The organism is Marinactinospora endophytica (assembly GCF_054780875.1).
Window position 1 is genome coordinate 113,533 of sequence record NZ_BAAGVM010000001.1, and the last position, 57,671, is coordinate 171,203.

Below are 57,671 nucleotides of genomic sequence, written 5' to 3' on the forward strand. Positions count from 1 at the left end.
GCCATCTCCTGGGAGGAGAACCGCCGACTCGTGGGACGCGACGTCGAGGTGCTCGTGGCGGAGGGAGAGGGCCGCAAGGACGGCGAGCGGCGTCGCCTCTCCGGCCGCGCCCCCGACAACCGGCTCGTCCACTTCGCGGTGGACGGGGAGGCCGTCCCGCGCCCCGGCGACCTGGTGACGGTCGGCGTCACCTACGCCGCCCCCCACCACCTCGTCGCCGACGCCGGGGTGCGCGCGGTGCGCCGTACCCGCGCGGGCGACGCCTGGGAGGCCCGCAACGCCGCTCCGCAGTCCGGCTCGGGGGTTCTGCTGGGCATGCCCAAGGTGGGCGTCCCCGACCCGCTCCCCGCGGCCACCGGGGGCTGTAGCGCGCTGTAGACCCGTCGCCGTGGCCCCGGGACCGACTCGGTCCCGGGGCCACGGCGTCTCGCGTTCACCAGCGCACGGGCAGCCGTGCCAGGCGCCGGTTGGCCGGCAGCGGGATCCACTCCAGCTGCTCCGGCGCGATCGCGAGCGCGAGCCCTGGGAAGCGCCCCAGCAGGGCGCGCAGCGCCACGTCGGCCTCCTGGCGGGCCAGCGCGGCCCCCAGGCAGTAGTGGGCGCCGTGCCCGAAGCCGATGTGGCTCTCGCCGGGGCCTCCCGGATCGCGGGTGATGTCCAGCCGGTCGGGGTCGGGGAAGCGGCGGGGATCGCGGTTGGCCGAGACCAGGACGACCTGGACCGCATCGCCGGCCCGGATCGCCGTCCCGGCCAGTTCGAGGTCCTCGGCCGCGTAGCGCAGCCGGGTCGCCTGCACCGGCCCGCACCAGCGCATCAGCTCGTTGACCGCGCGTGGCGTCAGATCGGGATCCGCGCGCAGGAGCGCGAGCTGGTCGGGATGGGTGAGCAGCGCCGCGACCCCGTTGCCGATGAGATGGGCGGTCGTCTCGTGGCCGGCGAAGACCAGGGTGAGCACCAATGAGACCATCTCGTGGTCGGTGAGGCGGTCGCCGTCCTCGTCGTGGGTGCGGATGAGCCCGCTGAGCAGATCGTCGGAGGGGGCGGCGCGCCGCGCGGCGATCAGGCCGTGGATGTAGTCGGCGACGGCCCGGACGGTCGCGGGGAAGGTCGCGGGATCCACCGACAGCAGGGATCGTCCCCAGTCGCGCCACAGGGGTCGGTCGGGTTCGGGGATGCCGACCAGTTCGCAGATGACGGTGATCGGCAGCGGATAGGCCAGGTGCTCGATCAGGTCGACGACGCCGTTGTCCGCGGTGTCGGGCAGCCGGTCCAACAGCTCCTCGGTGATCGCCTCCACCCGGGGGCGCAGCTCGCCCACCCGGCGCACGGTGAAGGTCCGGGAGACGAGTTTGCGCAGCCGGGTGTGGTCGGGGGGATCGGTCTCCAGGATCGACCCGAGCAGGAGCGAGCTGAGCTCCCCGTCGAGCCCCATCATCCTCATCACCCCCGCGCGACCGCCCTTCGCCGCGTCTCCGGGAGCCGCATCGGCGTTGTTGAGGAAGCGGGGGTCGCTCAGGACGGCGCGGACGTCGTCGAAGCGCGTGACGAACCAGATCGGGGAGCCGTCCAGGTAGCGGCCGCGTATCACCGGGGCCTGCTCGCGCAGCCGGGCGTAGCCCCCGTAGGGGTCGGAGATCAGTTCGGGCGAGGCCAGGTGGGGTTCACCGGGGTGCTCGTCGACGGTCGCGGCGAAGGGGTTGGAGGTCGTCATTGTGAGAACTCCTCACGTATGTGTCATTCCCTGAGCTGGCGCCGGATCTCCTCACGGCACAGCCTGTCCAGCCGCGCGTACAGCGCGGCGATCGGCGGTGCCGCGGCGGCGAGCGCCGCGGGATCGCCGGGTCGTTCGAGGGCGGCCCGGACCGTCGCCTCCAGCCCGTCGGCGCGTTCCTCGATCCCCATGGAGGCCTGGTCGGGAAGGAACGGGTCGAGCATGAGGAAACCGAGCGTGGTCGCCTTCAGGGCGTACTCCTGGTGCCGGACGTCGGAATCGACGCGGACCAGGCCGTGCTCGCGCAGTATCCCCAGATGGCGGTCGAGCGTGATCACGCCCTCGTCGGTCAGTCCGCGGAGCCGTTCGTTGGAGATACGGGACAATTGGCCCAGCAGCCGGGAGTCGCCGGTGTACAACGCCCGGGCGACCGGGTCCGCGTGCAGGTCCACATACATCGCCCGGACCATGCGGCTGGGCAGGGCCTCGCCGGGGTCGTGGCGCATGGCGTCCGCCCGCGCCCCCACGATCCGCCTCTTCGCGCGCAGCAGGACGGCGAGGAAGAGCGCCTCCTTGGTCCTCCAGTGCAGGTAGACGGTTCCCTTGCCGACGTCGGCGTGCCGGGCGACCTCGTCGATGGTGACGCGCCGGTAGCCCCAGGCGACCAGCAGCTCGCTGGCGGAGTCCAGGATGCGCGCGGCCCTGCCGGCGCGCTCGGCCCCCTCGTGGACGTCCATGGCCGTCGGGCCGGTGGTCCCCACGTGCCCCACCCCCTCTGCCGTGTCCGGTGCTGACCCGATGACCAGACGCCGAAAACGGTCACACAGTCGACGCTAGGCCGGACGGCGGCACCGGACAACGCCCCCGCGGGTAAGGAAGCCGTCAAGTCCCGATAGGCCGCCCCGTCCCGTCCGCCACCCGTCACCAGGGCCGCGGACGGGCGATAACCTCGCCCTGTGCTGATCGCCGCCGCCGTGTGCCCCCACCCGCCCCTGCTCGTCCCCGAGGTCGCCCAGGGCGCCGCCGGCGAACTCGACACGGTGCGCGCCGCCTGCGACCGTGCGGTCGCGGGGCTGCTGGAGGCGGGCGCCGACCGGATCGTGGTGGTCGGCGCGGGGACGGCGACCGGATGGCACGGGCCCGAGGCCGGCGGCGACCTCACGGCCTACGGGGTGGGGGTGCGGACGGGGGGCGTCCCGGCGGTGCTACCGCTGTCATTGACCCTGGGACGCTGGCTCGCCGAGCGCGCGGGCGCCACCCCCGACGCCTACGCCGAGATCGCGGGGGACGCCGGCCCACAGGAGTGCCGGGAGATGGGAAGGCGGCTGGCCGCCCAGGCCCCGCGGGTGGCCGCGCTGGTCATGGGGGACGGCAGCGCCCGGCGCGACACGACCTCCCCCGGCTACCTCGACGAACGGGCGAGGCGGTACGACACCGAGGTGGCCGACGCGCTCGCACGCGCCGACACCCGCGCGCTGGCCGGGCTGGACCCGGAGCCGGCGCGCGAGCTGCTCGTCGCCGGCCGGCCGGCCTGGCAGGTGCTCGCGGAGGCGGCGCGCGGAACCGGACTCGTGGGCGAACTCCTCGCCCACGAGGCTCCCTACGGCGTCGGCTACTTCGTCGCCTCGTGGAGTCGGTGAGGGAACCGTTCAGTGGGGTGTGGCGCCGGTGGCGTCCAGCACGGCCGCCAACGCCTGCTCGGTGAGGTCGGGCGCGTCGTGGGGAAGCCACACGACACGCGGATCGCGACGGAACCATGACTCCTGGCGGCGGGCGAAGCGCCGGGTGGCACGCACCGTCTCGTCCTTGGCCTCCTGCTCGCCGCACTCCCCGGACAGAAACCGCAGGATCTGGGCGTAGCCGAGGGCACGCGAGGCGGTGAACCCCTCACGCAGTCCGTGGGACTCCAACCCGCGAACCTCCTCGACCAGTCCCGCCGCCCACATGCGCTCCACGCGCAGCGCGATGCGCTCGTCGAGTTCGGGGCGGGGGACCTCCAGTCCGATCTGCACGCACGGGTAGCGCGAGACGTGCTCGGGCATCGTCGCGGTGAAGGGCCGGCCGGTCAGTTCGATGACCTCCAGCGCGCGGACCAGCCGGCGGCCGTTGCTCGGCAGGATCGCCGCCGCGGCGGCGGGGTCGAGCTCGCCGAGCCGGGCGTGCAGCGCGGCCGGCCCGACCTCGGCGAGCTCGGCCTCCAGACGGGCGCGGACGGCCGGATCGGTGCCGGGGAAGTCCAGCTCGTCCAGTGCGCCGCGCACGTACAGTCCCGAACCCCCGACCAGGATCGGCGTCCGTCCCGCTGCGCGCAGGTCGTCGATCGTCGTGCGGGCCATGCGCTGGTAGGAGGCCACGTTGGCGGTCTCGGTCACCTCCCACACGTCGAGCAGGTGGTGGGGGACGCCACGTCGTTCGGCCGGGGGCAGCTTCGCGGTGCCGATGTCCATGCCCCGGTACAGCTGCATGGAGTCGGCGTTGACGACCACGCCGGGGGCACCGGTCGCGCCGAGCCGCAACGCCAGCTCGACGCCGAGGTCGGATTTGCCCGCTGCGGTCGGCCCGACGACCGCGATCACCATCTTCACCTCTCCAGTGTGGCAGCGCGGACAGAGTGACCCGGTTCACCGAACATGTCGTCACATGGGCGGAGGGGCGGCCGGGACCACCGGCTCCTCCTAGGATGAGAGGCATGCGATTCGCCAAGGGCCATGGCACCGAGAACGACTTCGTGATCCTTCCGGATCCCGACGGGACGCTGGAACTGACCCCCGAACGGGTCGCCGCGCTGTGCGACCGCCGGGCCGGCATCGGCGCGGACGGCGTGCTGCGGGTCGTACGCACCAAGGCGCTCGGCGAGCCCCTGGCCGAGGAGGCCCGCTCGGCCGAGAACTGCGAGTGGTTCATGGACTACCGCAACGCCGACGGCAGCGTCGCCGAGATGTGCGGCAACGGGGTGCGGGTCTTCGCCCGCTACCTGCTCTCCTCGGGACTGGTCGCCGCCGGCTCCTTCGGGGTGGGCACCCGCTCCGGCGCGCGTCACGTCAGGATCGAGCCCAACGGCGACGTCACGGTCGACATGGGGAACGTGACCGTGTTCGGTGAGGGGACGGCGCGTCTGGCCGACGGCCCGGTCCAGGGGCTGCGGATCTCCGTGGGCAACCCCCACCTGGCCTGCCGGGTCGACCGTCCGCTCGCCGGCATCGACCTCACCACGCAGCCGTCCCTGGACGCGGGGGAGTTCCCCCAGGGCGCCAACGTCGAGGTGTTCCGCGAGTCCGGGCCGGGCGCGCTGGAGATGCGGGTCTATGAGCGCGGGGCGGGCGAGACCCGCTCGTGCGGGACCGGGATCGTCGCCGCGGCCGCCGCCGCGACGCCCGAGGGGCAGAGCGCCACGTGGCGGGTGCGGGTCCCCGGCGGCGAGTGCACCGTGGTGCTGGAGTCCGGCCGGGCCTGGTTGAGCGGTCCCGCCGTCATCGTCGCCGAAGGCGACGTCCACCTGTCGTCCTGATCCGAACGAGGAGGGGCGTGGCCGGATTCCTGCTGCGCCGGCTGGGCGGCGGTCTGCTGCTCGTGGTGGTCGTGAGCAGTTGCGCCTACCTGCTCGCGGCCTCCGCGCTGGACCCCCGCGGTAACTACGAGGGGCGTCAGCCCCCGCTTCCCGAACACGTCGTCGACACGCTCCTGGAGCGCTACAACCTCAGCGACCGTGTTCCGCTGGCCGAGCGTTACGTGACGTGGGCCGGGAACGTGCTGACCGGGGACCTCGGCCGGACCTGGGACGGCCGGCCGATCGGCGAGGAGGTGGAGCGGCGCGCGGGCGTGACCCTGCGGCTGGTCGTTCCGGGCGTGCTCATCGGCGGCGTCACCGGGGTGCTGTTGGGGGCCTGGGCGGGGGCACGGCGCTACGGCGCGGTTGACCGGCTGTCCACGGTCGGCGCGTTCCTGGTCATCTCCACACCGGCGATCGTCATCGCGGTCTGTCTGCAGAACACGGCGCTGTGGGTGAACGACGTCGCGGGCACCGACCTGTTACGGGCGACGGGCGAGTACACCCACGCCCTGCCCGGTGACGCCTGGGACGCGGCGGTCGACCGCGCCCGCCACCTGGTGCTGCCGACCCTCACCATCGCCCTGCCGCTGGCCGCCGTCTACAGCCGTTACCAGCGGGCGTTGATGGCCGACCAGGTGGGGGCCGACCACGTCCGGACCGCGCGGGCCAAGGGGCTCACCCGCCGTTCGGCGTTGCTGCGGCACGGGCTCCGTCCGACGCTGGGATCGGCGTTCGCCTACTTCGGCTACTCCTCGGCGGCGTTGTTCACCGGGGCGGTGTTCACCGAGAAGGTGTTCGGCTGGCACGGCCTGGGCGAGTTCCTCCTCGACTCGGTCGCCAAGGGGGACGTCAACGCGGTCGCGGCGGTGTGCGCGCTCGCGGCGGCGACGCTGGTGGCCGTGGGAATTCTCGCCGACGTGGCCCGTTTCCTACTCGACCCGAGGGCCAGGGAGGTGTGAGGATCCCTGGGGGGAGGCTGGGGGATCAGCGAAGACCCCTTGACGGAGTAACATTTCCGAATTGTTCTATTAGTTACTTTAGGCCGTTCGGGTGCGGCGCGTTACCCTCGTGACGCCGGCGGCGCGACAGCGTTGGGGGACGGGTGCGAGCGGTGACGGTGCGCGGAGGCGCGGCGCTGGCGTCGGTTGTGACGCTGTTGGCGAGCCTCGTGGCCTGCGGGAACCGGCCCCAGGAACCGGAGATGGACCTCGACTCCCTCCCGGCCTCCGCGATCAACCCCCTACCGCGTGAAGAGCTCGCCGAAGGCGGAACGCTGCGCTGGGGGGTCAACGACTTCCCCGCCCAGTGGAACCCCCACCACGCCAACGGCAACCTCTCCACGGTGGCCACCGTCATGGACGGGCTGCTGCCCACCCCCTTCCGCACCGACGACAAGGGACGCGCCCATCCCGACCCCGACTACGTCGAGGAGGTCACCGTCACGACCGAACCCCGCCAGGTCGTGACGCTGAAGCTCAACCCGGAGGCCCGTTGGTCCACGGGCGATCCCATCACCTGGCGCGACTACGCGGCCATGGCCACGGCGCTGTCCGGCCGCGGCGAGGGGTACGAGATCCTGGGCGAGGCCGGATACGACCGGATCTCCGAGGTCCGCCGCGGCGCGGACGAGTTCGAGGTCGTCGTCGAGTTCGCCCGGCCGTTCGCCGAGTACGAGGCCCTCTTCTCCCACCTGCTGCCGCACGAGTACACCTCATCCCCGGCGAAGTTCAACGAGGGCTACCGCGAGACCATCCCGGTCACCGCGGGACCGTTCGAGTTCGAGGAGATCGATCCCACCGGCCAGACGATCACGGTCGTCCGCGACACGGACTGGTGGGGGGAGCCGGCCCTGCTCGACCGCATCGTCTACCGGGCCATGGCCCCCGACGCGCTCGACGCGGCCTTCCTCGACGGCGGGATCGACGCCTACGCGCCGGCCCCCGAGTCCGGCAGCTACGCCCGGGTCAGGGACGCGCGGGACAGCGAGGTCCGGGCCGCGCTCGCCCCCGACTACCGCCACATCACCCTCAACGGCCAAAGCCCGATCCTCGCCGACGTCGACGTCCGCCACGCGCTCTTCCTGGCCATCGACCGGACCGCGCTCGCCGCCGCGGCGTTCAGCTCGATCGGCTGGGAGCCGGAACCGCTCGGCAACCACTTCCTCATGCCCACCCAGGACGGCTACGTCGACAACAGCGGAGAGTGGGCCGGCCCCGACCCGCAACGCGCCGCCGAACTCCTCGAACGGGCCGGCTGGACCCTGGGCAAGGACGGCGGACAGGTCCGCGTCAAGGACGGCCGAGAGCTACGGCTCACCTTCGTGGTGCCCCAGGGGTATGCGACGGCCCAGAGCGAGGCCGAGCTCGTCCAGGCGATGCTCGGCGAGGTCGGCATCGCCGTGGACATCGAGGCGGTCCCCGGCGACAGCCTGTTCTCCGAACACGTCCTTCCCGGCGACTACGACCTCGTCGCCTTCGTCAACTACGGCACCGGATTCCCGGTCTCCCCGTCCATGGCGCAGTGGAGCGACGCGGTCACCGACGACTCCGGATCACCGCTGTGGCGCTCCAACGTCGGACGGATCGGCTCGCCCGAGATCGACGCCGCCATGAACGCGGCGCTCGCGGAGTTCTCCCCCGAGGCGGCCCGGGAACGGATCAACGAGGCCGACCGGCTGTTGTGGGAGGCCGGCCACACCCTCCCGCTCTACCAGCGTCCCGAATTGGTGGCCGTCCGCGAGGACATCGCCAACCTCGGCGCGGCCGGGTTCGCCGCACTCGACCAGGCCGATATCGGCTTCGTCAAGAACGGCTGAGCCTCACCCCGCGGCCCGGCCGACCAGCGCCGCGCGGCCCAGGCCGCGCAGCGAGGCGTCCAGCACCTGGACGGTGTGGGCCACCGAGATCGTCGCGCCGTCGCGCCGCACCGCCGAGGCGATCTGGAGCGAGCAGCCGGGGTTGCCCGCCACCAGCAGCTCGGCCCCGGTGGAGCGCACGTCCTCGCTCTTACGCCGGCCCAGGTCATCGGCTGCCTGCGGGCGCAGCAGGTTGTAGACGCCGGCCGACCCGCAGCAGACGTCGGCGTTGGGCAGGTCGGCGACCTCCAGCTCGGGGATCGCGCGCAGCAGCCGGCGCGGCTGGTCGCGCACCCCCTGGCCGTGTGCCAGGTGGCAGGCGTCGTGATAGGCGGCGCGGACGGGCAACGGGTGGCGTTCGGCCACCGGTCCCAGATCCACCAGGAACTCCGCCAGGTCCACCACCCGCCGCCCCAGCGCCTCGGCCCGCCCCACCCACTCCTGCGTGGCCCCGGCGGTCCGCAGCACATCGGCGTAGTACTTCATCGTGCTGCCACAGCCGGCGGAGTTGACGACGATCGCCTCGACGCCGCTCCGCTCGAACACGCGGATCACCTCGCGGGCGAACCGCGCGGCCTCGGCGGCGCGCCCCGAGTGCGCCGACAGCGCGCCACAGCACCCCTGACGGCGCGGGATCACCACGTCGCACCCCTCGGTGGCCAGGACACGCGCCGTCGCCGTGTTGACCTGGGGGAACAACGCGCCCTGAACGCACCCGGTGAGCATCCCGACCACGGCGCGGCGACGCCCCCGGGCCGGGACCAGCTCGGGCAGCCGGGGAGCGGGCCGCACGGGCGGGGCGATCCGCTCCATCGCGGCCAGCGAGGGGGAGAGCCGCTCCAGCAACCCGCTGCGCCGTAGCGGCGCCGACAGGCCGCTGGCCTGGTAGGCGCGGAGCGGGCCGCGCAGCAGTTCCAGCCGGGAACGGTGCGGGAACAGGGCGAAGATCGCCGCGCGCAGCAGCCGCTCGCCGGGTCCACGCCGGTGTTCCTGTTCCACCCGGGCGCGCGTGGTCTCGATGAGGGAGTCGTAGCGTACCCCCGAGGGACAGGCGCTCACACACGCCAGGCAGCCCAGGCAACGGTCGAAGTGCTCGACGGCGGCCTGGGAGAGGACGTCCTCCTCACGCATCTGCTCCATGAGGTGGATGCGCCCGCGCGGGGAGTCCATCTCCTCGCCCCACAGCACATAGGTCGGGCAGGTCGGCAGGCAGAAGCCGCAGTGAACGCAGTCGCCCAGCAGGTCCTCGAAGGAACGCGAGGAATCGGTGTCGGTCATGATCTCAGATCCCATCGACGAAGCGGCCGGGTGACAGGAGGTTGCGGGGATCGAAGCGGTCCTTGACCGCGCGCATCAGAGGCAGTCCGGGAACCTCGCCCCACGGATCCAGGCCCGCGGCGAGCAGGTCCGCCCCCGCCCGCGGCACGGTCAGCCACCCCCGTGGAAGCGCCGCGCGCGCAGCGGAGACGGCCCCGTGGACGGCGACGGGATCGGCGTCCGCCGGAACCGCGGCGTGCACCACGCCGGCGCCGGCGGAACCCCGCACCGCGACCGGGACGCCGGCCCGTTCGGTGGCCGTCCGCAGCGTCTGTACCGCGGCGACCAGATCAGGGGGCGCGCAGGTGAGCTTCAGCAACGTGTCGCCGGCCCGGCCCGGCAGGACGCCCCAGCCCGGTGGCGCCTCCTCCGCGGCCTCGGCACCCTCCAGCAGGTCCGCGACGTCCCGCGCCCGGGCGGCGATGCCGTCTTCGGCGCCTTCCAGCAGCACCTGCACCCAGATCGGTCCCTCGACGGGCCAGTCGACCTCGACGGCGGAGGGGACGGTCTGGGAGTCCAGCAGGGCCAGGATCCAGCCCCGTGCCGTGGCGGGGTCGGTGGTGCGCGCCCACACATGGCGGGCCGCGGAGGGGACGGGGTGCAGCCGCAGCGTCACCGATGTGATCAGGCCGAGCGTGCCGAACGCTCCGGTGTGCAGCTTTCCCAGGTCATAGCCTGCGACGTTCTTCACCACGGCCCCACCGGACCTCACGGTCACCCCGTCGGCGCGCACCACCGTCATCCCGATGATCAGGTCGCGCAGCGGCCCGTACAGCGCGCGCCGGGGCCCCGACAGGCCCGTCGCCACCACGCCGCCCAGGGACGACCCCGGCACGACCGGATCCACCACCAGACGCTGCCCGGCGCGCGCCAGGACCGCGTCGAGCTCGGCCAGGCCGGCTCCCGCCTCGGCGCGCACCACCAGGTCGCCGGAGGCGTGCTCGATCCGGTTCAGGGCACCGGTGTCGACCAGCAGGTCGCACCGTCGGGGTGGACGGCCCCAATCGAGCTTGGTGCCGTTGCCGCGCGCCACCACCGTCAGCCCGTGCCGCGCCGACACGGCCAGCAGCTTGGCGACCGCCGCCGCGTCGGGCGGGGCCGCCACCAGGGCGGGGACGACCCCTCCCACGGCGTCGTCCCCGGCACCGCTGCGCAGGGGGATGGCGTCGCGCACCTCCTCGAGAACGGCCCGCGGGTCGCCTCCCCGCCGGGAGGCCGACGCGCCGGGACCGGCCATGGCTCCTTGTTCGCCGCTCACGTCCCTCCTCGGGGTCAGAACAGTTCGGCCTTACCGGAGGCCACCAGCGGGTGGACTCCGGTGCGCACTCCGGGCCGCTCCCCGCACAGCCGAGGAGTGGGCAACAGCTTCTCCGGGTTGGCGATGCCGTCGGGGTCGAAGGCGGCGCGCAACCAGGCCATCGTCTCCAGGTCCTCGGGGGTGAACATCTCCGGCATGTGGCACGCCTTGTCCACGCCGACGCCATGCTCGCCGGTGATGGAACCACCGTGCTCGATGCACAGGTCCAGGATCGCTCCGGACACCTCCGCGGCGCGCTCCGCCGCGCCCGGAAGGGAATCGTCGAACAGCACGAGCGGGTGCAGGTTGCCGTCCCCGGCGTGGAAGACGTTGGCCACCCGGATGCCCGAACGCGCCGAGAGTTCGGCGATGCGCGCCAGCACCTCGGGCAGCGCGGTGCGCGGGACGACCCCGTCCTGGACGATGTAGGCCGGACTGATGCGGCCGACCGCGGCGAACGCCGACTTGCGCCCCTTCCAGATGCGGGCGCGCTCATCGGGATCACTCGCCGAACGCAGCTCGAACGCGCCCGCCGCCCGGCACAGCGCGGCGACCTCCTCGAACTGGGCGTCGACGTCGGCGGCCGGACCGTCCAGCTCGACGATGAGCACGGCCCCCGCCCCGGAGGGGTAGCCACAGCGCACGGCGGCCTCGGCGGCCTCGATGGCCAGCGCGTCCATCATCTCGATCGCGGAGGGCAGCACGCCGGCGGCGATGATGGCGGAGACCGCGCGGCCGCCGTCGTCCATGCCGGGGAACGCCGCGAGGAGGGTGCGGACCTTCTCGGGCGCCCGCAGCAGCCGCACGGTGATCTTCGTGGCGATGCCCAGGGTCCCCTCCGAGCCGATGAACGCGCCGATCAGGTCATATCCCGGGGCCTCGGAGGCTTTGCCGCCCAGCTCCACGATCTCGCCGCGCGGGGTCACGATCTCCAGGCCGAGCACGTGGTTGACGGTGAAACCGTGCTTGAGACAGTGCGCGCCCCCGGAGTTCTCCGCGACGTTGCCCCCCACCGAGCAGACCTGCTGGCTGGAGGGGTCGGGGGCGTAGTAGTAGCCGTGCGGGGCGGCGGCCCGGGTGACGTCGAGGTTGATCACGCCGGGTTCCACCACGGCGCAGCGGGCGGCGATGTCGACCTCCAGGATCCGGCGCATCCGCGACGTCACGATGAGGACGCCGTCGGGACGCGGCAGCGCGCCCCCGGACAGGCCGGTCCCCGAACCGCGCGGCACGAAGGGGACCCCGTGGGCGGCGCACAGCCGCACGACCTCGGCCACCTGGGCCGTGGTCGTGGGCAGGACCACGACACCGGGGACGGCCGCGTGGTAGGTCAGACCGTCGCTCTCGTAGGTGCGGCGTTGGGCGATGTCGGTGATGACGCCGTCGTCGCCGCAGATGGCGCGTAACTGCGGGACGAGGGTGCCGGGATCGACTGGTGCTGACATGGGTCCGCCTTCTCGTCGAGGTGCCGCGTGGCGACGGGCGGTGGCCGGCGGCAGGACGGTCCTTCCCGCCCGAGGGGCGGCGCTAACGGTCCCGCCGCCGGCCGGTCGGTCAGGGCATCTGCTCGTAGGCGGGCAGCGTCAGGAAGTCGGCGTAGTCCTCGGCCAGCGCGACCGTCGTGAACAGCTCCCTGGCCCGCTCGTAGAGGCCGGAGTCGAACGCCGCGCCGCTCGCCTCGCGGATCGCGGCCAGCTCCTCATCGATGACCCGCTCGACCAGCTCCGGCGTGACCTTCGGGCCGTCGTCGAGGGTGACGTCGTTGTGCAGCCACTGCCAGATCTGGGAACGCGAGATCTCCGCGGTGGCGGCGTCCTCCATCAGATTGTGGATGGCCACCGCGCCGTTGCCGCCGATCCAGGCCGCGAGGTACTGCAGCGCGACGTTGACGTTCCCGCGCAGCCCGGCCTCGGTGATGCCGCCCTCGGCGCTGTCGACGGCGAGCAGGTCGCCGGCCTTCACCGTGACGTCCTCGCGGAGACGGTCGATCTGGTTGGGTCGTTCCCCCAGGACGCCGTCGAACACCTCGCGGGCGACGGGGACCAGGTCGGGGTGGGCGACCCAGGAGCCGTCGAAGCCGTCACCGGACTCGCGGGACTTGTCCTCGCGGACCTTCGCCAGCGCGCGCTCGTTGACCTCGGGGTCGCGGCGGCTGGGGATGAACGCCGCCATCCCGCCGATCGCGTGCGCGCCGCGCCGATGGCAGGTGCTCACCAGCAGCTCGGTGTAGGCGCGCATGAACGGCGCGGTCATGGTGACCGCGTTGCGCTCGGGCAGCAGGAAGCGGCGGCCACGGGTGCGGTGGGTCTTGATGATGCTGAAGAGGTAGTCCCAGCGTCCGGCGTTGAGGCCGGCGGAGTGCTCGCGCAGTTCGTAGAGGATCTCCTCCATCTCGAACGCGGCGGGGATGGTCTCGATGAGGACCGTCGCGCGGATCGTGCCACGGGGGATGCCGAGGGCCTCCTGGGCGTGGACGAAGATGTCGTTCCACAGCCGGGCCTCAAGGTGGCTCTCCATCTTGGGCAGGTAGAAATAGGGTCCCTTGCCCTTGGCGAGCTGGCGGCGCGCGCAGTGGAAGAAGTACAGCGCGAAGTCGACGATGCCGCCGGAGGCGCGCTGGCCGTCGATGAGGATGTGCTTCTCGTCGAGGTGCCAGCCGCGTGGGCGCACGACGATCGTGGCGAGCTCGGAGTCGTCCTTCAGCGTGTAGCTCTTGCCCTGGGGCGTGGTGAAGTCGATGGCGCGGTCCAGCGCGTCCTTGAGGTTGAGCTGGCCGCCGATCATGTTCTCCCACAGCGGGGTGTTGGCGTCCTCGAAGTCGGCCAGCCAGACCTTGGCGCCGGAGTTGAGCGCGTTGATCGTCATCTTGCGGTCGGTGGGGCCGGTGATCTCCACCCGGCGGTCCACGATGCCGGGGGCCGGCGGGGCGACCTTCCAGGTGGGGTCCTCGCGGATGCCCCGGGTCTCGGGCAGAAAGTCGAGGTCGGCTCCCGCGGCGATCTCCGCTTGGCGGCGCTTGCGCGCGGCGAGGAGCTCCTGGCGACGGCCCTCGAAGCGGCGGTGTAGGTCGGCGATGAGCGCGAGGGCGTCATCGGTGAGGATCTCGTCGTATCGCTCGTGCCGCGGGCCGGTGACCTCGACCCCGTTGGTGGCGCCCATGACAGTCCATACCTTCCACATAGCGAAATTTGCTTCTGTTATGTGGAATATGACGCTACTCTGCTCTTCGGGGGTGGTCAATGTTGTGACGGTGGTGGAGTGGCACCGAATTTCTTTTCAGGCGAAAGAAGATCGTTCTTTCCGCGAGAGCGGGCCGGGATATCCGTACTTCTCGCGATCCGCACAAGAGACTCGCGCCGGCGAGGGGGCTCGACCCCAGATGGAAAACCCGATGCTCGGGATTGGGTTGGCATGGGACCATCTCAGGGAAGAACTCGCGGTGGACCCGCGTTGACTCTGGATGGATATGACTACTGCTTTCAACGAACACGATCCCTTCGACGGCGCTCGGACCTACGACCCGGCCGACTCCGTCGCTGACACGGAAGTCGACGCGACACTCGCCTCCCCGTCCCACCACGTCGACGGCATCCCCGAACAGGGGCAGCTCGAACTCGAGGAGCGCTACGCGCTACGCCGCGTGGCCGGGCTCTCCACCGAGCTCGAGGACATCACCGAGGTCGAGTACCGGTCCCTGCGGCTGGAACGCGTCGTGCTCATCGGCGTATGGAGCAGCGGCACCCAACTCGACGCCGACAATTCCCTCATCGAACTCAAACAGCTCGCCGAGACCGCCGGCGCGCTGGTCCTCGACGGACTCACCCAGCGCCGCTCCAAGCCCGACCCCGCCACCTACGTCGGCAGCGGCAAGGCGGCCGAACTGCGCGACATCGTCGAGAGCAGCGGCGCCGACACCGTCATCTGCGACGGCGAGCTGACCCCCGGACAGCTCCGGCAGCTCGAAGAGGTCGTCAAGGTCAAGGTCATCGACCGCACCGCGCTGATCCTCGACATCTTCGCCCAGCACGCCCGCAGCCGCGAGGGCAAGGCGCAGGTCGAGCTCGCCCAGCTCACCTACCTCCTGCCGCGGCTGCGCGGTTGGGGTGAATCCCTGTCCCGGCAGGCCGGTGGCCGCGCCGGTGGCGGCAACGGCGGTGTGGGTCTGCGCGGCCCCGGTGAGACCAAGATCGAGACCGACCGCCGGCGCATCAACAGCAAGATGGCCAAACTGCGCCGGCAACTCGCCCAGATGGCGACCTCCCGCGAGGTCAAACGCGACCAGCGCCGCACCCGCCAGGTGCCGGCCGTGGCGATCGCCGGCTACACCAACGCGGGCAAGTCGAGCCTGCTCAACCGGCTGACCGGCGCCGGCGTGCTCGTCGAGAACGCGCTGTTCGCGACGTTGGACCCGACCGTGCGGCAGGCCCGCACCCCCGATGGCCGGGCCTTCACGCTCAGCGACACCGTCGGGTTCGTCCGCCACCTGCCCCACCAGCTGGTCGAGGCGTTCCGCTCCACCCTGGAGGAGGTCGCCGACGCCGACCTCATCCTGCACGTGGTCGACGGTTCCCACCCCGACCCCGAGCAGCAGCTGGCCGCGGTGCGCACGGTCTTCGCCGAGATCGGGGCGCAGGACGTTCCCGAGCTCATCGTCATCAACAAGACCGACGCCGCCGATCCCATCGTCCTCAAGCAGCTGCGCACCCGGGTGCCCGGCGCGGTCGAGGTGTCGGCGCGCACCGGCGCGGGGGTCGGCGAGCTCGTCCGGGCCATCTCCGAGGCGCTTCCGACCTTGGAACGCGAGGTCCGTGTCCTCGTCCCCTACGACCGTGGCGACCTGGTGTCGCGGGTCTATGAGGAGGGGCGCATCCTCCACGAGGAGTACACCGGCGAGGGGACCGCGCTGCACGCGATGGTGCCCGACGTGCTCGCCAACCTGCTGGAGGGCTTCGCCACCGCCGAGACCCGCTGAAATCCCCGGAGAACGGCGGAACACCACAGGGTGTTCCGCCGTTCACTGTTTGGGACCAGAGCTATACATCCCCTTCGTCGATGAACTACGGTGTGCTTCACCGACGCGGGGGCCGTGCGCCGTGGGCCCCGGGCGTGGCGGGCACCCCCTCCGCCCGACCATCCAACGACGAGGTCATTGATGACTGTCCACGTGTTCCGGTGCGCCGGCCTGTCTGCGGCGCTCCGGCCGTAGCGGCGCGGGCGGGCGAGCGGTGAGACGATGACGGTACAACTGCTGACGAACATCGGGCGGCTGTGGACAGGCATGGAGCTCCTCAGCAACGCCGCGGTGATTCTCCAGCACGACCGGGTCGCGTGGGTCGGCCCGGCCGCTGAGCTTCCCCAGAGCCTGCCCGGGGTCATCAACGACATCGTCGACGTCGACGAGGTCGAGAACCTCGGCGGCGGACTGGTCACCCCCGGATTCATCGACGCCCACAGCCATCCGGTCTACGCCGGCAACCGCTACGCCGAGATCGCCATGCGCGCCAGCGGCGCCTCCATGTCCGAGATCACCTCCGCGGGCGGAGGCGTCGCCTCCACCGTCACCGTCACCCGCGGGACCGACCCCTGGACCCTGTGCAACGGCGTGCGCGAACGCCTGCGGCACTGGTTGCTGAGCGGCACCACCACGGTCGAGGCCAAGACCGGCTACCACCTCACCCGTGACGGAGAGCTCGCCGACGTCCGGCTGCTGCGCTCGCTGGAGGAGGAGCCGGGCATGCCCCGCCTGCACGTCACCTTCTTCGCCGCGCACGCCGTACCTCCCGAGTACTTCGGCCGGCCCCGCGACTACGTCGACGCCGTGGCCTCCTGGCTGGGTGACGCGGCTCAGGCCGGAGCCGACGGGGTGGACGTCTTCTGCGACAGCCAGCAGTTCACCCCCGAGGACGCGCGTTGGCTGCTGTCCATCGGCCGCTCGGTCGGACTCCAGACCCGCATGCACGCCTGCTCCCGGCCCCGACACGGGGCCGTTCGCATGGCGGCCGACCTTCAGTGCTCATCGGTGGATCTGCTGCACGAGACCGACGAGGACGACGTCTTGGCGCTCGCCAAGACCGGCACCCCCGTGGTCATCTGTCCCACCACGTCACTGCACGAACGGCGCACGCCGCCCGTGCGCGCCCTGCTGGACCACGGCGTCCCGGTGGCCCTCGGCACCGATCACAATCCGGCCCAGTCCGGGTCCACCTCGCTGCCGCTCGCGGTGTGCATGGCCATCGCCATGTTCGACATGAGCGTTCTGGAGGCGCTGCGGGCGGCGACCGTCGGCGGCGCCATCGCGTTGGGGGCCGCGGACCGAGGGGTGCTCGCTCCCGGTCGCTACGCCGACATGGTCCAGTGGGACGCCGACCACGAGGGCGCCTTCGCGTGGGCCTACGGACTCAAGGCGCTGCGCGTGTGGCGCGGCGGCGAGTCCATCAGATAGCCTCCCGTCCGCCTGACGCGGTGCCGCCCCTCCGGGGGCGGGGACACGGGCAGGCCCGGCGCGCTCGCCACGAGGACCACCGCCTGTCCGGACCGGCCTGTGGCCCGGCCTTGCTCAGACCGCTTCTGCCGCGCCCCGGGAGCGCGCTGGACGCGCCGTGCGACGGCGTCTCTCCCCGTGGCTCCCGGCACGGTCCGGATTCCGCCGGTGGTCGGGGACAACCCGGCGCAACGTGGCCCGCTTCTCCAACTCGCCGTCGGGGACGGCGACGGAAGCCGACCACAACCGGTGGATCGGTCCGGGACAGTCGGGGGCTCATACACCACAGGACAGGTTCGGCCGTGCCGCGTCACAGCCGCAGACCGCCGAGGCCATGGGGCGCCGCGGCGGAGGAGACCGGGGAGTCACCACGGCGTGGAGCGTCGGCCGCTCGCGGCGGGACCGTCACGACTTCGACCGCGGGCGAGGAAAACCGACGGGGCCCGCCGCCCGGTCAGCGCGTGGACCGGGCGGAGCGGATCGACGTCCTCGCCGATCCTCCCGCGCCCTCCGTCACCCGCCCGGTCCCAGCAGACTCCCAACGGCGCGACGCCCCCTTGTGGAAGGCGTGGTCGCCCCGTCCAGGGGGAGGCAGAGGGGGCGTGTGAGGACGGTGCGCCCGGGGCCGTCCGGCCTCAGGGACCTGGCGGGACGAGCGCGCGAAGAGGCCCCCTCGCCGGTCCTCGGACACGGGAGGGCCGGCGAACGGTAGCGGTACGCGGCGAAACCGGCTCAGCGCTGTGCCCGGGCCGTGGCGATCCCGATCACGGCGCGCTCCAGCGCATAGGCGGGGTCGCGGCCGGCGCCCTTGATCAGCGCGTCGGTCTCGGCGACCACCTCAAGCGCGCGTGCCACCCCCTGGGGGGTCCAGCCCCGTGCCTGCTGGCGCAGTGTCTTCAACTTCCACGGCGGCACCTTGGCGCGCTTGGCCAGTTCGGCGTCGTTCACGCCGCGCGGTGGCTGCGCCACGACGGCCAGCCCGCGCACGGCGCCGGCCAGCGCGCTGTTGATCAGCACGGGCGCGGTTCCGACCGACAAGGACCAGCGCAACTGCTCCAGGGCGTCGGAGAGGCGGCCCTCGACGGCCCGGTCGGCGACGGTGAAGCCCGAGGCCTCGGCCCGGCCGGTGTGGTAGCGGGCGACCGCCTTGACATCCACCCGGCCCTCGGTGTCGGCGACGAGCTGGGTGCAGGCCGCCGCGAGTTCACGCAGGTCGTTGCCGACCGCGTCGAGGAGGGCCTGCGCGGCGTCGGCGGTGATCTGACGTCCGGCCCGCGAGAACTCCCCCTTGACGAACTGGAGCCGTTCGGTGGCCTTGGTCGGTTTGGCGCAGGTGACGCGGGCCGCGCCGGCCTTGACCGCGGCCTCCAGCAGCGCCTTCCCCTTCGCGCCGCCCGCGTGCACCAGCACGAGGACGACGTCGTCGGCGGGGTCCTTCAGATAACCGGTGACCTCGCCGGCGAGGTCCTTGGTGAGGTCGTGGACCGAGCGGAGGATCACCACACGGCGCTCCCCGAACAGGGAGGGGGAGGTCACCTCGGCCAGTTTGCCCGGACCGACCTGGGAGGGCAGGAGGTCGTGGACAACCACCTCAGGGTCCTCGGCGCGGGCCATCGCCACGATCTCGGCGACGGCCCGGTCCACAAGAAGCTCCTCGTCGCCCACGACGACGGTCAGCGGGGAAACGGCGGCGGAGGTCATACAAGCAGCATGCCATGTCCGGCGACGGTCCGGGCGGAGAGGCGGCGGATGCCGCGGGGGACGCGCGCGACGTTGCGCGGAGGAGGTGCGGTGGGCCACGGCGGGGCCGGGCAGGACCGCGATGTCACCGTGCAGGTCGGTGCGGTAGGACGCGGGCGTCAGCGAGGTCAGCAGTCGCCAGGTCGCGGGATCGGGATGGCCATAGGGGTTGCCGGCCCCCACCGAGGTGAGGGTCAGCCGGGGAGCGGCAGCGGTCAGGAAGGCGGGTTCCTGAGTGCGCGCGCCGTGGTGCGGGGTCTTCAGCACGTCCACGCCACGGATCGCCGGATCGCCGAGCAGGGCGCGCTGGGCGGACTCCTCGATGTCGCCGGTGAGCAGCGCGCGCAGGGGAGTCCCGCTCCGACCGGGTGGGGACAGACGCGCCAGGAGCACCACACTCGCGTCGTTGGAGCCGACGGAACCGGCGTTCCCCCCGTCCCGCGAACGGGGCCACAGGACCTCCAGCGTCCAGCCGGCCTCGGTGAAGCGCCGGCCCGAGGTGACGGTGGTCAACGGGATGGAGGCCGCGGCGAGTGCGTCCGACGCGGCGTCGTTGTCGAAGCCCGGGGGGACGAGGGCCGTACCCACCCGGCGTCCGTCCAGCACGCCGTCGAGCCCTCCGACGTGATCGGTGTCGCCGTGGGTGAGCACGAGCAGGGGGACTTCGCGTACGCGCAGGTCGCGAAGGCAGCGGTCGACCGCCGCGGGGTCGGCCCCGGCGTCGACGACGATGCCCCGTCCCGTTCCGACGGACAGCACCAGGGCGTCCCCCTGCCCGACGTCGCAGGCGACCAGGGCCCAGCCCGCCGGCGGCCAGGCCGGGGCCAGGCACTGGAGCGGCAGCACGGTGACGGCCACCGTCGCCGCGGCGGCGGAGAGCAACCGGCGCGTCCGGCCCCGCGTCGACAGCAGCACCACGGTGACGCCGGCCAGCGCCAACGCGCCGTACAGGTCGTCGCGCCACGGCAGCGCACCGCCCGGGACGCGGGCGGCGGCGGTGGCGACCGCGTTGATCCAGGCCACGGCCATCCCCGGGAGCCACACCGCGACCGCGGCCAGGGGAGGGGCCGCCAACGCCAACGCGGCCACCAGGAAACCGCCGACGGTGGCGACCGCCACCAGTGGCCCCACGGCCAGATTCGCCGGGACCGCGATCCAGCTCACCTCGGCGGACACCACGGCGAGCAGGGGGAGACAGGCCACGTGCGCGGCGAGGGTCACCGCCAGCGCGTCGGCCGACCACGCGGGCAACCGGTCCGACCAGCGTTCCCGCCACCGTGGCGCGAGCACCACGATGCCGCCCGTCGCCAGCACCGACAACGCGAATCCGGGGGAGCGCGCCAACGCCGGATCGAACAGGACGAGGCCGATCACCGCGGCCGCCAGCGCGCGGGCCCCGTCGCGCTCGCGCTCCAACGCCAGGGCCACCAGGGCGATCGCCCCCATGAACGCGGCGCGAAGGACGCTGGGTTCGGGCCGGGCCACCAGGACGAACACGGCGATCATGAGGGCGGAGGCGCCCACCGTGCACCAACGGGGCAGCCGCAGCGTCCGGGAGAGGGCCAGCGCGGCGCCGGTCAGCACCGCCAGGTTCGCGCCGGACACGGTGAGCAGGTGGGTCATCCCGGCGGCCTCGAAGTGCGCCCTGGTGGTGGGCGGCACCTGGGAGACGTCACCGACGACGAGAGCGGGCAGCAGCCCGCGCTCGGGCTCGGGCAGGACCGACGCCGCCGCGCGGAGCCGGGCGCGGGCGGAGGCCGCGACCTCCTGCGCGGAGGAGGGAGGAGCGACCTGACGGGGCGGGCCGTGCACCGCCATCAGGGCGGCGACCAGCTCGCCGCGGTCGGCCGGCAGGAAACGCGCCTGCGCCCGGACCCGCTGGCTCGGCACCAGACGGGCCCAACGCGGCCCCGAGACCAACAGGACGACCGGTACGCGGCTGGACACCCGCCGGCCCGCCACGCTCACCCAGGTGGTCCGGGCCTCGACGACGTAGGACCCTCCCCGGACGGGGGGACCGCCGGTCCGGGGACGGGGATCGAGGGTGACCACGGCCTCGAACTCGGCCCTGCCCTCGCGGGCCGCCAGGGCCGTCACCGGACTGCCGCCGACCGCGCTGAGACGTCCGGCCACGGCGAGCGCCCCACCGGCCGAGCACAGCAGCGTGACGGCGACGAGGGCCGCGGGGGCCTCCACCGCCGGCCGGCGCAACGCGGGGACGCACGAGCCCACCGCCGCGATGAGGAGAAGACCGACGGACGCGGCCACGCCGGGGGAACAACCCGACAGAAGCAGGGTGACCAGCCAGACCGCCGCGGCGGGGACGCACAGGCGCAGATCGGAGGGACCGGAGCGGTCGGGGGCGTCGGTACCGAGCGGGATCACGGTGGGCCGTCCACCCGCACGAGCGGACCGAGCTCGTCGAAGCGGCGCTCGCCGATGCCGGTGACCTCGCGTAGCTGTTCGACCGAGGTGAAGCCGCCGTTGGCGGCCCGGTACTCGGCGATGCGCCCGGCCAGGACGGGCCCCACGCCGGGGAGCGCGTCCAGTTGCTCGACGGTGGCGGTGTTCAGGTCGATGGGGGCGTCGGCGGGAGAGCCCGGGACCCCGGACACGGCGCCCACCCCGGAGGGGAGCGCGCCCGGGGAGGGGGTGACGCCGACCAGGACCTGTTCGCCGTCGGTGAGCGGCCGGGCGAGGTTCAGCAGTCCGGTGTCGGTGCCGGGCAGGGGGCCGCCCGCGGCCTCGATGGCGTCGGTGACCCGGGCACCGGAGGGCAGGGAGACGACCCCCGGCTCGTTGACCTCGCCACCGACGTGGACGGTGACCCGGCCGGAGGGGTGAAGCGGGCCGGGGGAGTCGAGCCGGTCCCGGGTCGGGGAGGGGGCCGCGGGCTCGATCGAGGCCGCCGCGGGGACCGGATGGGGGTCGGCCCGCGCCTGGAGCATGAACCACCCGGTGACCAGCGCGGCGAGCACGCAGACCGCGGACACGGCCCAGACCCCGGGGCGGCCGAAGCGGGGTCCCTCGGTCGCCAAGGGGGAGAGGAGCCGGGCGAGCCGGTGGAAGACTCCGGTGAGTGAGGCGGGGGGAGGGGCCTCGGTGTAACCGGGAGGCGGATGCCCGAAGGGACGCCGCCACGACGGCAGGGTGTAGGGCGGGGCGGGGAGGAGGGGGACGGGCGGGGAGACGTCGGTGTCGCTCTCGCCGCCCTCGGCCGGGGCCCTCGTGCGTGGTGGGGGCGTGACGCCGGGGGAGCCGGGGACGGTCGGCGAGGCCGACGGAGCCTGGTGCGGGGAGGGGAGGGAGCCCGGCCCCCGCGAGTCGGGCGACCCGGTGAGGGCGCGCAACCGCTGTTCGGCGGTACCCGAGGTGTCGTGCCCCGAGGAGGAACGGAAGAACAGTGCCATGCCGATCACGCTAAGTGAGCGGCCGGCCCCCCGTCAGGCGGCGATATCCCCCTGTGGACAGAAGCCGTCCCGGAGACGACGGAAGGCCGCCCCGAAGGGGACGGCCTTCCGTGGGATGACGCTGGGTCAGCCGGCCTGCACCTTGTTCAGGCGCGCGGCGATCGCGCTCTTGCGGTTCGCGGCCTGGTTCTTGTGGATGACGCCCTTGCTGACGGCCTTGTCGAGCTGGCGGGCGGCGGCCCGCTGGAGGACGACGGCCTCGTCGACGTTCCCGGCCTCGGCGGCTTCGCGGAACTTGCGGATGGCCGTCTTCAGGGACGACTTCACCGCCTTGTTGCGCAGACGGGCCTTCTCGTTCTGCCGGTTGCGCTTCTTCTGCGACTTGATGTTCGCCATGCGAAAACGTGCTCCAGTTACTTAAGATCATGCGCCGATCACGAGAGAGCGCGGACGCGTGGGCAGCCGTTCCACGGCCGGCTCAGCAACGCATCGACGTAGGTGTGTGAGTCCTAAGGGCTCATAACCGAACGTGGAACGTCCGAGACACGGACTTCCATTATGCCCGTCCGGCGGGACCACTCCGTACCGGCCCACCGCGACACCGACATGGGGTACCCGCCCGCGCGCCCTGCGCCTCACCGACGTCACGGGGCGGCGGGCGTGAACCAGCCGTCACGGTAGGCGTCCCACTGCCGGTCGGTGGCCTCGAAGTCCACGTAGATGGCCACGCCGGCGCCCTCGCGCGGCTCCGTGAGGCGTTCGGACATCCCCAGGCGCACGGCGCGCGTCGCGGTCTCCATGGTCTCGGCCTCGGGGTCGCGCATGACGTGCTCGTCGTCGTAGGCCGGCACCCCCATGAGCAGCCCGACGTCCTCGGGAACGGCGTCCAGGGCCATCCGCGTCTGGTGGACGACGTAACCACCGTAGAGCCGTTCCATCGGCATGCCGGTGTCGTAGGTCATGATCGCGACCTGGTCCACCAACTCGGCGACACGGGTCAGGTAGCCGGTGGACCAGTACTTGTCCCGGCCCACGACCGCCTTGGCGAGCAGCCGGAAGCCGGGAATGGGCTCGATCTGGGCGACCGCGCTGGACAGCCAGGCCTCCTCGCCGATCGCGGCCCGGGTCTCCTCCAGCAGGCTCAGGAAGTTCCAGTCGCCGCTCGACAGGGGCTCGAAGTTGTAGTGGACGCCGTCGAAGCCGATCTCCATCACGGTGCGGGCCGCGGCGACGACGTTGGCCCGGGTCTCCTCCTCGGCGAGTTCCAGCCGCCCCTCGCGGGCGCTGCGCTCCGGGACGAGCTGGCCCAGCCAGGCCGAGACCCGGACCTCGGGCAGCTCCTCGTGCACCCGGTCCACGAAGTCGGCCGCGGTCGGGTGGAGCTCCGGATCGAGGGTGCCGTCCTCGGCCAGGGGGCCGGTGTGCACGTAGAGATCCCTGATGCCGCTGTTGGAGACCCGTTCGGCGAGCGCCCGGAACTCCGCCTCGCCGTTGCGGCCGTCGACCCAGGCGTGGCCCAGCCAGATCGCGTCGTCGCCGCCCGAGCGCGCCCACTCGGCGGGCTCGCCCTGGTACTGCATCCCCAGCAGGGCTCCCGCCCCCACCGCGACCACCACCAGCGTGGCCAGCGCGGCCAGGACTCGTTGCAGGAACCATTTCACCGGGGGCCTCCCGAAGTGACATAGGCTGACGAGGGTCTCCACCATGGCACATCCGCGTGATCACCGGGGAAGTCCCCGGCGGCCCGCGCGCTGCCGCATGAGACCATGGAGAGACGACGCCCCCGTCCGCGCCGACGGCGCGCCGCCAGCCCTGACCACCTCGAGAACGTGAACGGACCACGGTGCCACAGCCAACCCGGACCGATCCCGCGCTGATCCGAAACTTCTGCATCATCGCGCACATCGACCATGGCAAGTCGACACTGGCCGACCGGATGCTGCAGTTGACCGGGGTCGTCGAGGATCGCCAGATGCGCGCGCAATACCTCGACCGCATGGACATCGAGCGCGAGCGCGGTATCACGATCAAGTCGCAGGCGGTACGGCTTCCCTTCACCGCCCTCGACGACGTGACCTACGTGCTCAACCTGATCGACACCCCCGGCCACGTCGACTTCAGCTACGAGGTCTCCCGTTCCCTCGCCGCCTGCGAGGGCGCCATCCTGCTGGTCGACGCCGCCCAGGGCATCGAGGCCCAGACGCTGGCCAACCTCTACCTGGCGCTGGAGAACGATCTCGCGATCATCCCGGTGCTCAACAAGATCGACCTTCCCGCGGCCCAGCCCGAGAAGTACGCCGCCGAGCTGGCCAACATCATCGGCTGCGACCCCTCCGAGGTCCTCAAGGTCAGCGCCAAGACCGGAGAGGGCGTCGAGGAGCTGCTCAACGAGATCGTCCGGCGCATCCCGCCGCCGGTCGGCGACCCCGACGCCCCGGCGCGCGCGCTCATCTTCGACTCGGTCTACGACACCTACCGGGGCGTCGTCACCTACGTGCGCGTCGTCGACGGCCGGCTCGACACCCGCGAGCGCATCGCGATGATGTCCACGCGCGCCACCCACGAGACGCTGGAGGTCGGCGTCATCTCCCCCGAGCCCACCAAGGTCGAGGGCCTGGGGGTGGGCGAGGTCGGTTACCTCATCACCGGGGTCAAGGACGTCCGCCAGTCGCGTGTCGGTGACACCGTCACCTCGGCGAGCAACGGGGCCGAGGAGATGCTGTCGGGTTACCGCGACCCCAAACCCATGGTGTTCTCCGGCCTGTACCCGATCGAGGGCACCGATTACCCCGTGCTGCGCGACGCCCTGGAGAAGCTCCAGCTCAACGACGCCGCGCTGGTGTTCGAGCCCGAGACGTCGGCGGCCCTGGGGTTCGGGTTCCGCTGTGGTTTCCTGGGGCTGCTGCACCTGGAGATCACCCGCGACCGGTTGGAGCGGGAGTTCAACCTCGACCTCATCTCCACCGCGCCCAACGTGGTCTACCAGGTGGTCATGGAGGACCGCACCGAGCACACGGTCACCAACCCCAGCGAGTTCCCCGAGGGCAAGATCGCCGAGGTCCGCGAACCGGTGGTCAAGGCGACCCTGCTGACCCCCTCCGACTACGTCGGTCAGATCATGGAGCTGTGCCAGGGCCGCCGCGGCGTCCTCCAGGGGATGGACTACCTGTCCGAGGACCGCGTGGAGATGCGCTACACGCTGCCGCTCGCGGAGATCGTGTTCGACTTCTTCGACCAGCTCAAGTCGCGTACCAAGGGATATGCGTCGCTGGACTACGAGCCCTCCGGCGAGCAGGCGGCCGACCTCGTCAAGGTCGACATCCTGCTCCAGGGCGAGACCGTGGACGCCTTCTCCGCCATCGTGCACAAGGACAAGGCCTACGCCTACGGCGTCGAGATGACCAAGAAGCTGCGCGAGCTCATCCCGCGGCAGCAGTTCGAGGTCCCGGTGCAGGCCGCGATCGGGTCGCGGGTCATCGCCCGCGAGAACATCCGCGCCATCCGCAAGGACGTGCTCTCCAAGTGCTACGGCGGTGACATCAGCCGTAAGCGCAAGCTGCTGGAGAAGCAGAAGGAGGGCAAGAAGCGCATGAAGATGGTCGGACGGGTCGAGGTGCCGCAGGAGGCGTTCATCTCCGCGCTGTCCACCGAGAGCGGAGAGAAGGACAAGAAGAAGTAGCGAGACGGCGGGGCGGCCTCGGGGAGGCCGCCCCGCCGTGGGTCTAGCCCTTGACGGCGCCGCTGGTCAGGCCCTCGACGATGAAGCGCTGGAGGAACCAGAACACCGCCATCGTCGGCAGGGAGATGAGCAGGGTGCCCGCGGCGAAGATGCCGAAGTTGGCGTTGCGCTCGCCCGAGATCAGCCCGTACAGCCCCAGGGCGACCGTCTTGGACTCCGGGTCGCGCAGGAACACGCTGGCGATGAGGAACTCGTTGATGGTGCTGATGAACACCAGGAGTCCCACGATCGCGAGCACCGGCGCCACCAACGGCAACATGATCCGGAAGAAGACCTGGGCGTGGGTGGCCCCGTCGACCCGCGCCGATTCGTCGAGCTCCCGGGGAACGGTGTCGAAGAACCCCTTCATCAGCCAGGTGTTCACGCTCAACGCGCCGCCGAGGTAGACCAGCATCAGTCCCCAGGGGGTGTCGAACCCCACCTCGGGCCAGTACTCGGTGATGTCGGTGAACATCAGGTAGATCGCCACGATCGCCAGGAACTGCGGGAACATCTGCACCAGCAGCAGACCGAACAGGCCGGTGCGCCGGCCGATGAAGCGGAACCGGCTGAAGGCGTAGGCGGCGAGCGCGCACAGGAACACCGTGCCCGCCGCGTTGGCCAGCGAGATCAGGATCGAGTTGAGGTACCAGGACCCGAACGGGGTATCGCTGAACAACCGTTCCAGGTTGGCCGTGCTGACCCCCTGGGGGACCAGGCTGCTGGAGCTGAGCGTGCCCAGGGGGTTCAGCGCGGCCGACACCACGAACAGCACCGGGAAGAGCGCGAACACCAACGCGACCACCAGCAGCAGGTGACGCCATCCGGTCAGCCGCGCCCAGCGCGTCACCCGGGCGCCCATCGTCGTCGCGGTCATCGGTGGGTCTCCTCCAAGCTCCTGCTCCGCCTCAGGCTCACCACGGAGATGACGGCCACGATGAGGAAGATGAAGACCGAGATCGCCGAGGCGTAGCCGTACTGCGCGCCCTGGCCGCCGAAGGCGAGCCGATAGGTGTAGGTGATGAGCAGGTCGGTACCGCCCACCATCGGATTGTCGGGCGGGAACGGGCCGCCGCCCGTCATCAGGTAGACGGCGTTGAAGTTGTTGAAGTTGAACGAGAAGGTCGACACCAGGATCGGCGTCAGCGCCACCATCAACAGCGGGAGCGTGACGTGCCGGAACGACTGCCAGGCGCCGGCGCCGTCCAGCCGGGCGGCCTGGGTGAGCTCGCGCGGAATCGACTGCAGCGCCCCGGTGGCGACGAGGAAGAGGTAGGGATAGCCCAGCCAGGCGTTGACCACCAGCAACGCCAGGCGCGCCGTCCACTCCCCGCCCAGCCAGTCGACGTCGAGGCCGAGCAGCCGGTTGACCAGGCCGAAGTCGGCGTTGAACATGTCGCGCCACAGCAGCAGCATCGCGAAGGAGGGCATCGCGTAGGGCAGGACCAGCAGGACGCGGTACACCCTGCGCCCACGCAACCGGTCGGTGTGCATGAGCAGGGCCAGCCCCAGTCCGAGGACGAACACGAGCAGGACCGTCCCCGCGGCGAAGGCGAGGTTCCACAGCAGGATGCCGAAGAAGGGGCCGCTCACCGACGGGTTGGTGAGCACCTTGGCGAAGTTGTCCCAGCCGACGTCGACACGCCAGCCCTGCGGGAGGCGTTCGCCGGACTCGTCGAGGAAGACGCCCCGCTCGTCGTCGGCGGTGAAGCGGGCGCCGGTGGCGGCGTCCACGATGCAGTCGCAGTCGGCGTCGTAGGCGCGGGTGGCGTCGCCTTCATAGGCGCTGGACAGGCCGCTGGAGCGGATGCCGGAGCCGTCGCCGCTGGGAACGGCGAAGGCGGTGATCTCGGCGCTGCGCGCGCTCACCTCCGCGGCACCGAGGAGGGTGTAGCCCTCGGCCTCGGTGATCCGGCCCGAGGGGTCGGTGGTGACGGCGTCCGGCGCGAGCTCGGTGAGCCCGTCGGCGTCGCCGGCCTGGACCCGGCCCTCGGGGTCGGTCAGCAGGAAGACCAGGTCGCCGGTCGCGGGGTCGCCCACGGCGGCGACGGTGAGGCGGTAGTCGACGGAGTCGGCGGCGCGCACCACCGATGACGCCTCGATCGAGGCGATGGCCTCCTCCTTGCTGCCGCGGTGCCCGTCGCCGAAGTTGGTGATCGAGGTGCTGACCGTGTACAGCACCGGCAGGATCTGGAAGGCGACCAGCAGCAGCGTGCCCGGGACGAGGTACTTGGCGGGGATGGCGCGGGGGGACAGGTAGACGTAGAACAGGAGCGTGGTGACCGCGGCCACCACGCCGATCCCGATCCAGTTGCCCGCGGAGTACAGCGGAAACGCGGCCCACACCGCCAGGGCGGTGGTGAGGCCGAGCATGCCGATCTTCACCATCTGCCCGGCCAGCGATCCGGAGCGGGGGGCCAGGGCGCCTCCGGGGAGCGGGGGGCGCGCGGGCGCCTCGCCTGGGGCGCCCGCGCCGTTACGTCGGTCGGCGAACACGGACTCAGCCGATCTGATCCGTAATGGCCTTGCCCGCGGCGGTGACGGCCTCTTCGGGGTCCTCCCCGCTGATGACCGCGGCCTCCGCCTTGCCGAACGGGTCCCAGATGGCCGCCATCTGCGGGATGGCGGGCAGCGGGTCGCCGTTGGCGCCGGCCTCCGTGACCTTGGCCAGATCCGGGTCGCTCTGGGAGACCTGCTCCAGCGCCGCGGTCAGCGCCGGAGGGCGCGGGTCCTCTTCGTACAGCGCGATGGCCAGCTCGGGGTCGGTGACGTAGTTGGTCACGAACTCCTGGGCGAGGACCTTGTTGGCGCCGCCCGCGGCGACGTAGAACGTCTGCACGCCGACGAACGGGCGGGCCTCCTCGCCGTCCTCGAAGCCGGGGATCGCGCTGATCTCGTAGTCGATCCCGGCCGTCTTGACGTCGGGGATCGACCACGGGCCGGTGATGAAGAAGGGCGTCTTGCCGTCCTGGAAGAGGGAGGCGACGTTCTGGCTGTCGATGGAGCGCTTCAGCGCGCCCTCGCCCTTCTCGCCGAGTTCGGCGATCCGTTCGAACGCCGCGACGGACTCCGGCGTGCCCACGCCGACGTCGGAGGGGTCGTAGTCGCCCTTGTCGTCCTGGCCGAACAGGTAGCCGCCGGCGGAGGTGTAGAAGGGGTAGATGTGGTAGGGGTCGCCCTCTTGGCCGACCTGGAGACCCAGGATCTCCTCGACCTCGCCCTCGTCCTTCAGCGCCGCGCCGGTCTCGACGAGCTCCTCGAGGCTCGACGGCGCCTCGGGGGCGAGCTCGGTGTTGCGGATCAGCACCAGGTTCTCGGTGGCGTAGGGAACGCCGTAGAGCTGGCCGTTGTAGGTGACGGCCTCGATCGCGGTCTCGTTGAACGCGGCGACCTTGTCCTCGGGGAGCTGCACGGGGTCGATCGCGCCGTTCTGCACGAAGTTGCCCGTCCAGTCGTGCGCGCCGACGACGATGTCGGGGCCCGAGCCCGCCTGGTGGGCGGTGACGAAGTTGGACTCCAGGTCCTCGTTGGGGATGGTCTCGACCTCGACCTGGATGCCGTGTGCCTCGCCGAACTCCTCGGCGAAGGGAAGCAGCGCCTTGGTGCGGATGTCGTCGGCCCAGATGACCATCGTGCCGCTGGGTTCCTCCTGGGCGGCCTCGCCACTGTCGCCGCCACCGCCGCAGGCGGTGGCGACCAGGGTGAGGACCGTGGCGCTCGCGAACACGCCGGCGCTACGGATCTTCATGACTCTCCTTAGGGACACACAGCCGCGACGGGTCCCCCGGTGCCCGCTGTCACGGCTCTGCGGGGCTTGGTGCCGCGACGCTAGCAACTTCTTGCAAGGAATGGAAGCCTTTTCATAAATTTTCTGCAAGGATGCGGCAATCTCGGCGAAACATCGCCGTAACATGACGGGCCCGGCCGTCCACCAGGACGTCCGGGCCCGTCGTCGCCTCATGGGCGCCTAGGCGCGCTCCTCCAGCCACACGGCGGTGTAGGGCGGCAGCGTGACCCCGCCGTCACCGACCTCCACCGGGCCGCTCGCCAACATCAGGGCACCCTCCAGGGCGACCCGCGCGGGCCGGGCCCCGAGGTTCACCGCGCAGGCGAAGCCGGGGCTCCTGCGGAAGGCCAGCACGTCGTCGGGGGACTCCACCCAGGTCAGGGTGCCGTCGCCCAGGGCGGCGTGCTCCCGGCGCAGGCGCAGCGCCGAGGTGTACAGCGACAGCGTCGAGTCCGGATCGCCGGCCTGGGCCTCGCGGGTGAGCTCCCGCCAGGCCGTGGGCATCGGCAACCAGGGGGCGCTGCCGTCGGGGCCGAAGCCGAAGGGCGGCTCGCCGCCCTCCCACGGCAGCGGGACGCGGCAGCCGTCGCGACCGCGCTCGGTGTAGCCCGAACGCTTCCAGTTGGGGTCCTGCAGCGCCTCCTCGGGCAGGTCGGTCACCTCGGGAAGCCCCAGCTCCTCACCCTGGTAGAGGTAGACCGAGCCGGGCAGCGCGAGCATCAGCAGGGCCGCCGCGCGGGCCTTGCGCAGCCCCTCGGCGCCACCGCCGAACCGGGTGACGTGCCTGGTCACATCATGGTTGGACAGCACCCACGTGCTGGGCGCGCCCACCGCGCCGTTGGCCTCCAGCGAGTCGTCGACCACCTTGCGCAGCGTGGCGGCGTCCCAGGGCGCGGTCAGGAACTCGAAGTTGAACGCCTGGTGCAGCTCGTCGGGGCGCAGGTAGCGGGCCACGCGCTCGGCGTTGGGAACCCACGCCTCGGCGACCATGGCGCGGTCGTCGTAGCCGTCGACGATCCGGCGCCAGCGCCGGTAGATGTCGTGCACCCCGTCCTGGTCGAAGTAGGGCAGCCGGGTGCTGCCGTCGAGCAGCTCGGCGGTCTGGCCCTCGGCGAGGTCGGGGAGCGCCGGATCCTTGACCATGCCGTGGGCGACGTCGATGCGGAAGCCGTCCACCCCACGGTCCAGCCAGAACCGCAGCACGTCGTCGAACTCCTCGTGGACCTCGGGGTTGGTCCAGTCGAGGTCGGGCTGTTCGGCGTCGAACAGGTGCAGGTACCACTCCTCCGGGGTGCCGTCCGGACGCTTCAGACGGGTCCAGGCCGGGCCGCCGAAGATGGACTTCCAGTTGTTCGGCGGCTCCTCCCCGTCGGGCCCCTTGCCGGGCCGGAACACGTACCGGGCGCGTTCGGGGGAGCCGGGCTCGGCGGCGACCGCCTCGCGGAACCAGCGGTGCGCGGAGGAGGTGTGGTTGGGGACGATGTCGATGATCAGGCGGATGCCCAGGTCGTGGGCGGTCTCCAGGAGCGCGTCGAAGTCGGCGAGCGTGCCGAACCGGGAATCCACGTCGCGGTAGTCGGCGACGTCGTAGCCGCCGTCGGCGAGCGGCGAGACGTAGAACGGGGTCAGCCAGACCGCGTCCACGCCGAGAGCGGCCAACGCCGGCAGACGCCGGCGGATGCCGGGCAGGTCGCCGTCGCCGTCGCCGTTGGAGTCGGCGAAGCTGCGGACGTAGATCTGGTAGATGACGGCATCGCGCCACCAGCCCGGGCGGGAGCCGGGGGAGCGGGGGGCGGCCTGGTCGGCGGGCTGCTGCATGAGGGTCCCTCCGTATCGCCTCAGCGATCTCGGCTGGCTGAAATTACTTGCGCAAGATTACTCATTTATTTCAATGCGTGGTCGTTTTCGTCCATTAGAGTGCTCCCATGGGTCCACGACTGTCCGATATCGCCCGGCAGGCCGGAGTGAGCGAGGCAACGGTCTCCCGAGTGCTCAACGACCGGCCCGGGGTGGGAAGCGACACCCGCAAGGCCGTGCTGACAGCGCTCGACGTGCTCGGATACGAGCGCCCGGCCCGGCTGCGCCAGCGCTCGGCCGGGCTGGTCGGGATGGTCGTTCCGGAGCTGGAGAACCCGGTCTTCCCCATGTTCGCCCAGGCCGCCGAAGGGGCGCTGGCCCAGCACGGGTACACGCCGGTGCTGTGCACCCAGACCCCGGGGGGCATCGCCGAGGACGAGTACGTCGAGCTCCTGCTCGAACGCAACGTCTCGGGGATCATCTTCGTCTCGGGGCTGCACGCCGACACCACCGTCGACCATGGCCGGTACCGGTCGCTCATCGCCCGACGGCTGCCCATCGTGCTCGTCAACGGTTTCGCCGAGGACATCCCCGCGGCGTTCGTCTCCTGTGACGATCGCACCGCCAGCCAGCTCGCCGTCAACCACCTCGCCGCGCTCGGTCACGTCCGGATCGGTTTCACCAGCGGGCCGCGGCGCTACGTCCCGGTACAGCGCAAACTGGCCGGCTACCGCGAGGCCATGGCCGCCAACGGCCTGGCCGTCGAGGACGAGCTCGTCGAGTTGTCCCTGTTCGGGGTCGAGGGCGGGCACGCGGCGGCCGGCCGTCTGCTGGACCGCGGCGTCACCGCGGTGGTCTGCGGATCCGACCTGATGGCCCTGGGGGCGATACGCGCCGCGCGGCAGCGGGGGCTGTCGGTCCCGGCCGACTTCTCCGTCGTGGGGTATGACGACTCCCAGCTCATCGCCTTCACCGATCCGCCGTTGACAACGGTGCGCCAGCCGATCCCGGCCATGGCGCTGGCCGCGGTGCGGGCCCTGTGCGACGAGATCGCCGGGCACGCGGCGTCGCGCACCGAGTACATGTTCGATCCCGAACTCGTCGTGCGGGGCTCGACCGGCGTGGTGCCCTCGGGCCTGTCCCACTCCACGTCGGCCTGATCCCGGAGTTCCCACACCGGCGGCGGGCGCACTAACGTTCCGGCATGGACAGTGGACGGGTTGAATCGGTCAACGTCGGTGTCGCGGTGGCCGCCGAATGGGCCGGGAGACTGCGACGGACCGCGATCGACAAACGCCCGGTGGACGGCGCGGTCGCGGTGGGCCGGCTGGGGCTGGCCGGTGACGAACAGGCCGACCGGGACAATCACGGTGGCCCCGACCAGGCGGTCTACGCCTACGCGCGCGAGGACCTCGCCGTGTGGGAGCGGCTGTTGGGGCGCCCCCTGCGGGGCGGGATGTTCGGCGAGAACCTGACCACCCGCGGCGTCGAGGTCAGCCGCGCGCTCGTCGGCGAACGCTGGCGGATCGGTACCGCGTTGGTGGAGGTCACCCTGCCCCGGGTCCCGTGCGGGACGTTTCGCAACTGGCTGGGCGAGGAGGGCTGGGTCCGGCGCTTCACCGAGGAGGCGCGTACCGGGGCCTACCTGAGGGTGCTGGAGGAAGGCGAGGTCGGCGCGGGAGACCGGATCGAGGTGGCGCACCGTCCCGATCACGGGATCGACCTGGCGACGGCCTTCCGGGCCTCGCGCCCCTCCCATGACGACATCGCCCTGATCCGCCGTGTCCTGGAGATCCCCGGCCGGGCCGCGGAATGGGAGAGGGCCGCGGCCGCGGCGGAGCGGCGGCTCGCCCGCAGGTGATCGTCCCCGGTGAGAGGGACGGGGGACCGGCCGGTCCCCTCGATGACCGACACTGGAAGCATGCCTTCGGTACCTCTTGACGGGAACCCCGTGCCCGCTGATGGCGCGTTGCCGGCCGCCTCACTGGAGGGGGTGGGCGAGCGCCCGTTCGGCGTCTACGTCCATGTGCCGTTCTGCGTCACGCGGTGCGGATACTGCGACTTCAACACCTACACCGCGAGCGAGCTGCGCTCCAGGGACGGATCGGTGACCGCCTCACGCGAGACCTACGCCGATCTCGCCATCGCGGAACTGCGTTTCGCGCGGCGGGTGCTCGGCACCGGCGACGTCCCGGTGAGCACCGTGTTCGTCGGCGGGGGCACCCCGACCCTCCTCGACCCGGCCGACCTCGGCCGCGTCCTCGCCGCGATCGACGCCGAGTTCGGCCTGGCCCCCGGAGCCGAGGTGACCACCGAGGCCAACCCCGAGACCGTCGACCGCGACTCCCTGGGCCGGTTGCGCGAGGCGGGGTTCACGCGGATCTCGTTCGGCATGCAAAGCGCCCGCCCGCACGTTCTCGCCGTCCTGGAACGCGCGCACAGCCCCGGACGACCGGAACGCTGCGTCGCCTGGGCCCGCGAGGCCGGGTTCGACCACGTCAACCTCGACCTCATCTACGGGACGCCGGGGGAGGACGACGCCGACTGGAAGGAGTCCCTCCAAGCCGCGATCGCGGCCGGCCCGGACCACGTCTCGGCCTACTCCCTGATCGTCGAGGAGGGCACCCGCCTGGCGGCCAGGGTCCGCCGCGGCGAGCTTGCGGCGCCCGACGACGACGCGATGGCCGACCGCTATCTCATGGCCGACGAACTCCTCGCCGCGGCGGGCTACCACTGGTACGAGGTGTCCAACTGGGCGCGCTCGCGCTCCGCCCGCAGCCGGCACAACCTGCTCTACTGGACCGGCGGGGACTGGTGGGGGGTCGGCCCGGGCGCCCACAGCCACGTCGGCGGGACCCGTTGGTGGAACGTCAAGCATCCCGCGGCCTACGCGGCCCGGCTCGCCGAGGGGATCACCCCCGGCCAGGCGCGCGAGGTCCTGGACGAGGCCGACCGGCGCTTCGAACGGATCCTGCTGGAGCTGCGCATCATCGACGGATGCCCGCTGGACCTGCTCGACGCGGACGGGCGGAACGCCGCCGGACAGGCGGTGCGCGACGGACTGCTCGAAGCCGACGCCCACGCGAACGGCCGCGCCGTGCTGACCCGACGTGGCAGGCTCCTCGCCGACGCGGTGGTACGCGATCTCACCTGAGCCGTCCCCGCGCTCCGAGAGCGCCGTGGACCGCGGGGACGGCGCCGTGGCTACTTCACCATCCGGATCGCGACCGGGTACCGGTACCACGTGCCCTTGGTCGCCGCCACCGCGGCGAGCACCCCGAAGACGATCGAGAGCAGCCAGAACAGGCCGATCAGGGCCGAGCCGATCGGGGAGAGGTCCGGCGCGTAGACGCCGAGGCCGATGAACAGCGCCCAGCTGAGGACGAACGGGATGAGCAGGGTCAGCTGGAAGTTCAGCGCCTCGGCGGCGTGGTGGCGCACGTAGGGCGAGGCGTTCCGCTTCACCAGGTACACGATCAGGGCGGGCAGCCATCCGGCGCAGGCCATGATCACCCCGACCAGGTGGGCCACCATGGCCCACGTGGTGTCGTCGGAGCCGGTCCCGCCCTGGTGGGCGCCTCCCTGCGGGGCCTGCCCCGGGTGTGCCTGCTGCCCGTAGGGCTGGGGACCGTAGCCGGGCTGGGCGTAACCGGGATGGCCGTAGGGGCCCTGCGCGTAGCCGGGTTGGGCGTAGCCGGACGGGCCGCCGTAGGGGGGCTGGCCCTGGGGGCCGGGCGGCTGCGCGTATCCCGGCTGCTGGCAGGCGGGCTGGTTCCCGGTGGGCTGGGCGTAACCGGGCTGTGCCCCTTGCGGGGGGTGGGGGGCATGGCCGGGCCGTCCGTACCCGGGAGGCCCCTGGGGCGGCTGCTGGTAGGCCGGCTGTCCGCTGGGCGGCTGCTGGTAGGCGGGCTGTCCTCCGGATGGCTGCTGGTAGGCGGGCTGTCCTCCGGATGGCTGCTGGTAGGCGGGCTGTCCTCCCGACGGCTGCCGGTAGGCCGGCTGGTTCCCCGAGGGGTGGGCGTGACCGGGCTGTCCCCCCGTGGGCGGGGCGTGGGAGGGGCCGGCATGGCCGGGCTGCCCACCGGCGGGGGTTCCCGGCCAGGGGTGTTCCGGGGACGCCGGAGCGGGAGGGTCGCCGGCGGGCCGGCCGTGGGCGGGCTGCCCGCCCGCAGGGTCCTGGGGGTGCGGCTGGTTGGGCGGTGTCTCGCTCATGGTGTCCCTTGGCTGTGCCGGTTGCGATGGCCGATCGGTGAGCCGGGCCCCGTGGGGCGCCGGAGGAGGTCGCTGCGCGTGCTGGGACGAGCCTAGTTGCTCCCCTCCTGGGGAGCGGTGACGAAGTCGATGAGTTCCTCGACCCTGCCGAGAAGCCCCGGTTCCAGATCGGCGTAGGAGCGGACCGACCCCAGGATCCGCCGCCACGCCTCGCCCGGCTCCTCCCGCCAGCCCAGCGCGCTCAGGACGCCCTCCTTCCAGGGGCGGCCGCGCGGCACCTCGGGCCAGGCGGGGATGCCGAGAACCGACGGCTTGACCGCCTGCCACACGTCGACGAAGGGGTGGCCGACGACGAGCACGTGCGGCGAGGTGAGGAGCCGAGCGATCCGGCTCTCCTTGGACCCGGGCACAAGGTGGTCGACGAGCACCCCGAGCCGGCGGTGGGGGCCGGGGGCGAACCGTTCGACGACCTCCGGCAGGTGGTCGACGCCCTCCAGGCGTTCCACGACCACCCCCTCCACCCGCAGGTCGTGTCCCCAGACACGCTCCACCAGCTCGGCGTCGTGGACGCCTTCGACGTAGATGCGGCTCTCCCGGGCGGTCCGCGCGCGCAGGCCGGGGACCGCGATCGACCCCGAGGCGCTGCGCGCCGGAGCCGAGGAGGACGAGGGGAGGGGGCGGACCACGGTCACCGGCTCCCCGTCGATGAGGAACGCGGCGGGGGCGAGGTCGAAGACGCGGCGGCGTCCGTGCCGGTCCTCAAGCGTGACCGTCTGCTTGTCCCACGCCACCACGGCACCGCAGAAACCCTCGTCCGCGGATTCCACGACGAGCCCCGGCTCGGCCGGGACCTCGCGGATCCGGCCCCGGCGCGGGCGACGCCAGTCGCCGGTGAGGACGTCACCGCCGTACCTTCTGCCTGGTCTGCCGGAGTAAGTGGGCACGGGCCCGCATTGTAGTGGTGGCCTCGACGCTGGCCCGGACAGAGCCGACGGCGTGTCGACGCGGCCGGGACCCGTGCGCGCTCCCCCGCCACATGGGTAGGAAACCGTTCGACGACGCCGGCGCGTCCTGGCCGGGGCGGGAGCGGACCGGCCGACGTCAGGATCGCGGCCGGCGGGGTGCGCCACCCCGACGCGATCACGTGGAGGGGAGCGACTTGGCGGAACGGCATAGAATTAGCACTTAGGACCACGGAGTGCCAGGAGGTGAGCGCGTGCTCGACGATCGAAAGCTCGCGGTGCTACGTGCCATCGTCGAGGACTACGTGTCGACGAACGAGCCGGTGGGATCGAAGGCGCTCGCCGACCGGCACAGCCTGGGGGTCTCACCCGCGACGATCCGCAACGACATGGTGGCCCTGGAGGAGGAGGGGTACATCACCCAGCCGCACACCAGTGCCGGCCGGGTCCCCACCGACAAGGGGTACCGTCTGTTCGTCGACCGCCTGTCCACGGTCAAGCCCCTGTCGCAGGCCGAGCGGCGCGCGATCGAGACGTTCCTGTCCGGCGCCGTCGACCTCGACGAGATCATCGCCCGCACGGTCCGCCTCCTGGCGCAGCTCACGCGCCAGGTCGCGATCGTGCAATACCCTTCGCTGACCCGCTCGGCGGTGCAGCACGTCGAACTCGTCCCGCTCAGCCCCCACCGCGTGATGATGGTTCTCATCACCGACACCGGGCGGGTGGAGCAGAAGGTCATCGACGGCCTCGACCGCGTCACCGAGGCCTCCGTCGGCGACCTGCGGGCCGCGCTCAACCAGGCGGTGGCGGGCAAGTGGCTCAACGAGGTGCCCTCAGCGGTCTCCGACCTGCCGGCCCGGCTGCCCGCCGAGGAGCGGCCGTTGGCGGCCTCGGTCCTGTCGGTCCTGCTGGAGAGTCTCGTCGAGCGGCACGAGGAGCGGGTCGTCCTCGGCGGCACCGCCAACCTCGCCGGGATGGGCTTCTCCGCCGGGCTGCGCGACGTGCTGGAAGCACTGGAAGAAAACGTCGTCCTCATCCGTTTGCTCGGTGAGGCGGGTGATCCGTCCATGCTGTCGGTCCGGATCGGCGCGGAGAACTCCCACGAGGGGCTGCAGACCACCTCGATCGTGACCGCGGGCTACGGCATTGGAGATCAGTCACTGGCAAAGCTCGGTGTGGTGGGCCCGACCCGAATGGATTACCCCGGAACGATGGGAGCGGTACGCGCAGTGGCAAGATACGTCGGTCAGATCTTGGCGGGGCAGTAAGTGGCCAGAGACTACTACGAGATCCTCGGGGTGCGCCGCGAGGCCACCAAGGACGAAATCAAGAAGGCGTACCGAAGGCTCGCGCGGGAACTGCACCCCGACGTCAACCCCGACCCTCTCACCCAGGAACGCTTCAAAGAGGTCACCCAGGCCTACGAGGTCCTCTCCGACCCCGAGAAGCGCCGGATGTTCGACATGGGGGCGGACCCCTTCGCGCCCGGCGGCGGCGCCGGAGCCGGCGGATTCGGCGGGGCGGGGTTCCCCTTCGACGACATCATGAACGCCTTCTTCGGCGGCGGCCAGACGGCCGGCCGGGCCGCGCGCGAGCGCGCCCGCCGGGGCCGCAGCATCAAGGTCCGGGTCGAACTGGATCTCGCCGAGACCGCGTTCGGTGTCACCAAGGACATCACCTTCCCCACCGCGGTCCTGTGCGGTACCTGCCAGGGCGAGGGCACGGCCAAGGGGAGCCACCGCGAGACCTGCGACATGTGCGCCGGACGCGGTGAGGTCTCCCAGGTCACGCGCTCGTTCCTGGGTCAGGTCATGACGACGCGGCCGTGTCCGCAGTGCTCCGGTCAGGGCACCGTCATCCGCAACCCCTGCCCCGACTGCGCGGGCGAGGGGCGGGTGCGGGAGAAGGTCACCCGCACGGTGCAGATTCCGGCCGGTGTCGAGGACGGCACCCAGATCCAGCTCGCCGGCGAGGGCGAGATCGGCCCCAACGGCGGTCCGCGCGGCGATATCTTCCTGGAGATCGTGCAGCGGCCGCACCCGATCTTCGAGCGGCGCGGAGACGACCTCCACTGCACGGTGACCGTGCCGATGACGGCCGCCGCGCTGGGGGCCTCGCTCACCATCGAGACACTCGACGGAAACGAGACGATCGACCTGCGCCCGGGGACCAACTCCGGCCAGATCATCACGCTCGACGGGCGGGGCAGCCGGCACCTCAACGGTCCGGGGCGGGGCGACCTGATGATCCACGTCACCGTCGAGACGCCGAGCAAGCTCGACGAGGAGCAGGAGAACCTGCTGCGCAAGTTCGCCGAGCTGCGGGGCGAGGACCACCCGCCGGGCAAGTTCAGCCCGGGACAGGGAGGCATCTTCTCCCGGTTGCGTGGCGCCTTCAACACACGCTGAGCCGGCCGGCCGATGGCCGGACCCGGGGCCGGTACCAGGCTCGGGGTCCGGCCGTTCTTCTTGAGAGGGGACCTGTGACAGCTCCGGTTTTCCTGACCGAACCGGGAGGGCTCGCCCACGACACCGTCGTGCTTTCGGGGCCGGAGGGCAGGCACGCGGCGACCGTGCGCCGGCTGGTGGCCGGCGAGGCCGTGCACGTGGTCGACGGCGCGGGGACGCGGGCGCGGTGCGTGGTCGGCGCGGTCGGCAAGGACAGGGTGACCCTCGAAGTCCGCGACCGTGTCCACGAACCGTCGCCCACGCCGCGGATCACCGTGGTGCAGGCGTTGCCCAAGGGGGACCGTGGCGAACTCGCGGTGGAGGTCATGACCGAGGCGGGGGTGGACGCCATCGTGCCGTGGGCCGCGCAACGCTGCGTCACCCGGTGGAAGGCCGAACGCGCCGAGAAGTCCCTGAACAAGTGGCGGGCGACCGCGCGGGAGGCGGCCAAGCAGGCGCGCCGGGCATGGGTCCCCGAGGTGGCCGGGCTCGCCTCGACCCGTGACGTCGTCGCCCTGCTGTCCTCGGCGGCACTGGGCGTGGTGCTGCACGAAGAGGCCGAGGAACGCCTGGCCGCGCTTGCCCTCCCCACCGATCCAGCCGGCGGGATCGTCGTGGTCGTGGGGCCCGAAGGAGGGATCAGCGACCCGGAGCTGGCGGCGTTCACACAGGCCGGAGCGGTGCCGGCACTGCTCGGCCGCACCGTGCTGCGCACCTCCACCGCGGGTGTGGCGGCCTTGGCGGTGCTTCAGGCGCGTTGCGGACGCTGGTAGACCCGGACGGAGCATGGCCCCGCCCGGGGACGGGCGGGGTCACAACGCGAAGAGCCGGACCGGGCTACTCGAGCGCGGAGCCGGCGGGCGAGGGAGGGAGAGGGACCGCGGGAGCCGAGGGCTCGGGTGTCTCCGGAGGAGGAGAGGCCCCGCCCTCGCCGGGATCCTCGCCGCCCGGATCGGGTTCCGGCTCGGGAGCGGGCGCGGGGGCGGTGGGGGCGGGAGTCGGGGAGGGGTCGTCCGAGGCCGGGCAGGACTGACGCTTGGACTCGCCCTCACGGGCGGTGGCGGTGGGCGCCTCGTCCTCGGAATCGCACGGGACGGACGGGTCCCTGTGGTCGGTGTCGCCATCGGGACCGCTCGGGGACGGCGAGGGAGCGGGGGGCCGGGGAGCGACGGGTTCGGTACCGGGGGTGGGGCCGTCGGGAGGGACCGAGGGGGTCCCGCTCGTGGTGTCGCTGAGCCCCTGGCCGTCATGGGGGGTCCCACGGGAGTCCGAGGCGGAGTCCCAGCCCCCCGAGAAGACCTGGTCGCGGATCTGGGGGGTACCGAGCAGCACCGATCCGCCGATGAGCGCCGCGGCCGCGACGGCCGCCGCCGGGCGCAGCCAGGTCAGCGCGGCCCAGGGGGAGAGACGGCGTTGGGCGGTGCGCGTGCGGATCAGGTCGAGGGCCTCGGGGGAGGGGCGTACGGAGTCGGCCTCCGCACGCAGCGCCTCGCGCAGCCGCTGCTCGAATCCATCGTCAAAGGGGTCGGTCATGTCGTCCGCTCCAGGACCGATCGGAGCGCGGCGATTCCGCGCGCCGTGTGGCTCTTGACCGCGCCACGGCTGATTCCCATGGCATCGGCGATCTGTGCCTCGGAGAGGTCTCCGTAGTACCGCAGGACGATGGCCTCACGTTGTCGGGTGGGGAGCCTGCGCAGCGCGGCGACGACCTCGGCTCGTTCGAGCTCGCCCAGGGCGCCGTGCTCGGCGCTGGGGGCGTCGGGAAGCCCCTTGGGGGCGTGCTTCTCGACGACGGCGCGGTGGCGCAGCACCGAACGGGCCCGGTTCACCACCGACTGCCTCAGGTAGGACAGGGCCTTGTTGGGGTCTCGTAGGCGCCTCCAGGCGCCGTGCATGGCGACGAAGGCGTCCTGTACCACTTCCTCGGCGGTCGCGAAGTCGCGGACGAGAAGCGTCGCGAGCCGGACCAACGGCCGGTAGTGAGCACTGTAGAGCTGCGTCACCGCCTGGTCGGCGTCCCACTCGACCGCTACCGTCGCCGCGGGCGCGCCCGCCACCATGGTCTCAGTCACGTCATTGGGACGCGCGCCCTTGTCGCGGGGTTTACGAAAGGGCATGCCTTCTTCTCGCTCAGTTCCCGGGTCTGTCGCGGAGTCCGTGGGCGGACGTCACCGACGTGCCCGGGCCGGCGACCGGTCCCCTTGTCTCGGCCATGCGCGCTGTTCCCCCTTCTTCCCCGAGAGCGTGACAGCGTGGGAGAAGTCACGCAAAGCACCAGAATAGCCCGCGACGGCGAGGTTTTCCGGCTATTCACCACCGAAGGCGCGTTGGGGGAGCACGCGGTGGCGCGCTTCGCCCCACCGTAGGAGAATCCCGGTCCCGGCGCGGCCATAACGGCATGCCGCCCGTCCCCGGGTGAGGGCCTCGCCCACCCGCGAGGCGTGATGGGATGGCCGTGATCACCCCGGTGCGGGGAACCGAGGAGAAAGAGGAGAGGAGGGCAGCGGTGGCGTTGACCGAGCCCGACTGCCTGTTCTGCAAGATCGTCGCGGGAGAGGTGCCGGCCAACATCGTCCGTGAGGGCGAGCGGACCCTCGCGTTCCGCGACATCAACCCACAGGCACCCACCCACGTGCTGATCATCCCGAAGGAGCACCACCCCGACGCCGCGGCGGCCGGACGGGCCGGCCAGGGCCTCCTCGACGAGATCGCCCGAGAGGCTCAGGCGGTGGCCGAGGCCGACGGCGTCGCGGAGAGCGGCTACCGGCTGGTCTTCAACACCGGCCCCGGAGCCGGGCAGACCGTGTTCCACCTGCACGGCCACGTGCTCGGTGGACGGGGCCTGGAGTGGCCACCCGGATAACGGTCACGGCGCGCGGAAACAGCGGCCGGGACGGGGGAGGCCCCTTTCCCGGCCGCGCGAGCGCAGAGGGTGACCAGGGGCAACTTGATAGAATTTCGTCATAACAGCCGACGCTGTTACCCCACCGATCCCAGCGGACGCGAAAGGCAGGGGCGAGACGGCCGCGAGGCCACATTATGGTCGAATCAACGAAACCAAGCACCCAGGTCAAGGTCGTCGTGCCCGAAGAGCACATGATGATCAACCTGCTGGGGTCCGGAGACGAGCTTCTGCGGGTGGTCGAGCGCTCCTTCGACAGCGACATCCATGTCCGGGGCAACGAGATCACCATCAGCGGCAGCCCCGAGGAGACCTCGCTCGTCGTCCGTCTCGTCGAGGAACTGCTCGAACTCGTCGAGAACGGCACCCAGGTCACCCCCGACGCCATCGACCGGACCCTGGGGATGCTGCGCTCCCCCAGCGCCGACGGCGAGCGGCCGGCCGACGTGCTGACGATGAACATCCTGTCGGCGCGTGGCCGCACGATCAGGCCCAAGACCCTCAACCAGAAGCGCTATGTCGACGCGATCGACCGCCACACCATCGTCTTCGGGATCGGTCCGGCTGGTACGGGCAAGACCTACCTGGCCATGGCCAAGGCGGTCAAGGCGCTCCAGGCCAAGCAGGTCAACCGGATCATCTTGACCCGCCCCGCGGTCGAGGCCGGCGAGCGCCTGGGCTTCCTGCCCGGAACGCTCTACGAGAAGATCGACCCCTACCTCAGGCCCCTCTACGACGCGCTGCACGACATGCTCGACCCCGACTCCATCCCCAAGCTCATGTCGGCGGGGACGATCGAGGTGGCGCCGTTGGCCTACATGCGGGGCCGTACGCTCAACGACTCCTTCATCATCCTCGACGAGGCGCAGAACACCTCGCCCGAGCAGATGAAGATGTTCCTGACCCGTCTGGGTTTCGGGTCCAAGATCGTGGTCACAGGGGATGTGACCCAGGTCGACCTCCCCGGTGGTCAGGCCAGCGGCCTCGGCACGATCGAGCGCATCCTCGAAGGGATCGACGACATCGGCTTCTGCCGCCTGAACAGCAACGACGTGGTCCGCCACAAGCTGGTCAGCGCCATCGTCGACGCCTACGGGCGCTATGACCACGAACGGCAGGACGGGCGGCAGCGCGACCGCCGGCCGCGGTCCCGCCCCGCTGGTTCGGCCAACGGCGCCGGTTGATATCCCGCGTGGCCCGCACCGGGCCACGCGGACCGATGAACACAGAGATTGAGGCGCGTTCAGCAATGAGTATCGACGTCGCGAACGAGTCCGGCGTCCCCACCGACGAGACGCGGCTGGCCCGGCTGGCCCGTTACGTGCTCGACTCCATGCGGGTCCACCCGCTCGCGGAGTTGTCCATCGTGCTCGTCGACGAGGAGCCGATGGCCGAGTTGCACGTCCGCTGGATGGACGAACCCGGACCGACCGACGTGCTGTCGTTCCCGATGGACGAACTGCGCCCAGGGGGACCCGGGCGCACCTCCGACCCCGGTGTCCTCGGCGACGTGATCATCTGTCCGCAGGTGGCCGCCCGCCAGGCCGAGAAGGCCGGTCACCCGACCCAGGACGAGATCGACCTGCTGTGCACCCACGGCATCTTGCACCTGCTCGGTTACGACCACGCCGAGCCCGAGGAGCACAAGGAGATGTTCGGGCTCCAGGGTGAACTGCTCGCCGGATGGCGGCACAGCCTGGAGCAGTCCGTGGCCCAGACGGGGACGGAGGACGGTCCGCGATGACCTCTGGCCATACCGGCCAGGCCGGCCTCGGACCGGCCCTGTCGGCGGCGGAGCCCGTGACACTCCTGGCCGTCACCGGTCAGGAGGCCGCGGAGCTGGGGCTCGCGTTCGGATGCGCGATCCTGCTGTCGCTGGCCGCCGCCTTCTTCGTCAGCGTCGAGGTTGCCCTGACCCGGGCGGCGCGCATGGGGGTGGGCGAACTCGTCGGCACCCGTACGGGCCGAGGGGTACGCCGCCTGGAGGACGTCGCGGCCGATCCGGCGCGCCACCTCAACATGGTGCTGCTGCTGCGGGTGTCCTGCGAGGTGCTGGCGACCCTGGCCCTGGCCGTCGGCTTCGTCGACTGGCTGGGCCTGGACTGGCTCGCGGTGCTCCTCGCCGCCGTGGTGATGATCCTGGTCAACTACGTGCTGATCAGCGTCACCCCGCGGATCCTGGGCCGGCAGTTCCCCGCGGCGGTCGCGCTGACCGGTGCCGCTATCGTCCGTCCGGTCACCCGGGTGCTGGGGCCGCTCGCCCAGGCGCTGGTCCTGTTGGGGCAGGCGTTCACCCCGCGCGGCAAGGGCGAGCGCGAGGGGCCGTTCACCAGCGAGGACGAGCTGCGCAGGCTGGTCGACCTGGCCGAGCGGGGGCACGTGATCGACCCCGAGGAACGCCAGATGATCCACTCGGTGTTCAAACTCGACGACACGACGGTGCGCGAGGTCATGGTGCCGCGCACCGACATCGTGTTCATCGACCACGACGCCAGCGTGGACGACGCGCTCTCGCTCGCGCTGCGCAGCGGCTTCTCGCGCATCCCCGTCGCCGGCGAGGACATGGACGACGTGGTCGGCATCGTCTACCTCAAGGACGTCGTGGCCCGGCTGCGCGACCAGTGGAACGCCGGGCCCGGCGCGCCCGACCAGCACCGGACCGTCCGCGACATCATGCGCGCGGCGACCTACGTGCCCGACTCCAAGCCGATCGACGAGCTGCTGCGCGACATGCAGCGGCAGCGCATCCACGTCGCGGTCGTCATCGACGAGTACGGCGGGACCGCGGGCCTGGTGACCATCGAGGACATCGTGGAGGAGATCGTCGGGGAGATCACCGACGAGTACGACGACGAGGTCCCGCCCATCGAACGGCTGGGCGAGGACAAGGCGCGTGTCACCGCGCGCCTGCCGCTGGGCGAGCTCACCGAGCTGTTCGGGGCCGAGGTGGACGCCCCCGACGTCGAGACGGTGGGAGGACTGCTCGCCTACGTGCTGGGCCGTGTGCCCATCAGCGGCTCCCAGGCCGTGTACGCCGGTCTGCGGCTCACCGCGGAGGATCCCTCCGGCCGACGCAACCAGACCGCCACGATCCTGGTCGAGAGGGTGGCCGCGGCCGAGCAGGAGCAGGAGCCGACCCCCAGGGCCGACGCCTGAGACACCGCGCGACAGCGCGCGGTGACCGTTTGCGCAGGAGACGAGGAAGACGTGACCGAACCGACCCCCACCGCGGCCGAACTCGACCCCGAGGACGCCAAGCTCATCACGCTGGCCCGCTCCTCACGCGCCCGCAACGCCACGGCCGAGGGCGCCGCCGTGCGCGACGAGACGGGACGCACCTATGTGGCCACGACCGTGGACCTGCCCTCACTGAAGCTGTCGGCACTACAGGCCGCGGTCGCCGCCGCCGTCTCCAGCGGCGCGGAGGTGCTTGAGGCCGCCGTCGTGGTGGGCGCGGCCACGGAGCTGTCGCCGGCCGACGCTGCGGTGACCCGTGACCTGAAAACCGCGACCGTGGTGCTCAGCGGGCCGGACGGCACGCCCGCGAGCATCACGCGCGCCTGACGAACAGACTGGACTCATGGACGACCTCGACCTGGAAAAGCTGCGGGTACCGCTGCCCATGCCCTCCTACCCGGAGGGCTTCCGCAGTGGGTTCGCCTGCTTCGTCGGGCGGCCCAACGTGGGCAAATCGACACTGATGAACGCGCTGGTCGGCCAGAAGGTGGCCATCACCAGCAACCGGCCGCAGACCACGCGGCGCACCGTGCGTGGGATCGTGCATCGAGACGACGCGCAGTTGATCATCGTCGACACCCCCGGCCTGCACAAACCGCGCACGCTGCTGGGGGAGCGGCTGGACAGCCTGGTCCGCTCGACACTGGTCGAGGTCGACGTGATCGCCTTCTGCATCCCCGCCGGTGAGCCCATCGGACGCGGCGACACCTACATCGCCCGCGAACTGGCCGCCCAGCGCGACACCCCGGTCGTCGCGCTGGTGACCAAGACCGACACCGTCGACCGGGCCCGGGTGAGCGAGCAGCTCCTGGCGGTCTCGCGGCTGGGCGAGTGGGCCGACATCGTCCCGGTGTCGGCCGCGGCCGGTTTCCAGCTCGACACGGTCGCCGACGTGCTGTGCGGCCACCTGCCGGAGGGACCGCCCCTCTACCCCGACGGTGAGCTGACCGACGAGCCGGACGAGATGCTGGTGGCCGAGCTGATTCGCGAGGCGTCCCTGGAGGGGGTGCGCGACGAGCTGCCGCATTCGATCGCGGTGGTGGTCGAGGAGATGGCGCCCCGCGAGGGCAGGGACCTCATCGACATCTACGCCTCGTTGTACGTCGAGCGCCCGAGCCAGAAGGCGATCGTCATCGGCTCCAAGGGGGCGCGGCTGCGCGAGGTGGGCTCGCGGGCGCGCGCGCAGATCGAGGCGCTGCTGGGCAGCCGGGTCTACCTCGACCTGAGGGTGCGGGTCGCCAAGGACTGGCAGCGCGATCCCAAGCAGCTGCGCCGTCTGGGCTTCGACCAGCAGGTGTGAGGCCACGGGTGTGGGGGCGTCGGGCGAGACCTGGCGCCCCCACGCTCAATTCTGGTGGTTGAGGTCGCCGGCCAGGCTGACCGCGGCGCGCTGCACGATCGGCGCGGCCCGGTCCACGAACTCCCAGTTCATCCGCGATTCGGGGCCGGAGATCGAGACCGCCATCATCGCCGGTCCGCCGAGCACCGGCACGGCCAGGCACCGGACGCCGATCTCCTGTTCGCCGTCATCGATGGCGTACCCGCGTTCCCGGATGCGGGCGAGCTCCGCCGCGAACGCCTCGGGGGTGGTGATGGTGCGGTCGGTGGCCGCGGGCATACCGGTGCGGCGCACGGTCGCCAGCGCCTCGGCCTCGGGGAGCTGGGCCAGCAGGGCCTTGCCCACGCCCGCCGAGTGGGGGAGCACCCGCCGGCCCACCTCGGTGAACATCCGCATGGCGTGGGGAGAGGGGACCTGGGCCACGTAGACGACCTTGTCGCCGTCGAGCATGGCCAGGTTGGCGGTCTCGCCGAGTTCGTCCACCAGCTGGGCGAGGTGGGGGCGCGCCCAGGTGCCGAGCATGCGGGACGCGCTCTCACCGAGCCCGATGAGGCGGGGACCCAGGGCGTAGCGTCGCGACGGGAGCTGGCGGACGTAGCCGTTGCCCAGCAGGGTGCGGATGATGCGGTGGATCGTGGGGAGGGGAAGACCGGAGGAGCCGGCGAGCTGGCTCAGTGAGATCTCGCCGCCCGCGTCGGCCATGATCTCCAGCAGGGCGAAGGCCCGGTCGAGCGACTGGACGCCGCCCGACCGGTTCCTCGACTCGCTCTCCGCACCGGTCCCGCCGGTCGTCGTCTGTGGTGGCGTTGTCAAAGGTGTAGCTCCCATCGCGTGACCACTCCGACCGGCCGTTCCGGCTCACGGCCACTCGGTTCGGAGTTCTCATTCTGCGATACGGAAGCCGAGCCCGCTAATCCCGATCGTGGCTCGGTACCGACCGCTGCCATCTGCGGAAGTCCCCTGTGGCGCCCCTTGTTTCGGGAGGCTCCGCCGTACTGCCTCTTGTTGTTCCGAATTGTAGAAGTTAATGTCCGCTATATAGAAGTTATCGGTGCCGGGTTCTCTTCGCCCCCGGGCGCCGGTCCACAGCGGAAGGGACATAGACCGTGGTTGAGCAGGACTCCCTGGCCGGCGCGGCCGACGTGGCCGGTATCGGCCTGTCCGAACTCGGCGACGCCCTCGACACGAGGCTCGCCGACGCCGACGCGCGCCTCCTTCGCGGCTATCCCGGCGACCGGGGCCGCCGCCAACCGGTCCACACCGTCTACGTCCCCGCCGACGCGATCCGCCCCGGACTCGCCGCCGAATGGGGACGTCGGGCGCTGGCCTGCCTGGACGAGCACGCCCCCGACACCGCGACCCTCGCCGCGGCCACCGGCCTGGACGAGGCGGCCGTCGCCGACTGCCTGCCCCGGGTCCGGGCCAAACTCCAGACCGAACCCGTCGAGGACCTGCGCATCGACCTGGAGGACGGTTATGGCGCCCGGCCCGACGAGGAAGAGGACGCCCACGTGACCGCGGCGGCCGAAGCCCTGTGCGCCGACCTGGCCGAGGGCACGGCCCCGCCCTACTGGGGCATCCGCATGAAGGGGATGGAGTCCGCCGGCCGCAGGCGGGGCCTGCGCAGCCTCGGACTGTTCCTGCGCACCGTGCTGGAGCGGGCCGGGGGGCTGCCCGACGGGTTGACGCTCACCCTGCCCAAGATCACCGCGGTCGAGCAGGTCGAGGCGATGGCCTGGCTCACCGCGGAGCTGGAGAAGCGGTTCGGCCTGGCGGAAGGCGACCTCACCTTCGAGCTGCAGATCGAGACGCCGCAGTCCATCCTCTCCCACGACGGCGTGGCCGCCGTCGCCCGCATGGTGCACGCGGCGCCCGGCCGGGTCACGGCCCTGCACTACGGCACCTACGACTACAGCGCCGCCTGCGGGGTCACCGCGGCCTTCCAGAGCATGGCCCATCCGGCCGCCGACCACGCCAAGGCCGTCATGCAGCTCGCCGCCGCCGGAACCGGCGTGTGGCTGTCCGACGGTTCCACCAACGTGCTCCCGGTCGGTGACACGGCCCAGGTGCACGCCGCCTGGCGGCTGCACGCCGGGCTCGTCCGCCGGTCCCTGGAACGGGCCTACTACCAGGGCTGGGACCTGCACCCGCATCAGCTGCCGACACGCTACCTGGCCACCTACGCCTTCTACCGCGAGGCGTTCGAGCCCGCCGCCGAACGCCTCAAGGCCTACCTGGGCGCGGCCGGCGGCGCCATCATGGACGAGCCCGCCACGGCCCAGGCGCTGGCCTCGGCCCTGGTCCGGGGCCTGCACTGCGGGGCGTTGGGCGACGACGAGGTCGCCGCGGCGGCGGGGGTGTCACGCTCGGAGCTGGAGGGCTTCGCCAACCGCAGGGTGGGCTGACCGTCAACGAAGGCAACCGGACGAGAAAGGCGAGGAACATGCCGGAGCAGGCCCACGACCTGGTGATACGGGCCCGACGCGCGATCACCCCCGAAGGAGAGCGCGCGATCGCCGTGGCCGTGCGCGACGGGCGCATCACCGCGATCACCGACTACGACACCCCGCCTGCGGCGGCGCGCACCGTGGAGGTCGCCGCCGACGAGGTGCTGCTTCCCGGCCTGGTGGACAGCCACGTCCACGTCAACGACCCCGGACGCAGCGAGTGGGAGGGGTTCGCCACCGCCACCCGCGCCGCGGCGGCCGGCGGGGTCACCACGATCATCGACATGCCGCTCAACAGCATCCCGCCCACGACAACGGTCGACGGGCTGGAGGCCAAGCGCGCGGTCGCGCGCGGCAACGTCCTCATCGACGTGGGGTTTTGGGGCGGTGCCGTGCCCGAGAACAGCGGGCCGGCCACGACCAAGGAGCTGCGCGCGTTGCACGAGCAGGGGGTCTACGGCTTCAAGTCGTTCCTCTCGCCCTCGGGCGTGGACGAGTTCGGTCACCTGTCCCCCGAGGAGTTCCGCGTCGCGGCCGAGGCGATCGGCGAGTTCGGCGGCGTGCTCATCGTGCACGCCGAGGATCCCCGCGTGCTCGACGCCGCGCCGCCGGCGTACGGTCGCGACTACGCCTCCTTCCTCGCCTCGCGCCCCGACGAGGCCGAACACGCGGCGATCCGGCTGGTCATCGACACCGCGCGGGCCACCGGTACCCGTTGTCACATCCTGCACCTGTCCAGCGCGACGGCGTTGCCGATGATCCGCGCGGCGCGAGAGGAGGGGGTCCCCCTCACGGTCGAGACGTGCCCGCACTACCTGACGATCGCCGCGGAGGAGGTGCCGGAGGGAGCGACCCAGTTCAAGTGCTGTCCGCCCATCCGGGGAAGCGCCAACCGCGATCAACTCTGGGAGGCGCTGCGCGAAGGGGTGATCGACTGCATCGTCAGCGACCACTCGCCGAGCACGGTCGACCTGAAGAACCTCGACACCGGTGACTTCGGGACGGCCTGGGGCGGCATCTCCGGGGTGCAGGTGGGCTTCTCCACGGTGTGGACGGAAGCGTCGGCGCGCGGATTCCCCCTCGCCGAGGTCGTCGAGTGGATGGCGCGGCGGCCGGCCGAGATCGCCGGTGTCGACGGCAAGGGCGGGCTGGTCGTCGGCAACGACGCCGACTTCGCGGTCGTCGCCCCCGACGAGGTGGTGCGTCTGGACGTCGCCGAGCTGCACCACAGGAACCCGATCAGCGCCTACGACGGCCGTCAGGTGCGCGGGGTCGTGCGCGCCACCTGGTTGCGCGGCGAGCTGGTCGACCCGGCCGAGCCGAAGGGGCGCCTGCTGAGCCGGGGGTGACGACGGCCCGAGCGGGCCGGAGTTCCCGGGGGAGGGCCGCCCGGGGAGCGTCCGGCGGGCCGCCGTGTCCCCGGGCCGGAGCCGTGGCGTGGAACGGGCCGGCCGGAGCGGGGCGGGCAACCGGGAGCGGGCCGGCTCGCGCGGGTGTCCCCGCGGCACCACGGGCCGGCGCCCCGGCGGCGGCCCGGACCACGAGTCGCCGCCCAGGGCGCGGGCGCGCACCTCGACGGTGCGCTCCGCGCCGTCCGGCCCGTCGAAGGGCTCCGGGAGACCGTCCCCGGCAGGAGTTCGCGCTGTTCTAGGCGGCAGCGCCTCGCGCACGCCCACCCTCGCCCCGCCGCCCGTGGTCGCCGGGGCGACCGCCCCGGCGCCACCTCACCGATCCACACGCGGCCCCGGTCGGCCTCCGCGCCGACCGGGGCCGTACCCCGCTCCACGGCGGTGCCCAAAGCGGAATCCCGCGACCGCGAGGTCTGGTCGGCCTCGCCGACCGCGATGCGGCCGGATCCCGTTCGCGCCTCGATCGGACGTGGCACAGCTCGGTTCGGATGTCGCCGGAGGCGGTCCTTAGCCGCGTCGGTCCGCCGGTCTCGCCGGTCCGGATGTCGCCGGAGGCGGTGGTGACGTGGGCGCGCTGCCCGGACGTGGCCGGCCCCGACCTCACCGCGGGTGCTCCGCGTGCCGGCAGGCGCCGTGGTCGATCCGCGTCCCGCCATCGCGGGGACCAGGCGCACCCCAGCCGAGCCGCTCCGCGCGGTCGAGGCCGGCCGGGACGAGGCGCCGAGGCCGGGCCGGTCCCTCCGGCAGGTCGATGGGGACATCGGTGGCGGATCCGCCGCCCCGGCCCGCGCCGCGCACGGGCGAGGCCCCGACCGTCACGTCCTGGATTCCAGGAGCCGGTGCACCACCACGGTGCCCGGGGCGATGGACTGCGACATCCGGCAGAACGGAAAAGGCGCGGGGCCTGAGCAGCGTGGCTCCGCCGAGGACGCCGGCGATCCGCCGCAGCGACACCGCCTCCCTCAAGGGCATCGACCTGTCCACCCACAACGGTCAGGACCTCGACGCCGTATCCGCCGAACCCGACAGCCGCCCACGCGAAACGCTCGACCGGGAAACCCCGGCCGAGCGTTTCGCCTGAACCGCTCGCGGCCTGATCAACACGGCCACGCGGTGCAGCGCCCCGGGCAATCGCCCGGGACCTCGCCGCAGGGACCGGCACGCGGAAGGCAGCGCGGTCCTCAGGTGCGTGAAGGCGCCTCGTCCGACGGGGTCGGCGGGGACCCGGCCCCGTCGGAGAGGTCCCCGGACGTGGCGTCGCGCGCCTGCGGGGCCTCCTCGCGCGCGTCCTCCTCCGGGTACTCCTTGTCCAGGGTCGGGGCCGCGGCGAACACCGACGGACCCTCCTCGTACTGGCCGCCGCCGATGATGTTGAAACAGATGTTGAGCACGATCGCGACGACCGCCGCGCCCACGATGCCCGAGTGCAGGATGAGCGCCAACCAGTCGGGGAAGCCGTCGTAGAACTGCGGCACCGCCATCGGGATGATGCCGAAGCCGAGCGAGGTGGCGACGATGATCAGGTTCAGGTTGTTGTCGAAGTCCACCTTGCCGAGCGTCCGGATGCCGCTGGCCGCGACGGTGCCGAACAGGACGAGCCCGGCGCCCCCCAGGACCGGCATGGGGATCGCCGCCACCACGCGGCCCAGGATCGGGAACAGGCCCAGCAGGATCAGCATCAGCGCGCCGGTCGCCACGACGTAGCGGCTCCTGATCCTGGTCAGCGCGATCAGACCGATGTTCTGGGCGAAGGAGCTGCCCGGGGTGCTGTTGAAGAGCGGGCCGATGATGGAGGCGCTCACGTCGGCGCGCAGCCCGGCCGCGATCCGCTTGCTGTCGATGCGGGTGCCGATGATCTCCCCCACCGCGATGATGTGCGAGGCGCCCTCGGTGAGGACGACCAGCATGATCACGCACATGGTCAGGATCGCCGCGAGGTCGAAGACCGGGAGACCGAAGTACAGGGGCGAGCCGAGGGAGAACACCGCGCCATCACCGACCTGGCTGAAGTCGGCCTTGCCGAAGGGGACCGCGATGAGCGTCCCGGCGAGCAGGCCCAGCAGGATCGAGATACGGCTGAGCAGCCCGGGAAGGACCCGCGAGAACAGCAGGACCAGGCCCAACGTGGCACCGGCCAGGGCCAGGTCGGACAGCGCCGGCATGCCGTCCGCGGCGCCGTTGACGACCCAGTTGGCCGCCACGGGCATCAGCGACAGGCCGATGACGGTGATGAGGCTGCCGGTCACCACCGGTGGGAAGAACCGTACGAGCTGCCCGAAGAAGGGGGTCAGGCAGAACGCGAACAGGCCGCCCACCAACGACGCGCCGAACACGACGGGGAGCCCCTGGTCGGCGTCCGCGGCGATGGCCGTCATCGCGCTGACCGGGACGAAGGAGGAACCGACGACGATCGGCATCTGCGCGCCGATACGCAGCACCCCCGTCGTCTGCAACAGGGTGGCGATGCCGGCGACCAGGAGCGCGCCACTGACCAGGACGCCCAGTTCGGGACCGTCCAGACCGGCCGCGGCGCCGATGACCAGGGCGGGGGCGACCGCGCCGGCGTACATGGTGAGGATGTGCTGCAAGCCGTAGAGGACGAGCAACCGGGGTGGAAGCCTCTCGTCCTCCGGGCGGGAGGAGGGGGTGGCGGCCGAGGCCGGGGGGACGTGCGCGTTCTTGCGGAATCTCATGGCCAGTACCAGCCTTTTGAGTCATCGGCCGGACCGCGTCTCCGATGGTCCTGCGGTGGTGCCCCGGACCGGCCGTCTCCGTCTCCTGTCATGGGTGCGGCCCCTTCGCGCCGTTCAGGGACCGCCTCGCGGTGTCAGCTCGGTGGGGCCGACGGTGCTTCGGCGGGTCGGGGACCCGCCTCACCGCCGAGGGGGAGGTCCCCGGCGGTCGCCTGGTGGGGGACGATCGGGGCCGGCGTCGCGCGCGGGCCGATCACGTTGAACACGATGTTGAGCAGGACGGCGACGACACTGGCGCCGATGATGCCCGAGCCGAGGATGGTGGCGGCCCAGCCGGGGAAGGCGTCGTAGAAGCCGGGCACGGCCACGGGGACGATGCCGACCCCGATCGAACAGGCCGCGATGATCAGGTTGAGCCCGTTACCGCCGAAGTCGACCGTGCCGAGCGTGCGCACCCCGCTGATCGCGATCGTGCCGAACAACAGCAGGGCCGCACCGCCCAGCACCGGCATGGGGATGATCGCGATGACCCGGCCCAGCACGGGGAACAGGCCGAGCAGCACGAGCGTGGCGCCTCCGGTGGCCACGACGAAGCGGCTGCGCACACCGGTCAGCGCGATGACACCGATGTTCTGGGCCAGCACACCACAGGGAAAGGAGTTGAACAGCGGGGCGAACAGGGCCGAACCCGCGTCGGCGCGCAGGCCGTCGGCGATGCGCCGCCGGTCGATGGGGGTCCCGATGACCTGGCCCACCGCGAGGGTGTCGGCCGTTCCCTCGGTGAGGATGACCAACATGACCACGCACATGGTCACGATCGGCACCAGGTCGAACTCCGGCAGGCCGAAGTAGAGCGGCTGGCCGAAGGAGAACACCGGCCCTTCCAGGACCGAGCCGAAGTCGACCCGGCCGAAGGGGACCGCGATCACGGTGCCCAACACCAGACCGAGCAGGACCGACATGCCGGCCAGGGAGGGCGGCAACAGCCGGTACAGCACCAGCATGATCAGCAGGGTGATGCCGCCCAGGGCGAGGTTGGACAACGAGGGATGCCCCGAAGCCTCCCCGTCGATGATCCAGTTCGCGGCGACGGGCAGCAGCGACAGGCCGATGACGGTGATGACGCTTCCGGTCACCACCGGGGGGAAGAAACGCAGCAGGGCGGCGAAGAAGGGGGCGATGAGCACCCCGAACACGCCGGCCGCGAACGTCGCGCCGAAGACCACGGGCAGGCCGCGCTCCTCGGCGAAGGTGGCCATGATGCCCAGGGGGACGACGGAGATGCCCACGACCATGGGCAGCCGCGCGCCGAAACGCCACACGCCCAGCGTCTGGAGCAGCGTGGCCAGTCCGCACACGAGGAGCGCGCCGCTGACGAGGACCCCCAGCGCTGCCGTGTCGAGTCCGGCCGCGGCCCCGATGACCAGGGGAGGGGTGGCGACCCCCGCGTACATCGTGACGATGTGCTGGAGGCCATAGGCGAACAGAAGCCGGGGCGCGAGCCGTTCGTCCTCGGGACGGTCCGTCGGGGACGCCGGGGGACGGTCGGCCTTCACGGGGGTGCGGGTCTTCCTGAACAATTCAGCCCCTTGGGATCGTGAGCGGCGGTGATACGGAGCACGGGATCCGTTGTCGCTCGCCGTCACCGAGAAATCGCTGTGAGTGATCGTCGGAGGGTGTGGGCGGGACGCGCACGGACGACAGCGGGGCCGGTGCGCGGCCGGACGGACGGGGCGTGGGGGCGGCCGATCACCGCCCGCCGGAGGGGGCGCGGTCCCGGGGGCCGGGACCGCGCCGGACCGGTCAGATGAAGCCGGGAACGGTCTCCCAGACGCGACCGGCCGCGGGGGCGTCGTCGCGTTCGATGGTGGCCTCGATCTTTCCGTAGGAGCGGTCGGAGGCGAAGAACACCTCGTTCGGGTTGTCCAGGCCGAACGGCGACAGGTCAACCACGAAGTGGTGCTTGTTCGGGCAGGAGAACTTGATCTCGGCGACCTCGGGGTGGGCCTCCAAGACGGCCTTGCCCATCTCCCACAGCGTCTGCTGGAGGGCGAGGCTGTGGTGGTTGGCGAAGGTCTCGATCAGGATCGCGCGGATGGACGCATAGGTCTTGTCCCAGTCGATGTCGGTGCCGATGTAGCGCCAGCGGGCCTTGACGTCGGTGGCCATGACCCGGTCGGTCGTCTCGGCCAGGGTCGTGTATTCGGTCCGGGGGAAACCGTGGAACTCCGAGTCGGTCGTCTTGAGGACGGTGAGCCCCTCCAGGCCGGAGATGACGGTCTCCTCGGCACCGTCCTTGACGACGACGGTGGTGCGGGTCTCGCGGCCGTCCCGGACGAAGGAGTGGTTGTGCGGACCCTCGGCGGTCGCGGCCCGGGTCCAGGTGTACTCCTCGATCTCCTGCCGCGCCCCGTGTACCTGCTCGAAGGTGTCCACGTGGTAACGGGCCAGGCGGAGCGCGAAGTCCTCGATCGCGCCGACCCCGTACTTGCGGGCGAAGGCGTAGACGGTGTTCTTCTGCGTGTCGGTGGCGACACAGTGGGCGTTGTCGCCCTTGGTGTGCACCGCTTCGAAGTCGCCGCGCAGCTGGGAGGTGACGTTGACGTCCTTGATCGTGTGGACGTCGGTGTCCCGGTTGATGTGGACCAGGCGCACCTCGGCCTTGCCGTACTGGTTGTCTCCGAGACGGATTGCCATGTTCGGGTCAACTCCTTGAGGTGGTGGAAGGGGGGAACTGCGGAGTTTTTCCGTCCGGGGCCGGCAGCGACCCCGGACGGGTGCGCCCGAGGGAGGACCGCTGAACGCGGAAGGACCTATCACGCACTCGAAGGAGGTTCGGGAGGGGCGGCCTAGCTGCCCCGGTAGGTGGAGAAGGAGAACGGGCTCAACAGCAACGGCACGTGGTAGTGCGCGTCCTCGTCGGTGAGCTCGAAGGTCACCGTCACCTCGGGATAGAACCCGCGCTGGCCGCTGGCGGCGAAGTAGGCGGCGGTGTCGAAGGTGATGCGGTAGCGGCCCGTGGCCAGGCGCTGCGGGCCGAGGTCGGCGACACGCCCGTCGGCGTCGGTGTCTCCCGTGGCGACCGTCGACCAGGCGCCGCGTCCGGCGTCGTCGGCGGCTTCCAGGCGCACCGGGACACCGCCGGCCGGCCGGCCGAGGGCGGCGTCGAGGACGTGGGTGGTCACGTGGCTGCGAGTTCGGGCGTTCACTGGTCGAGCACCTTTTCCACGCGCACGAGCGCGATCTTGCGGAGTTCGTCGGCGACGACCCTGGCCTCGGTGGCCGGGTCGTTGCCGAGCCGGTCGGTGAGGTCGGCGAGCAGCTCCTCGCCGGAGCGCCCGCTGGCACACACCAGGTAGATCTGTCCGAACCGGCGCTCGTATTCGGCGTTGGCGGCCTGGAAGGCGTCTCGGACATCGCTCCGTCCGGTGTCGACCCCCGCTTGTTCGCCGCGTGACCAGGCGGACTCGGTGTCGCGGCCCGTGGCGCGCTCGCCGATGCGGGGGTGGCGGGCCAGGGCCTTGGCGACCTCGTCGTCGGTGATGGTGCGGGCATGGGCGTCGGCGGCGGCGAAGAGCGCGGTCCGGTCGTTGAACGGCCGTTCGCGTTCCAGCGCCGTCACCCAGCGGTCGATGTCGAGGCAGCGGGCGAACTCGGTCTGGAACTCCTCGGCCGACAGCGCGTTGACGCGCGACAGTCCGGAGTCGCCCCCCGTGTCGGTGCTCTCGGGCATGTGCTCTCCAGAGAAGGCGTCCGTCGGGGTGATCTCCCCGTTGACCTTGGCGAGGGCCGTCGTGGCCGGCCGGAACGCTCACAGTGTGGCGATCCCGTGTTTCCACGGCGTATCCCGACGTGACAACCAGATTTCGTAGTGCAGAAACTTCGTTTTGTATGACGGACTGTAGACCGGGCGGTCTGCGGGCTGTCAACACTTGAAGTGAGATGAATTGCGGTTCATGGCGACTTTGTTCACAATGACGAAACTTCTGCGTACTTCATCCATTGATGTCGCTTTTGCGGCTTTAAGGGGGTGAGGAGGTGTTTACGGCGAGGGTGTTGACAAGGAGGGTGGGGGAGCGCACACTCAAGGAGGATTCCTTGAAGTGAAAATTACATTCCACATAGCGAAATAACTCCGGAGGGCTGAGCCCATGAGCCACACGCTGCGCTACACGGCGAACTGCTCGCTGCTGTTCACCGAGCTGCCCGTGAACGAGCGGCCGGCCGCCGCTGCCGCCGCCGGGTTCGACGCGGTGGAGTTCTGGTGGCCCTTCGCCCGGCCTGTTCCCGGCGACGCCGAGGTCGACGCCTTCGTCACCGCGATCACCGACGCGGGAGTCCGGCTCACCGGCCTGAACTTC

General features: G+C 71.7%; 48 protein-coding genes and 2 pseudogenes (2 of these 50 only partly in view). 24 read left to right on the top strand and 26 right to left on the bottom strand.

Annotated elements, in window-relative coordinates; all coding sequences use genetic code 11:
- A protein-coding gene (gene miaB / locus ACYVHU_RS00515) for a tRNA (N6-isopentenyl adenosine(37)-C2)-methylthiotransferase MiaB (RefSeq protein WP_432941517.1) crosses the window boundary here: on the top strand, nt 1-378 show its final stretch. Its footprint begins 1,083 nt before the window's first position; 378 of the gene's 1,461 nt are visible here — the last part of the coding sequence; the start codon falls outside the window, past its left edge; its stop codon occupies nt 376-378.
- Between the two features lie 55 nt (nt 379-433).
- On the opposite strand, the gene ACYVHU_RS00520 is transcribed toward miaB, so the two are convergent.
- Both ACYVHU_RS00520 and ACYVHU_RS00525 read right to left on the bottom strand, forming a co-directional pair.
- A complete protein-coding gene (locus tag ACYVHU_RS00520) occupies nt 434-1,711 on the bottom strand; it encodes a cytochrome P450 family protein (protein ID WP_078760145.1) in 1,278 nt (425 codons plus the stop codon).
- Between the two features lie 23 nt (nt 1,712-1,734).
- Nucleotides 1,735-2,472 carry a TetR/AcrR family transcriptional regulator gene (locus ACYVHU_RS00525; RefSeq protein WP_498947328.1) on the bottom strand — a complete coding sequence of 246 codons (738 nt, stop codon included), beginning with the start codon at nt 2,470-2,472 and terminating at the stop codon, nt 1,735-1,737.
- Between the two features lie 195 nt (nt 2,473-2,667).
- Between ACYVHU_RS00525 and ACYVHU_RS00530 the strand changes: the two genes are divergently transcribed.
- Entirely contained in the window at nt 2,668-3,351 is a 684-nt protein-coding gene (locus ACYVHU_RS00530; protein WP_432936349.1) for a class III extradiol dioxygenase subunit B-like domain-containing protein, read from the top strand.
- 9 nt (nt 3,352-3,360) lie between these two features.
- On the opposite strand, the gene miaA is transcribed toward ACYVHU_RS00530, so the two are convergent.
- Nucleotides 3,361-4,290: a tRNA (adenosine(37)-N6)-dimethylallyltransferase gene (gene miaA / locus ACYVHU_RS00535; RefSeq protein ID WP_498947505.1), complete on the bottom strand. Its 930-nt coding sequence runs from the start codon at nt 4,288-4,290 to the stop codon at nt 3,361-3,363.
- A 110-nt stretch (nt 4,291-4,400) separates the two neighbouring features.
- Here miaA and dapF point away from each other — a divergent pair, with 110 nt between their 5' ends.
- From dapF to ACYVHU_RS00550, 3 genes are all read left to right on the top strand, one after another.
- Nucleotides 4,401-5,219, top strand: coding sequence for a diaminopimelate epimerase (gene dapF / locus ACYVHU_RS00540; protein WP_498947329.1), 819 nt, complete (start codon nt 4,401-4,403; stop codon nt 5,217-5,219).
- Nucleotides 5,220-5,236: 17 nt separating this feature from the next.
- Nucleotides 5,237-6,220, top strand: coding sequence for an ABC transporter permease (locus ACYVHU_RS00545; RefSeq protein WP_432936343.1), 984 nt, complete (start codon nt 5,237-5,239; stop codon nt 6,218-6,220).
- Between the two features lie 143 nt (nt 6,221-6,363).
- Entirely contained in the window at nt 6,364-8,076 is a 1,713-nt protein-coding gene (locus ACYVHU_RS00550; protein WP_327307778.1) for an ABC transporter family substrate-binding protein, read from the top strand.
- Nucleotides 8,077-8,079: 3 nt separating this feature from the next.
- Here ACYVHU_RS00550 and ACYVHU_RS00555 read toward each other — a convergent pair whose 3' ends face one another.
- The 4 genes from ACYVHU_RS00555 to aceB form a co-directional block, all read right to left on the bottom strand.
- Nucleotides 8,080-9,393 carry a (Fe-S)-binding protein gene (locus ACYVHU_RS00555; RefSeq protein ID WP_498947330.1) on the bottom strand — a complete coding sequence of 438 codons (1,314 nt, stop codon included), beginning with the start codon at nt 9,391-9,393 and terminating at the stop codon, nt 8,080-8,082.
- 4 nt (nt 9,394-9,397) lie between these two features.
- The gene (locus ACYVHU_RS00560) at nt 9,398-10,669 is read right to left on the bottom strand and encodes an FAD-binding oxidoreductase (protein ID WP_078760152.1); all 1,272 of its coding nucleotides are present in this window, start codon (nt 10,667-10,669) and stop codon (nt 9,398-9,400) included.
- Nucleotides 10,670-10,704: 35 nt separating this feature from the next.
- Complete coding sequence (locus tag ACYVHU_RS00565) at nt 10,705-12,174, bottom strand: FAD-linked oxidase C-terminal domain-containing protein (protein WP_078760153.1); 1,470 nt, start codon at nt 12,172-12,174, stop codon at nt 10,705-10,707.
- Between the two features lie 109 nt (nt 12,175-12,283).
- Complete coding sequence (aceB, locus tag ACYVHU_RS00570; RefSeq protein ID WP_078760154.1) at nt 12,284-13,888, bottom strand: malate synthase A; 1,605 nt, start codon at nt 13,886-13,888, stop codon at nt 12,284-12,286.
- A gap of 301 nt (nt 13,889-14,189) precedes the next feature.
- Between aceB and hflX the strand changes: the two genes are divergently transcribed.
- Nucleotides 14,190-15,701 carry a GTPase HflX gene (hflX, locus tag ACYVHU_RS00575; RefSeq protein WP_144389953.1) on the top strand — a complete coding sequence of 504 codons (1,512 nt, stop codon included), beginning with the start codon at nt 14,190-14,192 and terminating at the stop codon, nt 15,699-15,701.
- Nucleotides 15,702-15,962: 261 nt separating this feature from the next.
- Nucleotides 15,963-17,171, top strand: a complete 1,209-nt coding sequence (gene hutI, locus ACYVHU_RS00580; protein ID WP_078760156.1) for an imidazolonepropionase — start codon at nt 15,963-15,965, stop codon at nt 17,169-17,171.
- A gap of 771 nt (nt 17,172-17,942) precedes the next feature.
- Here the strand turns inward: hutI and holA are convergent.
- The 5 genes and pseudogenes from holA to ACYVHU_RS00605 all read right to left on the bottom strand — a co-directional run bounded on the left by holA (nt 17,943) and on the right by ACYVHU_RS00605 (nt 24,021).
- Entirely contained in the window at nt 17,943-18,911 is a 969-nt protein-coding gene (gene holA / locus ACYVHU_RS00585) for a DNA polymerase III subunit delta (protein ID WP_078760513.1), read from the bottom strand.
- Between the two features lie 663 nt (nt 18,912-19,574).
- Nucleotides 19,575-20,768, bottom strand: a pseudogene (locus ACYVHU_RS00590) (ComEC/Rec2 family competence protein); the annotation flags it as partial.
- Between the two features lie 563 nt (nt 20,769-21,331).
- Entirely contained in the window at nt 21,332-22,360 is a 1,029-nt protein-coding gene (locus tag ACYVHU_RS00595) for a ComEA family DNA-binding protein (RefSeq protein WP_235000713.1), read from the bottom strand.
- Nucleotides 22,361-22,486: 126 nt separating this feature from the next.
- Entirely contained in the window at nt 22,487-22,756 is a 270-nt protein-coding gene (gene rpsT, locus ACYVHU_RS00600; protein ID WP_078760157.1) for a 30S ribosomal protein S20, read from the bottom strand.
- Between the two features lie 248 nt (nt 22,757-23,004).
- Nucleotides 23,005-24,021, bottom strand: a complete 1,017-nt coding sequence (locus tag ACYVHU_RS00605) for a glycoside hydrolase family 18 protein (protein WP_235000715.1) — start codon at nt 24,019-24,021, stop codon at nt 23,005-23,007.
- A 182-nt stretch (nt 24,022-24,203) separates the two neighbouring features.
- Between ACYVHU_RS00605 and lepA the strand changes: the two genes are divergently transcribed.
- Nucleotides 24,204-26,039: a translation elongation factor 4 gene (gene lepA / locus ACYVHU_RS00610; protein WP_078760159.1), complete on the top strand. Its 1,836-nt coding sequence runs from the start codon at nt 24,204-24,206 to the stop codon at nt 26,037-26,039.
- 43 nt (nt 26,040-26,082) lie between these two features.
- Here lepA and ACYVHU_RS00615 read toward each other — a convergent pair whose 3' ends face one another.
- The 4 genes from ACYVHU_RS00615 to ACYVHU_RS00630 form a co-directional block, all read right to left on the bottom strand.
- Nucleotides 26,083-26,955: a sugar ABC transporter permease gene (locus ACYVHU_RS00615; protein ID WP_078760160.1), complete on the bottom strand. Its 873-nt coding sequence runs from the start codon at nt 26,953-26,955 to the stop codon at nt 26,083-26,085.
- Entirely contained in the window at nt 26,952-28,574 is a 1,623-nt protein-coding gene (locus tag ACYVHU_RS00620; protein ID WP_432936328.1) for an ABC transporter permease subunit, read from the bottom strand. Before ACYVHU_RS00620 ends, ACYVHU_RS00615 begins: the two co-directional genes overlap by 4 nt.
- Before the next feature lie 4 nt (nt 28,575-28,578).
- Nucleotides 28,579-29,826 (bottom strand): sugar ABC transporter substrate-binding protein, encoded by a 1,248-nt coding sequence (locus ACYVHU_RS00625; protein ID WP_498947331.1) that lies wholly within the window; start codon nt 29,824-29,826, stop codon nt 28,579-28,581.
- A gap of 219 nt (nt 29,827-30,045) precedes the next feature.
- A complete protein-coding gene (locus ACYVHU_RS00630; RefSeq protein WP_498947332.1) occupies nt 30,046-31,683 on the bottom strand; it encodes a glycoside hydrolase family 13 protein in 1,638 nt (545 codons plus the stop codon).
- A 107-nt stretch (nt 31,684-31,790) separates the two neighbouring features.
- On the opposite strand from ACYVHU_RS00630, the gene ACYVHU_RS00635 reads away from it, so the two are divergent.
- Genes ACYVHU_RS00635 through hemW form a run of 3 tightly spaced genes read left to right on the top strand, consistent with a single transcriptional unit; the run spans nt 31,791 to nt 34,816 of the window.
- Entirely contained in the window at nt 31,791-32,822 is a 1,032-nt protein-coding gene (locus ACYVHU_RS00635; RefSeq protein WP_200813505.1) for a LacI family DNA-binding transcriptional regulator, read from the top strand.
- A 44-nt stretch (nt 32,823-32,866) separates the two neighbouring features.
- Nucleotides 32,867-33,523 carry an MOSC domain-containing protein gene (locus tag ACYVHU_RS00640; protein WP_078760163.1) on the top strand — a complete coding sequence of 219 codons (657 nt, stop codon included), beginning with the start codon at nt 32,867-32,869 and terminating at the stop codon, nt 33,521-33,523.
- Between the two features lie 60 nt (nt 33,524-33,583).
- On the top strand, nt 33,584-34,816 hold the full coding sequence (gene hemW / locus ACYVHU_RS00645; protein WP_078760164.1) for a radical SAM family heme chaperone HemW: 1,233 nt from the start codon (nt 33,584-33,586) through the stop codon (nt 34,814-34,816).
- 50 nt (nt 34,817-34,866) lie between these two features.
- On the opposite strand, the gene ACYVHU_RS00650 is transcribed toward hemW, so the two are convergent.
- Both ACYVHU_RS00650 and ACYVHU_RS00655 read right to left on the bottom strand, forming a co-directional pair.
- On the bottom strand, nt 34,867-35,874 hold the full coding sequence (locus ACYVHU_RS00650; RefSeq protein WP_498947333.1) for a DUF4870 domain-containing protein: 1,008 nt from the start codon (nt 35,872-35,874) through the stop codon (nt 34,867-34,869).
- Between the two features lie 92 nt (nt 35,875-35,966).
- Nucleotides 35,967-36,818 carry a DUF3097 domain-containing protein gene (locus ACYVHU_RS00655; RefSeq protein ID WP_498947334.1) on the bottom strand — a complete coding sequence of 284 codons (852 nt, stop codon included), beginning with the start codon at nt 36,816-36,818 and terminating at the stop codon, nt 35,967-35,969.
- Nucleotides 36,819-37,090: 272 nt separating this feature from the next.
- Here ACYVHU_RS00655 and hrcA point away from each other — a divergent pair, with 272 nt between their 5' ends.
- From hrcA to ACYVHU_RS00670, 3 genes are all read left to right on the top strand, one after another.
- Nucleotides 37,091-38,104: a heat-inducible transcriptional repressor HrcA gene (gene hrcA / locus ACYVHU_RS00660; protein WP_078760167.1), complete on the top strand. Its 1,014-nt coding sequence runs from the start codon at nt 37,091-37,093 to the stop codon at nt 38,102-38,104.
- Nucleotides 38,105-39,244, top strand: a complete 1,140-nt coding sequence (gene dnaJ, locus ACYVHU_RS00665) for a molecular chaperone DnaJ (RefSeq protein WP_078760168.1) — start codon at nt 38,105-38,107, stop codon at nt 39,242-39,244.
- 74 nt (nt 39,245-39,318) lie between these two features.
- The gene (locus tag ACYVHU_RS00670) at nt 39,319-40,056 is read left to right on the top strand and encodes an RsmE family RNA methyltransferase (protein WP_498947335.1); all 738 of its coding nucleotides are present in this window, start codon (nt 39,319-39,321) and stop codon (nt 40,054-40,056) included.
- Nucleotides 40,057-40,120: 64 nt separating this feature from the next.
- Here ACYVHU_RS00670 and ACYVHU_RS00675 read toward each other — a convergent pair whose 3' ends face one another.
- Together ACYVHU_RS00675 and ACYVHU_RS00680 are read right to left on the bottom strand one after the other, a co-directional pair.
- Nucleotides 40,121-40,816 carry a hypothetical protein gene (locus tag ACYVHU_RS00675; protein WP_498947336.1) on the bottom strand — a complete coding sequence of 232 codons (696 nt, stop codon included), beginning with the start codon at nt 40,814-40,816 and terminating at the stop codon, nt 40,121-40,123.
- Nucleotides 40,813-41,343: a SigE family RNA polymerase sigma factor gene (locus ACYVHU_RS00680; RefSeq protein WP_078760171.1), complete on the bottom strand. Its 531-nt coding sequence runs from the start codon at nt 41,341-41,343 to the stop codon at nt 40,813-40,815. The genes ACYVHU_RS00675 and ACYVHU_RS00680 overlap by 4 nt, the downstream gene beginning before the upstream one ends.
- Nucleotides 41,344-41,795: 452 nt before the next feature.
- On the opposite strand from ACYVHU_RS00680, the gene ACYVHU_RS00685 reads away from it, so the two are divergent.
- From ACYVHU_RS00685 to era, 6 genes are all read left to right on the top strand, one after another.
- Entirely contained in the window at nt 41,796-42,146 is a 351-nt protein-coding gene (locus tag ACYVHU_RS00685; RefSeq protein ID WP_078760517.1) for a histidine triad nucleotide-binding protein, read from the top strand.
- Nucleotides 42,147-42,322: 176 nt separating this feature from the next.
- A complete protein-coding gene (locus ACYVHU_RS00690) occupies nt 42,323-43,369 on the top strand; it encodes a PhoH family protein (protein ID WP_078760172.1) in 1,047 nt (348 codons plus the stop codon).
- Nucleotides 43,370-43,434: 65 nt separating this feature from the next.
- Nucleotides 43,435-43,929, top strand: coding sequence for an rRNA maturation RNase YbeY (gene ybeY, locus ACYVHU_RS00695; protein ID WP_078760173.1), 495 nt, complete (start codon nt 43,435-43,437; stop codon nt 43,927-43,929).
- A gap of 38 nt (nt 43,930-43,967) precedes the next feature.
- Entirely contained in the window at nt 43,968-45,341 is a 1,374-nt protein-coding gene (locus ACYVHU_RS00700) for a hemolysin family protein (protein ID WP_394330031.1), read from the top strand.
- A gap of 51 nt (nt 45,342-45,392) precedes the next feature.
- Nucleotides 45,393-45,749: a cytidine deaminase-like protein gene (locus ACYVHU_RS00705; protein ID WP_078760175.1), complete on the top strand. Its 357-nt coding sequence runs from the start codon at nt 45,393-45,395 to the stop codon at nt 45,747-45,749.
- Nucleotides 45,750-45,765: 16 nt separating this feature from the next.
- Complete coding sequence (gene era / locus ACYVHU_RS00710; RefSeq protein ID WP_078760176.1) at nt 45,766-46,722, top strand: GTPase Era; 957 nt, start codon at nt 45,766-45,768, stop codon at nt 46,720-46,722.
- A gap of 45 nt (nt 46,723-46,767) precedes the next feature.
- On the opposite strand, the gene ACYVHU_RS00715 is transcribed toward era, so the two are convergent.
- Nucleotides 46,768-47,589 carry an IclR family transcriptional regulator gene (locus tag ACYVHU_RS00715; protein WP_144389954.1) on the bottom strand — a complete coding sequence of 274 codons (822 nt, stop codon included), beginning with the start codon at nt 47,587-47,589 and terminating at the stop codon, nt 46,768-46,770.
- A gap of 314 nt (nt 47,590-47,903) precedes the next feature.
- On the opposite strand from ACYVHU_RS00715, the gene ACYVHU_RS00720 reads away from it, so the two are divergent.
- The 3 genes and pseudogenes from ACYVHU_RS00720 to ACYVHU_RS00730 all read left to right on the top strand — a co-directional run.
- On the top strand, nt 47,904-49,166 hold the full coding sequence (locus ACYVHU_RS00720; RefSeq protein WP_078760518.1) for a DUF6986 family protein: 1,263 nt from the start codon (nt 47,904-47,906) through the stop codon (nt 49,164-49,166).
- A 38-nt stretch (nt 49,167-49,204) separates the two neighbouring features.
- Complete coding sequence (allB, locus tag ACYVHU_RS00725; protein WP_078760178.1) at nt 49,205-50,557, top strand: allantoinase AllB; 1,353 nt, start codon at nt 49,205-49,207, stop codon at nt 50,555-50,557.
- Between the two features lie 1,024 nt (nt 50,558-51,581).
- Nucleotides 51,582-51,698 (top strand): annotated as a pseudogene (locus tag ACYVHU_RS00730) (IS30 family transposase); the annotation flags it as partial.
- A gap of 100 nt (nt 51,699-51,798) precedes the next feature.
- Here ACYVHU_RS00730 and ACYVHU_RS00735 read toward each other — a convergent pair.
- The 5 genes from ACYVHU_RS00735 to uraD form a co-directional block, all read right to left on the bottom strand.
- Nucleotides 51,799-53,310, bottom strand: a complete 1,512-nt coding sequence (locus ACYVHU_RS00735; RefSeq protein WP_078760181.1) for a nucleobase:cation symporter-2 family protein — start codon at nt 53,308-53,310, stop codon at nt 51,799-51,801.
- A gap of 134 nt (nt 53,311-53,444) precedes the next feature.
- Nucleotides 53,445-54,890 (bottom strand): nucleobase:cation symporter-2 family protein, encoded by a 1,446-nt coding sequence (locus ACYVHU_RS00740; protein ID WP_078760182.1) that lies wholly within the window; start codon nt 54,888-54,890, stop codon nt 53,445-53,447.
- 223 nt (nt 54,891-55,113) lie between these two features.
- Complete coding sequence (gene pucL, locus ACYVHU_RS00745) at nt 55,114-56,007, bottom strand: factor-independent urate hydroxylase (RefSeq protein ID WP_078760183.1); 894 nt, start codon at nt 56,005-56,007, stop codon at nt 55,114-55,116.
- A gap of 152 nt (nt 56,008-56,159) precedes the next feature.
- Entirely contained in the window at nt 56,160-56,519 is a 360-nt protein-coding gene (uraH, locus tag ACYVHU_RS00750) for a hydroxyisourate hydrolase (RefSeq protein WP_235000721.1), read from the bottom strand.
- Nucleotides 56,516-57,043, bottom strand: a complete 528-nt coding sequence (uraD, locus tag ACYVHU_RS00755) for a 2-oxo-4-hydroxy-4-carboxy-5-ureidoimidazoline decarboxylase (RefSeq protein WP_498947337.1) — start codon at nt 57,041-57,043, stop codon at nt 56,516-56,518. Before uraD ends, uraH begins: the two co-directional genes overlap by 4 nt.
- Before the next feature lie 418 nt (nt 57,044-57,461).
- Here uraD and ACYVHU_RS00760 point away from each other — a divergent pair, with 418 nt between their 5' ends.
- Nucleotides 57,462-57,671: the beginning of a hydroxypyruvate isomerase family protein gene (locus tag ACYVHU_RS00760; RefSeq protein ID WP_078760186.1), read on the top strand. It continues 591 nt past the right edge of the window; 210 of the gene's 801 nt are visible here — the first part of the coding sequence; its start codon is at nt 57,462-57,464; the stop codon falls past the right edge of the window.

Coding starts and splice junctions, on each gene's coding strand:
- ACYVHU_RS00520 (WP_078760145.1), bottom strand. CDS start 1,711: ATGACGACCTCCAACCCCTTCGCCGCGACCGTCGACGAGCACCCCGGT.
- miaA (WP_498947505.1), bottom strand. CDS start 4,290: ATGGTGATCGCGGTCGTCGGGCCGACCGCAGCGGGCAAATCCGACCTC.
- dapF (WP_498947329.1), top strand. CDS start 4,401: ATGCGATTCGCCAAGGGCCATGGCACCGAGAACGACTTCGTGATCCTT.
- ACYVHU_RS00555 (WP_498947330.1), bottom strand. CDS start 9,393: ATGACCGACACCGATTCCTCGCGTTCCTTCGAGGACCTGCTGGGCGAC.
- ACYVHU_RS00560 (WP_078760152.1), bottom strand. CDS start 10,669: ATGGCCGGTCCCGGCGCGTCGGCCTCCCGGCGGGGAGGCGACCCGCGG.
- ACYVHU_RS00565 (WP_078760153.1), bottom strand. CDS start 12,174: ATGTCAGCACCAGTCGATCCCGGCACCCTCGTCCCGCAGTTACGCGCC.
- aceB (WP_078760154.1), bottom strand. CDS start 13,888: ATGGGCGCCACCAACGGGGTCGAGGTCACCGGCCCGCGGCACGAGCGA.
- hflX (WP_144389953.1), top strand. CDS start 14,190: ATGGATATGACTACTGCTTTCAACGAACACGATCCCTTCGACGGCGCT.
- hutI (WP_078760156.1), top strand. CDS start 15,963: ATGACGGTACAACTGCTGACGAACATCGGGCGGCTGTGGACAGGCATG.
- holA (WP_078760513.1), bottom strand. CDS start 18,911: ATGACCTCCGCCGCCGTTTCCCCGCTGACCGTCGTCGTGGGCGACGAG.
- ACYVHU_RS00595 (WP_235000713.1), bottom strand. CDS start 22,360: ATGGCACTGTTCTTCCGTTCCTCCTCGGGGCACGACACCTCGGGTACC.
- rpsT (WP_078760157.1), bottom strand. CDS start 22,756: ATGGCGAACATCAAGTCGCAGAAGAAGCGCAACCGGCAGAACGAGAAG.
- ACYVHU_RS00615 (WP_078760160.1), bottom strand. CDS start 26,955: ATGACCGCGACGACGATGGGCGCCCGGGTGACGCGCTGGGCGCGGCTG.
- ACYVHU_RS00625 (WP_498947331.1), bottom strand. CDS start 29,826: ATGAAGATCCGTAGCGCCGGCGTGTTCGCGAGCGCCACGGTCCTCACC.
- ACYVHU_RS00630 (WP_498947332.1), bottom strand. CDS start 31,683: ATGCAGCAGCCCGCCGACCAGGCCGCCCCCCGCTCCCCCGGCTCCCGC.
- ACYVHU_RS00635 (WP_200813505.1), top strand. CDS start 31,791: ATGGGTCCACGACTGTCCGATATCGCCCGGCAGGCCGGAGTGAGCGAG.
- ACYVHU_RS00640 (WP_078760163.1), top strand. CDS start 32,867: ATGGACAGTGGACGGGTTGAATCGGTCAACGTCGGTGTCGCGGTGGCC.
- hemW (WP_078760164.1), top strand. CDS start 33,584: ATGCCTTCGGTACCTCTTGACGGGAACCCCGTGCCCGCTGATGGCGCG.
- ACYVHU_RS00650 (WP_498947333.1), bottom strand. CDS start 35,874: ATGAGCGAGACACCGCCCAACCAGCCGCACCCCCAGGACCCTGCGGGC.
- ACYVHU_RS00675 (WP_498947336.1), bottom strand. CDS start 40,816: ATGACCGACCCCTTTGACGATGGATTCGAGCAGCGGCTGCGCGAGGCG.
- ACYVHU_RS00680 (WP_078760171.1), bottom strand. CDS start 41,343: ATGGTGGCGGGCGCGCCCGCGGCGACGGTAGCGGTCGAGTGGGACGCC.
- ACYVHU_RS00690 (WP_078760172.1), top strand. CDS start 42,323: ATGGTCGAATCAACGAAACCAAGCACCCAGGTCAAGGTCGTCGTGCCC.
- ybeY (WP_078760173.1), top strand. CDS start 43,435: ATGAGTATCGACGTCGCGAACGAGTCCGGCGTCCCCACCGACGAGACG.
- era (WP_078760176.1), top strand. CDS start 45,766: ATGGACGACCTCGACCTGGAAAAGCTGCGGGTACCGCTGCCCATGCCC.
- ACYVHU_RS00715 (WP_144389954.1), bottom strand. CDS start 47,589: ATGGGAGCTACACCTTTGACAACGCCACCACAGACGACGACCGGCGGG.
- allB (WP_078760178.1), top strand. CDS start 49,205: ATGCCGGAGCAGGCCCACGACCTGGTGATACGGGCCCGACGCGCGATC.
- ACYVHU_RS00735 (WP_078760181.1), bottom strand. CDS start 53,310: ATGAGATTCCGCAAGAACGCGCACGTCCCCCCGGCCTCGGCCGCCACC.
- pucL (WP_078760183.1), bottom strand. CDS start 56,007: ATGGCAATCCGTCTCGGAGACAACCAGTACGGCAAGGCCGAGGTGCGC.
- uraD (WP_498947337.1), bottom strand. CDS start 57,043: ATGCCCGAGAGCACCGACACGGGGGGCGACTCCGGACTGTCGCGCGTC.